General features: G+C 64.6%; 45 protein-coding genes (1 of these 45 running past the window's edge). 23 read left to right on the top strand and 22 right to left on the bottom strand.

What is annotated here, in order from left to right; translation table 11 throughout:
- A protein-coding gene (locus KK131_RS16880) for a tetratricopeptide repeat protein (RefSeq protein WP_250887382.1) crosses the window boundary here: on the bottom strand, positions 1-817 show its 5' portion. The gene continues 128 nt to the left of window position 1, outside the view; 817 of the gene's 945 nt are visible here — the first part of the coding sequence; its start codon is at positions 815-817; the stop codon falls past the left edge of the window.
- A 768-nt stretch (positions 818-1,585) separates the two neighbouring features.
- Here KK131_RS16880 and KK131_RS16875 point away from each other — a divergent pair.
- Complete coding sequence (locus KK131_RS16875) at positions 1,586-2,215, top strand: GntR family transcriptional regulator (protein WP_214558140.1); 630 nt, start codon at positions 1,586-1,588, stop codon at positions 2,213-2,215.
- Between the two features lie 176 nt (positions 2,216-2,391).
- Here KK131_RS16875 and KK131_RS16870 read toward each other — a convergent pair whose 3' ends face one another.
- Positions 2,392-2,808, bottom strand: coding sequence for an H-NS histone family protein (locus tag KK131_RS16870; protein ID WP_214557962.1), 417 nt, complete (start codon positions 2,806-2,808; stop codon positions 2,392-2,394).
- A gap of 426 nt (positions 2,809-3,234) precedes the next feature.
- Between KK131_RS16870 and KK131_RS16865 the strand changes: the two genes are divergently transcribed.
- Genes KK131_RS16865 through KK131_RS16855 form a run of 3 tightly spaced genes read left to right on the top strand, consistent with a single transcriptional unit; the run spans position 3,235 to position 5,844 of the window.
- Positions 3,235-3,375 (top strand): benenodin family lasso peptide, encoded by a 141-nt coding sequence (locus tag KK131_RS16865; RefSeq protein WP_214557960.1) that lies wholly within the window; start codon positions 3,235-3,237, stop codon positions 3,373-3,375.
- A gap of 49 nt (positions 3,376-3,424) precedes the next feature.
- On the top strand, positions 3,425-4,102 hold the full coding sequence (locus tag KK131_RS16860) for a lasso peptide biosynthesis B2 protein (RefSeq protein ID WP_214557959.1): 678 nt from the start codon (positions 3,425-3,427) through the stop codon (positions 4,100-4,102).
- Positions 4,102-5,844: an asparagine synthase-related protein gene (locus tag KK131_RS16855; RefSeq protein ID WP_214557956.1), complete on the top strand. Its 1,743-nt coding sequence runs from the start codon at positions 4,102-4,104 to the stop codon at positions 5,842-5,844. The genes KK131_RS16860 and KK131_RS16855 overlap by 1 nt, the downstream gene beginning before the upstream one ends.
- 9 nt (positions 5,845-5,853) lie before the next feature.
- Here the strand turns inward: KK131_RS16855 and KK131_RS16850 are convergent, their stop codons facing one another.
- The gene (locus KK131_RS16850) at positions 5,854-7,923 is read right to left on the bottom strand and encodes an Atxe2 family lasso peptide isopeptidase (RefSeq protein WP_250887383.1); all 2,070 of its coding nucleotides are present in this window, start codon (positions 7,921-7,923) and stop codon (positions 5,854-5,856) included.
- Positions 7,924-7,937: 14 nt separating this feature from the next.
- Positions 7,938-10,595, bottom strand: a complete 2,658-nt coding sequence (locus tag KK131_RS16845) for a TonB-dependent receptor (protein ID WP_214557949.1) — start codon at positions 10,593-10,595, stop codon at positions 7,938-7,940.
- 164 nt (positions 10,596-10,759) lie between these two features.
- On the opposite strand from KK131_RS16845, the gene KK131_RS16840 reads away from it, so the two are divergent.
- From KK131_RS16840 to KK131_RS16830, 3 genes are all read left to right on the top strand, one after another.
- Positions 10,760-11,014: a helix-turn-helix transcriptional regulator gene (locus KK131_RS16840; protein WP_214557948.1), complete on the top strand. Its 255-nt coding sequence runs from the start codon at positions 10,760-10,762 to the stop codon at positions 11,012-11,014.
- Between the two features lie 208 nt (positions 11,015-11,222).
- Positions 11,223-11,477: a helix-turn-helix transcriptional regulator gene (locus KK131_RS16835; protein ID WP_214557947.1), complete on the top strand. Its 255-nt coding sequence runs from the start codon at positions 11,223-11,225 to the stop codon at positions 11,475-11,477.
- A gap of 147 nt (positions 11,478-11,624) precedes the next feature.
- Positions 11,625-11,822: a DUF3606 domain-containing protein gene (locus KK131_RS16830; protein ID WP_214557946.1), complete on the top strand. Its 198-nt coding sequence runs from the start codon at positions 11,625-11,627 to the stop codon at positions 11,820-11,822.
- Positions 11,823-11,992: 170 nt separating this feature from the next.
- On the opposite strand, the gene KK131_RS16825 is transcribed toward KK131_RS16830, so the two are convergent.
- Positions 11,993-12,739 (bottom strand): restriction endonuclease, encoded by a 747-nt coding sequence (locus KK131_RS16825; RefSeq protein WP_214557944.1) that lies wholly within the window; start codon positions 12,737-12,739, stop codon positions 11,993-11,995.
- Positions 12,740-12,799: 60 nt separating this feature from the next.
- On the opposite strand from KK131_RS16825, the gene KK131_RS16820 reads away from it, so the two are divergent.
- Positions 12,800-13,279 carry a very short patch repair endonuclease gene (locus tag KK131_RS16820; protein ID WP_214557935.1) on the top strand — a complete coding sequence of 160 codons (480 nt, stop codon included), beginning with the start codon at positions 12,800-12,802 and terminating at the stop codon, positions 13,277-13,279.
- Here KK131_RS16820 and KK131_RS16815 read toward each other — a convergent pair.
- Complete coding sequence (locus KK131_RS16815; protein WP_214557934.1) at positions 13,176-14,189, bottom strand: DNA cytosine methyltransferase; 1,014 nt, start codon at positions 14,187-14,189, stop codon at positions 13,176-13,178. The two genes, KK131_RS16820 and KK131_RS16815, sit on opposite strands and share 104 nt — an antisense overlap.
- A 127-nt stretch (positions 14,190-14,316) precedes the next feature.
- On the opposite strand from KK131_RS16815, the gene KK131_RS16810 reads away from it, so the two are divergent.
- From KK131_RS16810 to KK131_RS16790, 5 genes are all read left to right on the top strand, one after another.
- On the top strand, positions 14,317-16,515 hold the full coding sequence (locus tag KK131_RS16810; RefSeq protein WP_214557933.1) for a sensor histidine kinase: 2,199 nt from the start codon (positions 14,317-14,319) through the stop codon (positions 16,513-16,515).
- On the top strand, positions 16,512-17,588 hold the full coding sequence (locus KK131_RS16805; RefSeq protein ID WP_015446666.1) for a hypothetical protein: 1,077 nt from the start codon (positions 16,512-16,514) through the stop codon (positions 17,586-17,588). The genes KK131_RS16810 and KK131_RS16805 overlap by 4 nt, the downstream gene beginning before the upstream one ends.
- A gap of 24 nt (positions 17,589-17,612) precedes the next feature.
- Positions 17,613-18,461, top strand: coding sequence for a hypothetical protein (locus tag KK131_RS16800; RefSeq protein WP_214557931.1), 849 nt, complete (start codon positions 17,613-17,615; stop codon positions 18,459-18,461).
- Between the two features lie 709 nt (positions 18,462-19,170).
- The gene (locus tag KK131_RS16795) at positions 19,171-19,776 is read left to right on the top strand and encodes a hypothetical protein (protein ID WP_214557929.1); all 606 of its coding nucleotides are present in this window, start codon (positions 19,171-19,173) and stop codon (positions 19,774-19,776) included.
- A gap of 168 nt (positions 19,777-19,944) precedes the next feature.
- Positions 19,945-21,057 carry a macro domain-containing protein gene (locus tag KK131_RS16790; protein ID WP_214557928.1) on the top strand — a complete coding sequence of 371 codons (1,113 nt, stop codon included), beginning with the start codon at positions 19,945-19,947 and terminating at the stop codon, positions 21,055-21,057.
- Positions 21,058-21,237: 180 nt separating this feature from the next.
- Here KK131_RS16790 and KK131_RS16785 read toward each other — a convergent pair whose 3' ends face one another.
- The 3 genes from KK131_RS16785 to KK131_RS16775 form a co-directional block, all read right to left on the bottom strand.
- The gene (locus tag KK131_RS16785) at positions 21,238-21,987 is read right to left on the bottom strand and encodes an NrdJb (RefSeq protein WP_214557922.1); all 750 of its coding nucleotides are present in this window, start codon (positions 21,985-21,987) and stop codon (positions 21,238-21,240) included.
- A 98-nt stretch (positions 21,988-22,085) separates the two neighbouring features.
- The gene (locus tag KK131_RS16780) at positions 22,086-22,748 is read right to left on the bottom strand and encodes a hypothetical protein (RefSeq protein ID WP_214557921.1); all 663 of its coding nucleotides are present in this window, start codon (positions 22,746-22,748) and stop codon (positions 22,086-22,088) included.
- Positions 22,749-22,806: 58 nt separating this feature from the next.
- The gene (locus KK131_RS16775) at positions 22,807-26,067 is read right to left on the bottom strand and encodes an LAGLIDADG family homing endonuclease (protein WP_214557919.1); all 3,261 of its coding nucleotides are present in this window, start codon (positions 26,065-26,067) and stop codon (positions 22,807-22,809) included.
- A gap of 411 nt (positions 26,068-26,478) precedes the next feature.
- Here KK131_RS16775 and KK131_RS16770 point away from each other — a divergent pair, with 411 nt between their 5' ends.
- The 9 genes from KK131_RS16770 to KK131_RS16730 all read left to right on the top strand — a co-directional run bounded on the left by KK131_RS16770 (position 26,479) and on the right by KK131_RS16730 (position 40,975).
- Positions 26,479-27,885 (top strand): Do family serine endopeptidase, encoded by a 1,407-nt coding sequence (locus tag KK131_RS16770; RefSeq protein ID WP_214557918.1) that lies wholly within the window; start codon positions 26,479-26,481, stop codon positions 27,883-27,885.
- Between the two features lie 399 nt (positions 27,886-28,284).
- Complete coding sequence (locus KK131_RS16765; RefSeq protein WP_214557917.1) at positions 28,285-29,622, top strand: substrate-binding domain-containing protein; 1,338 nt, start codon at positions 28,285-28,287, stop codon at positions 29,620-29,622.
- Between the two features lie 11 nt (positions 29,623-29,633).
- The gene (locus KK131_RS16760; RefSeq protein ID WP_214558139.1) at positions 29,634-30,344 is read left to right on the top strand and encodes an HAD family hydrolase; all 711 of its coding nucleotides are present in this window, start codon (positions 29,634-29,636) and stop codon (positions 30,342-30,344) included.
- 87 nt (positions 30,345-30,431) lie between these two features.
- Positions 30,432-31,811, top strand: coding sequence for a leucyl aminopeptidase family protein (locus tag KK131_RS16755; protein WP_214557916.1), 1,380 nt, complete (start codon positions 30,432-30,434; stop codon positions 31,809-31,811).
- A gap of 78 nt (positions 31,812-31,889) precedes the next feature.
- Positions 31,890-33,632 carry a M1 family metallopeptidase gene (locus KK131_RS16750; protein WP_214557911.1) on the top strand — a complete coding sequence of 581 codons (1,743 nt, stop codon included), beginning with the start codon at positions 31,890-31,892 and terminating at the stop codon, positions 33,630-33,632.
- 130 nt (positions 33,633-33,762) lie between these two features.
- Positions 33,763-34,524 (top strand): aspartyl/asparaginyl beta-hydroxylase domain-containing protein, encoded by a 762-nt coding sequence (locus KK131_RS16745; RefSeq protein ID WP_345777297.1) that lies wholly within the window; start codon positions 33,763-33,765, stop codon positions 34,522-34,524.
- A gap of 208 nt (positions 34,525-34,732) precedes the next feature.
- Positions 34,733-37,600: a TonB-dependent receptor gene (locus KK131_RS16740; RefSeq protein ID WP_214557909.1), complete on the top strand. Its 2,868-nt coding sequence runs from the start codon at positions 34,733-34,735 to the stop codon at positions 37,598-37,600.
- Between the two features lie 98 nt (positions 37,601-37,698).
- Positions 37,699-39,552, top strand: a complete 1,854-nt coding sequence (locus tag KK131_RS16735; RefSeq protein WP_214557907.1) for a sulfotransferase — start codon at positions 37,699-37,701, stop codon at positions 39,550-39,552.
- Between the two features lie 100 nt (positions 39,553-39,652).
- The gene (locus tag KK131_RS16730) at positions 39,653-40,975 is read left to right on the top strand and encodes an aspartyl/asparaginyl beta-hydroxylase domain-containing protein (protein WP_214557905.1); all 1,323 of its coding nucleotides are present in this window, start codon (positions 39,653-39,655) and stop codon (positions 40,973-40,975) included.
- Positions 40,976-41,066: 91 nt separating this feature from the next.
- Here KK131_RS16730 and KK131_RS16725 read toward each other — a convergent pair whose 3' ends face one another.
- The 12 genes from KK131_RS16725 to KK131_RS16670 all read right to left on the bottom strand — a co-directional run bounded on the left by KK131_RS16725 (position 41,067) and on the right by KK131_RS16670 (position 54,661).
- A complete protein-coding gene (locus KK131_RS16725) occupies positions 41,067-43,325 on the bottom strand; it encodes a carboxy terminal-processing peptidase (RefSeq protein WP_214557904.1) in 2,259 nt (752 codons plus the stop codon).
- An 8-nt stretch (positions 43,326-43,333) separates the two neighbouring features.
- Positions 43,334-44,344: a lipoyl synthase gene (gene lipA / locus KK131_RS16720; protein WP_214557902.1), complete on the bottom strand. Its 1,011-nt coding sequence runs from the start codon at positions 44,342-44,344 to the stop codon at positions 43,334-43,336.
- A gap of 9 nt (positions 44,345-44,353) precedes the next feature.
- Entirely contained in the window at positions 44,354-45,022 is a 669-nt protein-coding gene (gene lipB / locus KK131_RS16715) for a lipoyl(octanoyl) transferase LipB (protein ID WP_214557901.1), read from the bottom strand.
- 117 nt (positions 45,023-45,139) lie between these two features.
- Positions 45,140-45,430 carry a DUF493 family protein gene (locus KK131_RS16710; protein WP_214557900.1) on the bottom strand — a complete coding sequence of 97 codons (291 nt, stop codon included), beginning with the start codon at positions 45,428-45,430 and terminating at the stop codon, positions 45,140-45,142.
- Entirely contained in the window at positions 45,430-46,680 is a 1,251-nt protein-coding gene (locus KK131_RS16705; protein WP_214557899.1) for a D-alanyl-D-alanine carboxypeptidase family protein, read from the bottom strand. Before KK131_RS16705 ends, KK131_RS16710 begins: the two co-directional genes overlap by 1 nt.
- A 76-nt stretch (positions 46,681-46,756) precedes the next feature.
- Entirely contained in the window at positions 46,757-47,665 is a 909-nt protein-coding gene (locus tag KK131_RS16700; RefSeq protein ID WP_214557897.1) for a septal ring lytic transglycosylase RlpA family protein, read from the bottom strand.
- Positions 47,662-48,687 (bottom strand): lytic murein transglycosylase B, encoded by a 1,026-nt coding sequence (gene mltB, locus KK131_RS16695; RefSeq protein ID WP_214557895.1) that lies wholly within the window; start codon positions 48,685-48,687, stop codon positions 47,662-47,664. Before mltB ends, KK131_RS16700 begins: the two co-directional genes overlap by 4 nt.
- Before the next feature lie 96 nt (positions 48,688-48,783).
- Positions 48,784-49,899: a rod shape-determining protein RodA gene (gene rodA / locus KK131_RS16690; protein ID WP_214557893.1), complete on the bottom strand. Its 1,116-nt coding sequence runs from the start codon at positions 49,897-49,899 to the stop codon at positions 48,784-48,786.
- Positions 49,896-51,890 carry a penicillin-binding protein 2 gene (gene mrdA, locus KK131_RS16685; protein ID WP_214557891.1) on the bottom strand — a complete coding sequence of 665 codons (1,995 nt, stop codon included), beginning with the start codon at positions 51,888-51,890 and terminating at the stop codon, positions 49,896-49,898. The genes rodA and mrdA overlap by 4 nt, the downstream gene beginning before the upstream one ends.
- Before the next feature lie 16 nt (positions 51,891-51,906).
- Positions 51,907-52,392, bottom strand: coding sequence for a rod shape-determining protein MreD (gene mreD, locus KK131_RS16680; RefSeq protein WP_214557889.1), 486 nt, complete (start codon positions 52,390-52,392; stop codon positions 51,907-51,909).
- A complete protein-coding gene (mreC, locus tag KK131_RS16675) occupies positions 52,389-53,339 on the bottom strand; it encodes a rod shape-determining protein MreC (protein WP_214557887.1) in 951 nt (316 codons plus the stop codon). The genes mreD and mreC overlap by 4 nt, the downstream gene beginning before the upstream one ends.
- A 275-nt stretch (positions 53,340-53,614) precedes the next feature.
- Positions 53,615-54,661, bottom strand: coding sequence for a rod shape-determining protein (locus tag KK131_RS16670; protein ID WP_214557886.1), 1,047 nt, complete (start codon positions 54,659-54,661; stop codon positions 53,615-53,617).
- Positions 54,662-54,938: 277 nt separating this feature from the next.
- On the opposite strand from KK131_RS16670, the gene KK131_RS16665 reads away from it, so the two are divergent.
- The gene (locus KK131_RS16665; protein ID WP_214557884.1) at positions 54,939-55,874 is read left to right on the top strand and encodes a carbohydrate kinase family protein; all 936 of its coding nucleotides are present in this window, start codon (positions 54,939-54,941) and stop codon (positions 55,872-55,874) included.
- Between the two features lie 51 nt (positions 55,875-55,925).
- Here the strand turns inward: KK131_RS16665 and glpK are convergent, their stop codons facing one another.
- Complete coding sequence (gene glpK, locus KK131_RS16660; protein WP_214557882.1) at positions 55,926-57,425, bottom strand: glycerol kinase GlpK; 1,500 nt, start codon at positions 57,423-57,425, stop codon at positions 55,926-55,928.
- Between the last annotated feature and the right edge of the window lie 246 nt (positions 57,426-57,671).

The following is a 57,671-nucleotide window of genomic DNA, read 5'->3' as shown; positions in this document are numbered from 1 at the left end:
CATAAAGGCGGATGGCCCGCCGGTAGTGCTGCACGGCACCCGCGTAATCGCCCTGCCGCTCATTGTCCTCGGCCTGCAGGAACTGGAAGTACGGATCTTTCACCTGGACCTTCTCGAGACGCCGCGCATAGATGGCGCGGCGCGCCTCGTCGCCGTTGTTCCGGTACAGCGCCACCAGGTTCATCAGCGCACCCGCGTTCGCCGGGTCGAGCGCCAGCGCCTTCAGGTAATCGCGTTCGGCCCCTCGCGGATCGCCCTCGCGCAGGCGCAACACGCCGGCATTGGCCCAGGCGCTGGCATAGCGCGGGGCCAGCTGCAACGCCATGGCCATGTACGGAGCGGCCGCCGCTGGCGAGGCAGCGGCAAGCAGCTCGGCGGCGCGGTTGTTGTAGTAGAGCGCCAGCAGGTGCTGGTCGGAAATCGGCTCGGGTGGTTTGCGCGACATCACCAGATCCCGCGCCACGTCCACCGTGAGGCGCGAGCGACCGATGGTGATGCCCGCGTTGACGTGGTTGAACCGGTAGACGATGTCGTTGCCCACGCGCCAGGCCACGACGTCGTCAAGCTCCTGCCCGTAGGCCCGCAAGCCGGACTCGTGCGCCAGCGCCACGGTCAGCAGGGTGAAGGTCAGGCAGTTGGCCTTGCGTGTGCGGTAGGCCTGTTCGACGGTCAACGTGGCGTCGGCCGAATACTCCATGCCCAGGCCCGACTTCTGGAACAGGAAGCCCACCAGCCGTTCCAGTCGCGACCTTCCGGAACCGCTGGCATCGATGACCTGTTGCTGCAGCAGCGCACGCAACTCCGGCGGCACCGCCATGACCTGCTCCGGGCGCGGCATCGGCGACACGGCCGGCGCGACCGGCGCAACCGAGGGGACCGGCGCAACCGACGTGGCCGGCGCAGGCATGGCAACAGACCATGCCAGGAGTGCCGCGTACGCCCAGGTCACCATGCCGAAACCCTCCACGCCCTGGGGCGGGAACGTTTACCAAGGCCAGTCTAGTCCTTTCGCAGGAGGCCGGATCAGTCCGGCCATGGGCAAGCCGGCGCCCGACCGCCATACCGCCCCCGCACGCCAACATCCTTACCCCCCGCGCTTGGACGAACGCAAAGGTTGTACCTTGCGTCCGGGCCTGTGGCCTACGCGCCATCACGGCAGCCCTTGTGCGCCGGCAAAAAACTCCGGAGCGCAAGGCCTGAAGCATCGGATCGCGAAGGTCGCCAGCGTCGGTTGCGAGACGCATAGCTGACATCTTTTCGCGCAGAAATTGTCCTTGGCACCTTTTCGCGATGACCGACGAGTGCTTGGCAAGCAACAAGGGCCGCTGGCGCGGCCCTAACCAGGACGGTGACTGGCATGAAACACAGCTTGGCCGTATGGCCAGCGCACAAGGAGCGTCATGGAGTTCTCATGTTCTGTGATGCATATCACACACGGTGACGTGTAAGCGTGCCATTTCACAGACAGTCATAAAGGGGCAGCTCGAAACAACCACCGGGACGGGCCGCAGATCCGATCCTTTGCGTGACGCCAGATCCTCGTACCACCCCGCCCGGGAGGCATCCGCAGACAGGGAGTTCAGCTATGGATGCTACCCACTCCAAGAGCGTATTCGTGTACGGACAAGTCAAATGCGCCCTGCGGTCGGGGCGCTACGCGCCCGGGCAGCGGATCGATCCGGCCACGGTCGCCGCGGAGTTCAACACCAGCCCCACGCCCGTTCGATTCGCCCTCTACCGGCTGGTCGGCGAAGCCCTGCTGGTCGATCATGCCCGCAGCGGACTGCACGTCCCGTTGCTCAACGAAGTCGCCATGCGCGATCTCTACGACTGGATGGAACGCCTGTTGCTGATGGCATGCGACATCGACGCAGCACCGGCAGCCCGGAAGATGGAGCAGCTGGAGCCTGCGTCCGCTGGCGACGACCTGGTCAAGCTGACGTGGCAACTGTTCGACGCGATCGCCCGCGCGACAGCCAACGGGTCCCTGCATCATGCCGTGAAGCAGGCCAACGACCGGCTGGCGCCGATACGCCGGGCCGCGCAAGGATTGCTCAAGAACGGCTTCGAAGAGTTTTCGGAATTGAACCGGCACTGGCAGGCCCGCGACATGCCGGCCCTGAAGTCCGCACTGCACGACTATCACGAATGCCGCAAGCGACTCGTGCCGTGCATCGTGGCCTTGCTGAGCGACGGCAGCGATTACCTTCACTAGACCTCGCCGATGTCCCCTGCCAGCGGGTCCGCTTTGCGCGACCACAACGGTTGCCGGCTTCGGCGTTGCCCTGCCGACAACCGGGCCTCAAACAGCCGCTTTTCGGGGTCTGGAAAGATGTCCGCATTCCGGGCGCAGATTTTCATCTGCGCCGCGGAACGTGGCTCGCCCAGGCCTCAGGCCGCTTTCTTGGCAGCGGTCTTTGCAACTTTCCTGGCTGCGCCCTTCTTGACGGCCTTCGCCGGAGCCGCCTTGGGTGCGCCATCGATCAGGAGGCTCTCGGCGGTGGTACCGCGCTTCTTCAAGGCCTGCACGAACCACAGCGGCCGCTTGCCACGACCCGACCATGTCTGGGCAGCGTTCGCAGGGTTGCGATACTTGGGGGCTACTACCGACTTCGGCCCCTTGGCGCCTTTGCCGCTACGTGCCGGATACACGTCGGCCAGGGTGAGGCCGCTGCTTTTCAGCAAACGCTCGATTTTTTCCCGTACCTCTTTGACGTGATTGGCGTGAGCAGCCTGCATCTGCGATTGGGCATTGGCGATGAGTGCCTTGAGTTCGGCAGGAGACAGCGTGTCGAGATTAATGGCCATGATTGTGCTCTTGGGCAGTGGGTTAAAAATGAGAGTCTATCCGAGTGGATAGGAATTCACCTACAAAAGGAAAGGGCATTTCCTTACACGTCTCCTGCTTGCTTCACTGCATGGGTGGCGATGAGTGGGTGAATGCTCCGGAACCAACGCCGAGGAGCCTCACGTACAGCGCAGCCCGAAGCTGATCAGCACCAGCGAGTCGATCACGAGCGGTTGGTTCGGGCGATCAAGTTCAGTGGTGTGCGAATGTGCGGCTATGCCGCCAGTCGAAGAGGCGTCGAAGCAGGGCCCGGCATAACAAGGCGACCGTCATGCTTCCGGAATAATCACCGGATGACAGCGCAAAAATCATTTGAAAATCAAAATTTCTGACTCCTACGCTGACTGCGTCATGGGACAGCCATGACGCGAACGTAGGAGATCGAAATGAACACGAACGAGAACATCCGTAACGACACGCCGGAAGAGGTCATCGTGCTCGGCGTCGCCAGCGTCGAAACGAAGGGCGGTACTGGCCAAAGCGAGGCGAACGGCTTCCCCGTTATTCCGGGCATTTCCGAAGACTGACCCCCAGGGGCGCGCTGAAAGGCGCGCCCCTCCTGCAGGGGAAGCCACGATGATTCAGCATCTGAATACGGACATATCGTTCTGTGAGCTGGATGGTCGGTTGTTCTTCCTAGACATACAGAACGACCAATACTTCCAGCTGTCTAGAGCGCTCGAGCGCAGCCTTCTCAGCTACCTGAAAGCCCCTGATGATGCGGGCGTCGACATCAGTAGGCTGGTCAAACACAACCTCATCTCGCTAACCACGGCGGCACCGTACGACGGGTCTGCAACAGGCGTTGCCCTCCCTAGCGAAAGCGCGATTGAAACGCCCTATCCCGATAGACGGATTTCTTTCGATGTGGTGCGAGACGTCTTTCTTATGGTTGCCATGATGCGTTGGCAACTGAAAATACGGCGCCTGAAGACCGTTCTCCAAGCCCTAAGCGACTACCGCCATAGCAGAGTATCGCCGCTTGTCCACGACCAAGCCAAATTCCGGCAGCGTTTGTCGGAAGCTGCGACCGCCTTCAATCTTGTGCGCCCCTACGTACCCATCGAAATGTGCTGCCTGATCGACTCATTGTCGATGGTCAGGTTCCTCGCCAAGCGCGGCCTACATGCCCACCTCATCATGGGAGTGGCCAGCGATCCGTTCTCCGCCCATGCCTGGGTGCAACACGGCTCGCTGGTATTGAACGAAACCGTGGGAACGGCCCAGGCCCATGTCCCAATCCGGGTGATCTGATGTGCTACCGCTACGTCGCCTTGTCTGGCAACTTTGCCGGCAACCCGAAAAACTCCGGATGGTCGCTCGCAGATCCGTTGCGGACCCTGGGCATGGAACTCCGTGGCCACGTAGGTTGCGTGGCACTATTTGCGCCCAAAGAGACTCCGACCTTGCGTTTACCTAGGGGCGGCATACTTCTCGGCGACCTATATGACGAGGACGGCAGGCCGGTCAAAGATCTGGCGGGCCTTCGACATCTGCCGACGCAGTCGGCACTTCGACAATATCTTCTCGATCGCTATTGGGGCGAGTACCTGCTATTCCAGCCTGCCGACGAGGGTACCGATAGCATCACCCTTATGCGGGACCCATCCGGTGGTATGGCATGCGCCTATTCGCTGCAGGCCTGCAACGGATTCATCACCTCCGACTTGGCAATCGCATCAAGCCTTGGCCTGCATCGTGACCGGATCGACTGGGATTTCGTGCAGCACTGCCTGGTCTATCCGCACGTGAAAATCTCCCGTACCGGCCTTGCCGGCGTCCACGAACTGCTCCCCGGCTGCATGCTTGCACTCGATGGCGAGACAACGCACGCCGCGCTGGCTTGGTCCCCTTGGACCTTCGTCGCCCCTACCCAGCGGCGTAGCGACCCCGTGGCGTCGGCAAAAGGGCTTAGAGAAGTCATAACCATGGCGGTTCAGGCCATGGCTGGAACCGACCGATCGCTGCTACTTGAACTCTCGGGTGGCGTGGATTCGTCGATCGTCGGTGCCTGTCTTGCGGGGACGCGAGCACGGATCACCTGTTGCACCGCAATCACACCAGTGCCCGGTGCCGACGAACGCCGATATGCGAGTCAGATCGCGGAGCATCTCGGCGTCGAGCTCCTGAAACGGCGACTCGACCTCAATGAGGCAGACATCGATTTTCCGCTGCCGAGCCACTCATTGAGGCCTGCAGTCTGGATGCTGGGCCGAGCCATTGCCCGCGCCATGGACAAAGAGGCAGGCTTCCAGGATGTTCGCAGCCATTTCTCCGGCAGCGGTGGCGACACGATCTTCTGTTATCTGACATCCGCCGCTCCAGCCGCCGACGCCTTTCGGGAACGTGGTGTGGCCGCGGGATGCCAAGCCGTCGTCGATCTGTCCAGGCTTCATGGATGTACGGTGGCAAAGGCCACACGGCTGACGCTAAGGAAGCTGTACCTGCGCCCCAAGCCGGCCTGCAAACCGGACTATTCATTGCTGGCACAGACTGACGTGGCTCTTCCTCTGGAACTGCACCCATGGTTCGATGCGCCAACCCATGCTCTTCCCGGCGATCGGGAACGGATCTTCGACCTCGCCGGCAACCAGATGTTTGCGGATGCCACACTTCGAGCGGGTCACCGAAGAGTACGCATGCCACTGCTCTCTCAACCCGTGATGGAGGCTTGCCTTCGCATTCCCTCCTGGATGTGGATATCCGGCGGTCAGAACCGGGCCGTCGCCCGATCCGCATTCGCCGCACAGCTTCCGAAAGACGTGCTGGAGCGGCGGAGCAAGGGCACCTTCATGAACTACAACGCCGGTATATACCGCAGAAATAAAGAGACCATCCGCCGATTCCTGCTGGATGGCCGTCTCCAGTCCCGAGGCCTGTTGGATCCGCACAAGCTGAACCTGTCCCTGGACAAGCCACTGTCCTCTGGCGATCGTTCCTTCATGCGTATCTTCGCCCTGTGCATGATCGAGAACTGGACCCGGAAGCATGCCTAGTACCTAGCCCTAACCCTTGCAGTCGGGAGCCGAGGACCGTGCGGGCGTTGGGCGCCTTCGCAGTGCACGCCAACGCGCGTACTGGTCAGCCTTGGAAGGATCACCAACTTCATACCTCTGCAACCAGAAGCGAAACCATTCCAGGTTACGCATGTAAGCCGCGAGCTTGTGTTTGGGTTGAAATTTCTGGTGCGGCTCGTTGGGGAATGCGTAAAGGTCCGCCATGTTCTTCCTGATCATGGGGATGACGTAGTCGGTCGCCTGCATATATTCCTGCTCGGGCATCTGAAAGAGGATCGGAGCAGATATTCTGTCCAGGTTGTACGCCGGGGAAAGCACATGCCAGCGCGCCGGTGTTTTTTCAGGCGAACCAAGTCCCCAGAACTCTTTCAATCCGCTCGCAAACGGGGCCCCTTTGATGGATCCAAGCAGATAGTAGTTGGGCGACATCGACACAGAACTGATTGAGGCAGCCGCCAGAAGTCGCGACTTCATTGCGACCCACATCGTGACTTCACTTCCGAAGCTCAATCCACCCATCCCAACTTTGGCGCAATCAATCTCGCCATTTGCCGACAACAGCGTGACCGCGCTTTCGACGGCCGCTAGTCCTTCGTTGTAGCGATCGACAGGATCGAGAAGATAAGGTGCGGCATTGATGCAGAGTGCAGATATTCCGTGCGCCGCCAGGCTTGCGAAGGGCCATTCATCGCCGAAGCCACCACGCACGAATCCCGTGCACCGATAGTAATTCACGAACAGCGGAGGCTTGGCTCCAGAATCGCTTTTCGCTGGATAAAACTGTCCCGTTAACAGCTGGCCTTTCGCATCCTTCCAGCGCAGCAACCTTACCGAACTGGATTTCGCCATCGCCTGCGCGAGTGCCGTATTGGGTTCAAAGAGCACCCGACGAATTCCCGTCTTCAGATCGATCCGTTCCAGGCGCGGTGGCTGACTGGCTGTCGCGCTCACACATACCATCGCGGTATGGGAGGCCCCGCATTTACTGGACGGATCCCGTCCACCATTGAGCAGACCCGACGAATGCGCCACCAGTAGCACAGCCCCGGCCCTGACATTCCAGCGATAGATGGATTGCGCCCATCCTTCCAACGGATCCGTTACGGTAAACAGTACCTCATCGCTGTGGGGGCGCCATTGGATCGAGGTGATTGCCTTTCCAGTGCATGCCGCGACCTTGCATACGATCTCTTGCGGCCCTTCGGGCAATGTCGCAGACAACTTGACATCCGGCTTGTCACGCAAGCCGTTCCTTTTGCCAATTCGGGTCAAGATGGCTACACGGTCATCTCCTGGTGAGCGCGACAGGAGCCAGGCCTCGGGATACCGCCTGTCTGCATTGGATTCGTCACCAACACCACTGGCTTCGGCAGCATCCAAGTCCCGCGTTACCTGCTTCTGCAGATACACTGCTTTCCAGTGATCCGGAACATCGGCCAGCAACGGAACACGGTCGAACCAAACTTTGCCGTAACGCTGCGTCGCCATACGCCCCCCTACGAAACCGGAGCGAAATAGCGGCTGGCCTATCGGTACGGAAGCGTCGATGTGAATGCCTTGGTCGTACTCGGCACGCTCCGCCGACCGCACCTCCTCGCGAGCGGCGCCGACGCTGTACCTGAGGACACGGCCGCCCTTGCCCAAGACGAAATCGCGCACGTCCGCCGTGTCGTGCGTTACGGGTTCCACGCCCGAACCGTTCGCCGCCGCGCGCCACACATCGATCTTTCCGTCGACCATGGCGCGGTAATAGATCCAGCGCCCATCCGGAGACCACACGACAGTAGCTGGCAGAGGAATTCCTGCAGAGTCACGCAGGACCACGCCACCGTCCGCGATCCGGTGGGGAAGCGACACCCCGTCGACATCCTGCACATACCAGAACGCATCGTAGGTGTTGCGTTCGACCGAAGCCTGCTCGACCCGAAACGCCACCTGCTTTCCATCCGGGGATACGACAGGACCACTGAAGTCGGCCACCTCCAGCAGGTCGCGAGGTTCAACCGTCTGGGCATGGGCGACATACGAGAGCCCGCTCATAAGCACGATAATTGGCAAGATCCTCATTGCCGTCACCAATGCTTGGACAACGACAGGCTCAGGAGGCGCCCCACCGCCGAGTAGTTGGTCGAATCGTAGGGCGCGTAGCCGTTGGCGTAGTTCACCGAGGTGGCGGCGTACAACGGCGGCGCGCGATTGAGCAGGTTCTGGGCCGACAACTCCAACGCCAAATTCGACCATGCATCCTCGCGCGCGCCGGTGTCGTAGCGCAGCGTGGCGTCGAAAGTGGTAAACGAGGCGCCCTTCCTACCATCCGCAGTATTGGTCACCCCGCTCGTGTAGTTTCCAAACAGCGAAGCGGTGAATCCGCCCTGCTGCCACATCGCCCCGATTCGGCTTTTGATTTTGGCCGGATGGGCCAATGTGCCAGCCAAGTCGTAAGGGCTCTGCGCCACCGTCAGAGATTGTGTACTGGCCAACCAACTGGTCGAGCCCCGGACCATCAACCGCCCTGAGCTCAGGTCGAATTGGTACGACCCTGACAGGTCGATCCCCTTGATCCGTTGCCGGGCTGCATTGACATACCGGCCATCGAGGATCGCCACGACCTTGCTGGCGTCATAAGGTGCACCAACAAAGTTGAAGAAGTTGCTGATGTTTACGTTTGCAAGCGCCGTCGCCTGCGCTGCCTCGGTTGGATCGTAATCGACAAAATCCGCGTAGACCGGATTGCCTAGCACGTTGAAATCAGTGAGCGGTTGCAGAACACGGTCGGTGTAGTCGATATCGAACCAGGTCAGCTCCGCCTCAAGGCCGGTTAGGGCCTCCGGATGAAATGCCAGCGAGGCACTCCATGTCCGGGCCCGCTCGGGACGCAGGTCCGCGTTGCCGCCCGACAGCCACAACACCGCGGCACCCGTGGGGTAACCGGGGCCAAATGTCGCCGCCGGGTAGTAGATGGCGACTTGGGCGAGAGAGAGCTGATCAAGTGTGGGCTCCTTGAACGACTTGCCCCATGAGGCTTTCAACGAGAAATCGGCACTGGGCGCATAGATCAGACCAAACTTGGGCGAGGTCACCCTTCCGTAATCGCCATCTTCGGTGCGGACCGCGCCTGTCAGCGCAAGTAGCTCAACTCCGCCGATGCCCTGCTCCGGCCCGATTAACGGCACGCTCAACTCGGCATAGGCAAAGCGGCTGCTCTGATCGCCACTGGCGCCGACCGTGCCGCGGCTGGTGATCGAGTACAGAAAGTCGTTGTACCGGTAGCCTGCACCCGTGGCCAGCCTCGCTTCACCGCCGGGCAGTGTGAACAACAGCCCTTCCGCGCCGATCTCGTAGGTCCGGCTTTTGTTCCCGTACGCGACGCCGCCAGCAGTCACCGCCCCGTCTGTTCTGCTTACCGTCGGTTGAGAAATAGAACTCCTCTCCTTTCCCACGGCCCCGCTGAGCGTGAGCGTCCAGTCGCCCGGCAGCCATATTTCGAGACTGGGCGCCAGCAGGGTGGTCTTCGTCTCGACGTTGTAGGGGTAGTAAACGCTGGGGTATGCCGACGATGTCGTGATGTCCCGCTCGTTCCTGAGCGCATCCAGATGCAGTTCCGCAGCGTCCCCCAACGACTGATGCAAGCTGAACAAGCCGCTGCGCAGATCGTTGCCCTGCCACAGCGTCGAAGGCCGGTACATCGATTGGGTGTAGTCACGCTGGTCGGAGTAGATCGGATCGTTGGAGGTTTTGTTCCCCGCCGCGATCAAGCCGCCCGTAGCCCAGGTGGTGCCGGCAGTCGCCGTGTACTCACGCGTGATCAGCCCACCCTCGGTGGCTCCGCCATAGCGCGCGCCCACGGTCACCCCATCGAAGTCGGGCTTGAGGATCACATTGGCCACGCCGCCCACCGCATCCGAGCCGTAGATGGCCGAAGCGCCATCCGGCACGACCTCCAGGCGCTCCACCGCCTCCACAGGAATGGCGCTGATGTCCACCGCCTGGGAAAACCCACCGTAGGACATGCGACGACCATTGAGCAAGGTCAAGGTCGCATCCGGCCCCAGCCCGCGTAGATTCATGCCCGAGCCGCCGGTGATGTTTTGATTGCTTGGCCCACCTCCCCCTGCGCCTTTCGCGACTCCAGGATTCTGTCCCCCGGAAAAGTTCTGCGGCACGCTGCGAATGACCTCGCCGAGATCCGCGAAACCTTCCTGCTGGATCTGCTCGCTGCCGATCGTGATGACAGGCGATGGCGTACTGCCGCCGCGAATGCGCGTTCCCGTGACCTGTACGCTTTCCAAGTTCGTGGCGGCGGGTGCCGGATGTGTTGCGCTTGATGTAGTGACCGTGGAGCCTGCCGCGCTCGCCTGCCCCACCGCGTGCCGGATGGCCACAGTCCGGCTGTCGAGCACTTCGTATTCCAGGCCCGACTCCTCAAGCAGCTGGGTCAGCGCTTCGCGCCAGGTCATGTAGCCGAGAACCGCCCTCGCCTGCCGGCCCGCAACCAGTTCGGGTAGATAGTCCATCTGCAGGCCGCTTTGCATACCGAACGCATTGAGAGCCGCGGCAAGCTTGCCCGCAGGCAGATCGAAGGCGGTTTCTACCTGCGAAGCGGTCGTCGCGGTTCGGCCCGGCCTAGTTGTGTCTATCGTGGTCTCCTGGGCCAGCGCCAGGCCGGTCGAGCCGGCGGCGACGGCGAGCAAAACGATGGAAATGGCGTTGCGTAGCGTGCTTGGCTTCATGTTGCGTCCTTTGTTTTCCCCTGGGTTAGCCCTCTTTGCTTGCCGGCCTATCTACGGACACGGCCTCTACTGAGCAGCACCGCGGGCACTGCACACATGTAGAGTTATAAAGAGTAGAGTAATAATCTGTAGAATTCAAGGCGGTAGACGGACAGGCTGGGCACATGCCCTCCCAGTCCAAGCCCAAGCGCAAGCCTGCACCGCTGTCGAGCCCTCTCGGCCACATCGCTGTGAACGTTCGCAACCGCCGCAAAGCCATGGACCTGACCCAAGCGGAACTCAGTGAGTTGGTGCCGTGCCACCCCACGTACGTGTCGCAGATCGAGCGCCGCGTCACCAACATCTCTGTCGAGCGCTTGGAGGGGTTCGCGAAAGCCCTTGGAGTGGATGCCCTGTCCCTGATGCAGCCCCCGAAGTAGAGAAATCGCGCCCCTAGTAGCTTCAGGGAGCGCATCAGTCACGGGGGAAAACTGCGATCCACCGGCACAAATTTAGTGCGCAAGGCTTCAGCCTTCTTGCGTAAGGCAGTGCCGCGAATCATCAGCACACTACGAGGGAACTGCTTGGTTATTAGCAGTAGAGTTATACTCTGTAGAAGGCAACCCGGTAGATGGTCAGGCTGGACGCATGTCGTCCAAGTCCGCCCGTCCATCACTACCAAGCGCCCGCGAACGCGTGGCGACAAATATCCGTCACCTACGCAAGGCTAAGGGGCTGAGCCAAGAACAGTTGGCCGAGGTTGCCGAGTTTCATCGTACATACGTGTCTCAGCTTGAGCGTTGCGTTACTAACATCTCGATAGATGGCCTAGAGCGGCTAGCTCTAGTATTGGGAGTGGATATCACCGATTTGCTGCAGGTGCCTGACTCGGGAAAACGGTGAGGCGATGAACGACGCCGACGCCACTTCATCTTTGACTACCCGCTCAGTGGAGCGTGGGAATACCTGACCCAGTCGTCGCAAGCGCCTACAGAACACCGATCCAGCCGCTGATATCCACGACGACCAAGCTGCGGGAGCATGGCAGCCATGGACGAGCATATCGACATGGATAGCCCACTCTCGCGGGCCTACTGGTGCGGCAACTTCTGCTGCAGCGATGCAGAGCTGGCCAACGCAGTACGCATCATGGACAGCACAGCAGTGGGCCTTGTCGGGCTCTACTTGGCCACGCGCAGCTCAGAACCCCGTGACGTCAATCAGCATGATCTTGCCGTGGATGCTTGACTGATAGGTCAGCAACCCTATCTGCAGACCCTGTAACGGCCAACGAAGGCTCTGAAACTTTCGGTGGGCTACTGCTATGCCGGAGATAACGAGCTCGCGTGACTGATCAAAGACCTCACGGTCTCCAACACTTGCGATTCGTGCCACGCCATGAATACGGCTTCACCACCTCAAAGCGACCGCCGGTCGACGGTTATGACTCGGCCAGTCATCAGGCAGGCATGCAGCTCGGCCGAGTCATGGCCATCCTCGTCCTCTTCGATGGAAGCGAGCCAGAACCAAGGAGGTCTGCAACTGCATTGGTGGCCGCAATCGTCTTCATCGTCCTCGGGAGGAGCCAGGATGTCATTGCAAACGAGGCACCGCACATGAAACCGCCCGCAGCGATCACATTTCCCGACGTAGTGCACCGACGATTGGTGCACCGGCTCTGAATCATCAAGCGGCCGGAGGACCACGGTGAGTTCGGGATAGCCGTCCCAGAAAACGCGACCGTGCTTGCAGCCCTCCCTCTGGCAACGTGGCCATGTAGAGGGGTCGAAGTCCTCCAGGCGATCCAGCGGCACAATGCGAATGGAGACGGCGGCTTGGGCTCTCTTTCCCGCGGCCTTGGTGTAGCCGGCCGGACTTACAAGGTAACCGTGGGTCGCACCGACATCCTCCATGAGCCCCCTGAAACTCTCTACATCCTTGACATCTATCTTCCGCGATCTCTTCTTTGCATCCACGATGATGCGGCGACTGTTGTCGGTGTCATGCCGTGTCTCGATGAGTACATCGATCTGTCTGCGTACACCGGTTATCCTGCCGACGATATACGCGTTTGGCGTAACGCAGAGGTCGGTTTCTAACTGCTCGACAAGCATGCGCGCCACCAGCCGCTCGTATAGCTTCCATTCGGGCATCTCCTGGTTCATTGGCTCGCTCCGAGCTTGTTGGTACAGAATTTGATACGGACTGGTTACAACCGAGCCCAAATGGACACAGTTTCACCAGCCATCCGTAGCCGGATGATGAGCAGAATCCGGGGTAGCGACACCGCCCCCGAGCTGGCTGTGCGCTCCTGTGCACATAGACTCGGATTACGCTTCAGGCTGCATATACGCAACCTTCCCGGCCGGCCTGATCTCGTGTTCCCAAAGCACAGGAAGATAATCTTTGTTCATGGCTGCTTCTGGCACAGACACGGCTGCAAGTGGACCACCACGCCGAAGACGCGCCAGGAATTTTGGCGGCAGAAGTTCCTGGCCAACCAGTCGAGGGACCGACGGAACATTGCTGCGCTTGAAATCGATGGCTGGACCGTGCACGTGATCTGGGAATGCGAGACCCGAGATATGGCCGCATTGGAGATCAGGCTGGCAAAGCTATTCGGTCTTGACACTCTGCCTGCCTCTGTATCGCGTCAGACTCGGCCAACTCGACGGCCTTCAGGTGCTCCACGATCGTCTCGATGACTGTTGCGCAGATTCCGTTGCCGCACAGTTTGACCTTCTCACGCCGCGTTCCTACCGGAAAGGCGTGGGCATCAGGCAGCGACATGGCTCTTGCCAGTTCCGAGGGTTGCAGCATCCGGATCATGTACCGCCCACGCCGCTTCCGGACGAGCGCGAACCGGTCGATCGTGGTAACCGTCCGCAACGGCTGATCCAGAGTCTGCCAGCTCCGTTCCCCGCCGGATCCGTAATAGACGAGCAGGAATTCCGCGTCACGACCCAGTGTCCTGATAGCATTCCTTGCTCTTACCACGGTGTTCGCCGCACGTCCCGCAACGAACAGGGGTTGCTCGGGCCACGTCCCGTCGGGGTCGAGAATGTCCCTGACTGTCCTGACAGGCGTACAGGGCAATGGAGTAATCGCTGGGGGGAGCATGTTCAATCCACCGATCAGGAACAGCCTGACTCGCGCCTGCGGGGCACCAAACTGGGCAGCATTGATCACTTCCTCGCGCACCTGATAGCCGAGCGCCGACAATGTGTTGTGAAGCTCCCGGTAACGTGGCCAGGCCCTCATTTCCTTGACATTCTCCATCACGAACCAGCGCGGCCTGAGCGCTGCGATCCATTTGATCGTATGCAGTGCGGTCTCGCGGCTGCCCTCATCCCTTATAGCGGCCCCCTTCGCAACTGAGTGGTTCGTGCACTCGGGCGACGCAAGCAGGAGGTCCACCCCCCCCGGCCTCGCGTACTGCAATGGGTCGATCTCCTCGATGCGGCGGTTCAGCACTGTCGCAGACGGGAAATTGTGGCTGTAGGTCTGACAGGCGATATCCCACAGATCCACGGCAACCAGTGGCTGCAGTCCCGCATTGACCGCCCCCCGGGCGCCAAGCCCTCCGCCACAGAACAGATCCGCAAATGTTTTCACGATGGATTCATCTTGTACATTATTAGGAGCGAGCCTACCAGGCTCGTTTCGGCCTGACCAGGTGGTAACAGGGGCATTGTGATCGGTTCCGCTCCCGGACCGCCAGAGACTGCCATCAGGAGAGGCAATGCCCAAACTTCGGCCACGAGCCAGGATTGTCAGAACCATCGGTGACCAGCTGATCAGCGGTCCCGAGGCCGCGTTGATCGAGCTGGTCAAGAACGCCTTCGATGCCGATTCCCCGTCGGTCCGTATCACGATTTCGCCACCGGCTGACGGTATCTGGACAGGCGACAACGGGACCATCACCGTCTCCGACGCAGGCCACGGCATGTCCGGCAACGACCTGCTGGAAAAGTGGTTCGAGCCAGCCACCAGCGACAAGGTCGAGCGACGGCTAAGCCCCAAAAACCGCACGATGCTCGGCGCCAAGGGAGTCGGGCGTTTTGCCACAGCGCGACTCGGCAAGCGGTTGCACCTGCGAACCGCCAGGAAGATCCCCGGCCATCGGCTGGAGATCAGCGAGATCGACGTGAACTGGGATCGCTTCGAGCAAGCGACGTATCTCGATCAGATCGACATCCCCATATCAACCAAGCCCGGTGGACGTGGGGAGGCCCAGGGAGTGCGCCTGGAAATCCACGCCCTGCGCGACAAGTGGACGAAAAAACAGCTTGAGCAGCTGATACGCGAGCTGCGGAGGCTTGCCTCCCCGATCAGGACAAGGGAAGACGAATTCCGGATATACCTGGATCTGTCCGGTTTTCACGAGGAGATCCACGGATTCGACGGTCAGTCCCTCGTATCCGGCCTGCTGGCGGGCATCGAGGAGGAAGGCGGGCAACCGGACCCCACCGAGATCCGACCATTCGGGATCGACCGCGTCTTCCATTACATGGTCAAGGGGACCTTCGATTCGAAGGGCCGCTTCAAGGGTACCCTCGTCAACCAGCGAGGAGATGCCAAGGCGCAGCCGATCGACATACCTGCCTCCGAGCTCCAGCCGGAGGAGGCTTCCTGCGGCAAGGTAAATCTGCGTCTGAACATCTATGACCGCGAAGGGAACGCCATCGTCGAACTCTTCGAGAAACTTGGCCTGGGGGGCATCGGCCGACTCGATGCTAAGCGCGTGCTCGACGAGAACATAGGCATCGGCATATACAGGAACGGATTTCGCATCAGACCTTACGGCGATGCCGAAACCGACTGGCTCGAACTGGAACGGATGAGGGTGCAGAACCCTTCCCGCAAACTCGGACTGAACCAAGTCTGGGGGCTGGTGGAAATCCAGGGGGAGAAGGAATCCGGGTTGGTCGAGCGCAGCAGCCGCGAAGGGCTCGAACACAATGGGGCCTTCGAGCGCCTGAAGCGTCTTGTAACCGAACTGCTGGCCCAAGTCGAATCCATCCGCCAGGACTTTCGCCAGACGGCCGGACTGAGCCGCAAAAGCACCGTCGATACCGGCGAAATGCGGAACCGGGCGAACCTGAGGGCAACCACCCGCGCGGTCGCCGACCTTCCCCTTCGTTACCGCAACCGGATCGAGCGGGCCATCAAGCAGGACAGCGTCGCACTGAAGACGTCCATTGCGGAGCTCGAAACCTACCAGCAAGTGCTGGCTTCACGCTCCACACTGGGCCTTGTCGTCTCCCAGGTACTTCATGACGGACGGCGGTACCTCTCGGATATCTCGACCCGCTCCAAACGCCTGGCCGATGGTGCGCCGCGGCTGGAGGAACAATCCGCATTCGGCTCACATTTCAGAGCCAGCTTCGGCAAGGAGGCGAAGTCGGTCCACAGTTCGGCGGGACACCTCAGCAAGCTCTTCAAATCGCTCGATCCCATATCGGGGAAAAAGCGGGGACGTCCCAAGATCTTCAGCGTGGAAGAGATCATCGATCGTTGCATCAACCTCTACGGCGATGCTCTCGGCCAGCTGTCGATCGAATCGGACATTCAGAGCGCCGGCAATACCGCACTCGTCACCGGATACGAATCCGATCTGATGGCTGCGGTGCTCAACATCATCGACAACGCCGTGCACTGGCTCGGAAGCAGTCCTGTGCGTCCACGCAGAATCAGGTTCGCTATCAGCCAGTCCAAGCAGTATGTCCGCCTTGCCATATCCAACAACGGCCCGGTAGTTGCGGAAAGATTCCACGCAAACCTGTTCAATCCGGGATTTTCCCTGAAGACGGAAGGCTCCGGCATCGGCTTGGCCATAGCCCGGGAGGCTATGCGGGCAAGCAAGGGAGACGTCGCCTTTGACTCCGAAGCGGAAGAGACGACATTTGTGATCGAGATGCGGAGAGCCCCAGCCAAATGACCGATGTCGCCCACATCCTGAAGGTACTCATCGTCGAGGACGACGACTCTAAGATCGACGAGTGGAACGACGCCATCGCCGCACACAATGCCGATGCCGGGAACAAGGGATTCCAGGTCGAACACGTCGTATCCAAATCCGTGCCGGACGCAAAGCGAAAGCTCGATTTCCACCGGTTTGACGCTGCGGTGGTCGATCTCCGATTGCAGGTCGAAGAAGGTGTCACGGAGAACAACAGCCACGGCAACGAGCTGGTCCGCCACATCATTGCCACACAGCCTCTCGGTGTGGTTGTGCACACAGGACAGCAGTCCGAAGCCGACAGGGATGGCTATGGTGTTCCCCAGGTCCAGATCATGGACAAGGGAGATGGCCTCGACCAAGTCTTCAAATGGCTGGCCAAACACATGGACATGTTCCTCCAGCTTCGCATGGTCAGGGCGGCATTTGACCGGGAAACGGCGAGAGTGTTCTTCCAGTCCATCTGGCCTCGCTGGAAGCACTGGACCAACGGTGGTGCGGAGAACGGGATTGCATTGGCAGACATTGTTGCCCGTCATGTCGTCGCCCATGTCCATGATGCCCTGCTGAGTGCGGGCGGGGATGCCACTCATCCCGAGGAGTCGTATTTCGTTCCGCCCCTGAAGAGTCGTCTGGATACAGGCGATCTCCTCGATCGCGACGGGAAAACATGGATCGTGGTCAGCCCTCGCTGTGATCTAGCCAACGAAGGAAAGGTCAACACGATCCTTCTCGCCGCCTGCGATGACATCTCTGCGAAATGGAGGGACTTGACCGACTCGAAAAAGGAAAAGGAGTGCGCCAACCTGATACAACACGCCCGATCGCCAAAACAGCACTTCCTGTTTCCCTTGCGTGACCTGGACTCCAACCAGCGCGGCCCGTGGATGATCCAGTTCCACGACATATTGGCTCTTCCTGCGGAACAGGCATTGAAGGAGTTGCCTAGCCTCCGCTTCGCCTCGCTCTCTCCGCTCTTCGTTCCGTCCCTGGTCGAGAGGTTCGGCGGTTACTTCAGCCGCATCGGCACCCCGAGCTTTTCAAGCGATTGATTGGGTCACGAACTTGGCAGAAGCATGACCAAGTCCCGTCGTCCGCTCACCAGTCTCCTTTTGGTGGAGGAACGGCTTCTCGAAGCCGAATACTTCACAGGCCTGATGCGAAGGCGTGGAGGCGCCGAGTTCGGATATTGCCTCAATGCCTTCGTATCCGCCTCCCGAAGCGTCACCTTTCTGACCCAGAAAGAGATGGCGCGAGTTCCCGGCTTCGACACATGGTGGGCCATGCAGCAGACGGCAATGTCGCGTGACCCGGCAATGCGATTCTTCCTGAAGCTGCGCAACTATTCGCAGAAGGAAGGACGCATCTCGCTGGTTGGCGTCAGCCGTGGCCATGGCGCATCCCGACGCTGGAGCCACTGCTTCGCTGGGACCGAGGATCAGGTTCCGGACACACTTCTGCACAGGGATGTCACCGACTGCTGCAGGGAACATATCGCCAAACTGGCACAAGTGGTGATTGCTTGTACGAAGCGATTTCCCTTTCATGCCTGCCCTCGGTCCGCGCTCACCCCGGAAGGAATGCAGGCATTGGGGTTTTCCGTAGAAGAACTGGGCTCGCTAGTCGGGCTCGATCCTTCCTGGATCAGAACTTCGGAACTGCCACTGGAAGACCTGCTGCGGATCCTGAAAGAGCAAGTCGATGGCCTGGACATCCGGGAAATCGAACGGCTGGCCCGATGGACTCCCAGAAGAACTGGCGGCACCTTTGCAACGGATCCTTTCGGCGAGGAGCTGCAGAGGCGACTGGTAGAGCAATTGGAGGGCTCAAGACGGCAAGTGGACGCCTCTGTCCTGCTCGGTGAAATGCTGCTGCATGCATGGTGGAACGACCGTAATGGTGGGGGCCACCCACAAGGCGATTAGCTGCAACTCGACGTCCTCTTTAATTTCTTCTGCCGCTACGGCCTCGTCGTGCAGATGCTGGCCACGTCGGCGCCAAGCTGTCGCAACGACCCATTCGGCGATGGCGTGCGCACGTGGGCCATTCCGACTCTGCCCACGGGTTGCGGACCGAGCTATGTGTGGACCGCAAGCACGGCACCGACGTGATCTGGTTCGCCATCGACAGTATCGGACGACAGGCTGGGCGAAAAGTCGGCGCTCCACGCAATGGGGAGGCGCCGCGCCGACGCGGTATGTCGTGGATCCCCAAGCTGTGAAAGTTCGCCGCCGGAGATTTGCTGTCTTCTTCTCACCGGTGACGCCTACGCTTAGGCTAGAGCCCTCGCTCCTTCGTATTTCGCATGATTCCGAATGTCGAGCCGGCGCGTGATCGAGCCGATGGGCTCGCGAAATCGGGACCGAAATCGGGACGGAGGAAGTTAAGCAGAAGGCCAGAGCACGATGAACTCAGGAACCAAACGATTTAACCTCCTCCGTCCCGATTTCGGTTTCGGGGATGAGCGGACCACGACTGTCCTGCTGGAGTCGGGATGGCGCGTTGCAAATGTATGGGGGTGCAGCCTCAAAGGTCCCGCCAGGCTCCCCGAAGACGAAGTAATCAGACAATGCCGAGCATTCCTGCTGTCGGAGGAGGCTATATTGATCAATATCCGGGGAGCGGCCAGAACGCATGAAGAGTGACAACAAGATTTCCAGGGAACCTGCAGACCTGCATTCCCTCAGCGACGTACAGCTTATGGAACTACGTGCCGCTGTTGACACAGAGGCGAGGAAACGCGGCCTGAATTTCAATGTCGGGGAAATCGGCGAAAAGCTTGCCATCTCTTTGTTTAAAGAGCGACCGGACCTCTCTTTGCTCGCCGCCGCTCCCCGCGGCACCAAGAACATCGATGCTATATCTCGGGAAGGAAACCGCTACTCCATCAAAACTCTCCAGAAAGCCAGGAAGACGGGAACCATTTACCCGGATCCGTCAGACAGAGATCGGCAGCTGTTCGAATTCATCCTCATTGTGCTGGTTAATGACGAGCTCGCTCTGGAGCGCGTCATCGAACTTGACTGGCAACAATTCTGTGCTGCTCGAAGCTGGGATATCAGAATGAACGCATGGTATGTCGCCCGCTCTAAAAAGGCGTTTAGTGCCGGGCGCCAGATCTATCCTAAACTGGGTACTGCGACTCTCTCCTCATCAACCAGCCCCGCAGAAGAACGTCCCCCCGCGATCACGATGCCGGCCGTTCGAAATCGGGACCGAAATCGGGACGGAGGAAGTTAAGCAGAAGGCCAGAGCACGATGAACTCAGGAACCAAACGATTTAACCTCCTCCGTCCCGGTTTCGCACACGTTGTGGACGCTGCTGCACGAGACAAGCTGTCCGCGCTCGGGTTCACGCTGCCGGTCAGCGTCAATCCGGCTTTATTCTTCCGTTGACGGATTGCAATCATGTTCAAGGCACTCATCGGCGACCTCTTTACCAGCCAAGCGCAAGTCTTGGTGAATACGGTCAACTGCGTGGGCGTCATGGGAAAAGGTATCGCGCAGGAATTCAGGAAGCGCTACCCGGCGATGTTCAAGGACTATGCATCCCGCTGCAAAGATGGCCGGGTGCGCATCGGCGAGCCGTACCCGTACCGCGACGCGACGGGTGCCTGGATCCTCAACTTCCCAACCAAGCGCCATTGGCGCTCGCCCTCGCGCATCGCCGACATAGAAGCAGGCCTGGATTACCTCGCTGCACACCTCGACAAATGGGATATCCGCAGCATCGCCCTGCCGCCGCTCGGATGCGGCAATGGCGGCCTGGGCTGGGAAGAGGTCGGCCCACTGATCTATCGCAAACTCGCCTACCTGCCTGTCGACGTGGAAGTCTACGCGCCCTACGGCACGCCGCGTTCGCAGCTGGAACCCGATTTCCTGGCGAGTCCGTCGCAAATGACGTTGGATGGCAAAGGTCGGAGACACGAGAGGGCGAATCCATCGTGGACCGTGCTGATGGAGGTCTTGCTACGTTTGCAACGGCAGCCGTACGCCAATCCGGTGGGGCGGACGATCTTCCAGAAGATTTGCTACGTCGTCACCGAGATGGGCGTACCTACCGGATTCCAATTCGGCAAGGGCAGCTATGGCCCCTTTTCCGATGATGTGAATCCCGCCTTGGCCGATCTTGCCAACCGCAACTGGCTGCACGAACAGCCGCTCGGCCGGATGATCTCGCTGCGGGCAACGCCCCAGTACGAGAAAGAGCGTGCAAAGCTTGAGGTCGCCTATCGTCCCTACGAACGAAAAATCGCCAAGACAGTAGACCTTTTCAGCCGCATCAAGAGCACCGAACAGGCTGAAGAGGTGATGACCGTTCTGTATGCCAGCCGGCAACTCAAGGCAGCGCACCCGAACCAGAAGGTCAGCGAGCAGCAACTCTACAGTTATATCCTTGAATGGAAGAAGGCTTGGGACTCGGATGAGAAGCGACTCGCTGTCGCCCATGCGATTCGCAGCCTGGTACTGCTTGGCTGGATGGGCTTGGATCTGAGCGATGACTTGCCGGAAGCCGCGTGACTGCCGAAACCAGTGGGCGCGAGTTAACTCTGAAGTGCATCGCCTGACCGTGCGAGGAAGCTCGGGTGCGTTAGCCTGAGCGGCCTCACCGATAAGTGAAAACTTACCGCGAGGAATTGCGCAAAATAAAAAGGGCGGCATGACTGCCACCTTTTGCTCAATTCGCTCGTATGCGCACATTCACCCGCACTTCGAATACCCACAATTCAAGCAAGTCTGACACCCGTCCATCAGCACCAGCGCCTGCGTATTGCACTTCTGGCACAGCGTGGCGCCGGGTGGGAAGCCGTTGGATTCGGTATCGCTGGAGGCTGTCGCGGCCGAAGCCGCCTTGCTCACGTCAGAGTTTTTTTTTGCGCCGGCCTGCTCATACGCCGCACGCTTCTCGGCAATCAGCTTACGCGTCGCCTCGTCCATCTCCGGATCGTGGATCAGCCCGATGTTCTTCATGTGCTGTTCGATCACGCCGCCGATCTCGGCGACGATGCTGGGCATGTAGACGCCGCCGGCCTTGAAGTAGCCGCCGCGGGGGTCGAACACGGCTTTCAGCTCTTCCACGATGAAGGTGACGTCGCCGCCCTTGCGGAACACGGCGGAGAGGATGCGGGTGAGCGCCACGATCCACTGGAAGTGGTCCATGTTCTTCGAGTTGATGAAGATCTCGAACGGGCGGCGCAGCTCATGCTTGGTGCCGGCGTTGAGCACGATGTCGTTGATGGTGACGTACAACGCGTGCTCGAACAGCGGCGACTTGATCTTGAAGGTGGAGCCGACCAGGGTCTCGGGCCGCTCGACGCTTTCGTGCATCTGGATCACTTCGGCCGTCGGCGCCTCTTTCGGCGCGGCGGCGGCGACCGGGGTGGCGGCAACCTTGTCTTCGGGTTTGACCACGTTGTAGCCGGTGATCTTCTTGTCGATCTTGATCGCCATGGTGTTCGCTTCTTTATCGAGTGTTGGTGCCGGTGTGGACGCGGCGTGCTGCGAAAAGCATGCGGCCCGGCGCGTGGCCGGGCCGCATGCGGTGTCGCTCACTTCCGTTTTGCAGCGGCCTTCTTGCCGGCAGGCTTGCGCGCTGCCGACTTGACGCTCGCCTTCTTGCTGGCAGTGGACCTCTTGGCCGTCTTGGCGACGGCTTTCTTGCTGGCGGACTTCTTCGCTGCCGCCTTTTTCGGTGCGGCCTTCTTGCCGGCCGTCTTCTTGCTGCTGACCTTCTTTGCGGCCTTGGCGGCTTTCTTCTTCACCACCTTGGCGACTTTCTTCGCGACCTTCTTCACCGCTTTCTTCGCGGCGCCGGCCTTCTTGACAACTTTCTTGGCTGCCTTCTTGACGGCCTTCTTCGCGGCGGTCTTCTTCACCGCCGCTTTCTTCGCGACCTTTTTGGCGACTTTCTTCGCCGCCTTCTTCACGGCTTTCTTGGCGGCAGCCTTCTTCGGCGCGGCCTTTTTCGCCGCAGCCTTCTTGGGCGCTGCCTTCTTCTTTGCAGCAGCCTTCTTCGGCGCAGCCTTCTTGGCCGCGGCCTTCTTCGGGGCGGCCTTCTTCTTCGCTGCCGGCTTCTTCTTTGCCGGCGCGGGTGCGGCAACCGGCGGTGCCGGCGGCACTTCCGGCAGAACCGGCAGGACGACGGCAGGCGCCTCGGCGGCGGCCGGCGTGGTGGTGGTGGTGCTCGCTTCGGTTTCGTTATCGATGGACATGCTGGTGTTCCCCTCCGGTGGACCGCTTGAGTTGCCGCACGCGGGGGCGTGCGGCGGTTCAGAACTTGCCGTAGTAGCCTTCCTTCAAGGCATCGAAGAGGTTGGCGGCGGAGTGCATTTCGCCGTCGTATTCCACCTGCTCATTGCCTTTCAGTTCGACAACGCTACCGTCTTCGAGCTCGAAGCGGTAGAGGGTGCTTTCAAGGTCCGCTTCCTTGACCAGCACGCCCTGGAACGCGGCGGGGTTGAAGCGGAACGTGGTGCATCCCTTCAGGCCCTGCTTGTAGGCGTAGAAGTAGATGTCCTTGAAGTCCTCGTAGGGGTAGTCGGTGGGCACGTTGGCGGTCTTGGAGATCGACGAGTCGATCCACTTCTGCGAGGCGGCCTGGATGTCCACGTGCTGTTTCGGGCTGATGTCGTCGGCGGAAACGAAGTAGTCCGGCAGCTTGTTGGCCGCCTCGTCGGTGGACACCTTGGCGTCGGCGTTGATCAGGGCGCGGTAGGCCAGCAGCTCGTAGCTGAGCACCTCGATCTTTTCCTTGGACTTCTTGCCCTCGCGGATCACGTTGCGCGAATAGCTGTGGGCGAAGCTGGGCTCGATGCCGTTGCTGGCGTTGTTGGCCAGGCTCAGGCTGATCGTGCCGGTGGGCGCGATCGAGCTGTGGTGGGTGAAGCGCGCGCCGGTCTCGGCCAGCTGCTCGACCAGGTTCGGCGCCACCGTGGCGATGCGCTGCATGTAGCGGCTGTACCTGGCGTGCAGCACGCGGCCGGGGATGGCGTCGCCGACCTTGTAGCCGTCCTTCGCCATTTCCGGGCGCTTGCGCAGCATGTCGCCGGTGACGGTGTAGTCGCGCAGCAGGATCGGTGCGGCGCCCTTTTCCTTGGCCAGTTCCAGCGCGACTTCCCAGCCGGCCACGGCCATCTCGCGCGAGACGTCCTCGGTGAAGCTCACCGCGTCGGCCGACCCGTAGCGCATCTTCAGCATGGTCACGGTGGAACCCAGGCCGAGGAAGCCCATGCCGTGGCGGCGCTTGCCCATGATCTCGTTGCGCTGCTGCTCCAGCGGCAGGCCGTTGATCTCGACCACGTTGTCGAGCATGCGGGTGAACACCTTGACCACCTCGCGGTACTCGTCCCAGTCGAAGCGCGCCTTCGGGCCGAACGGATCGCGCACGAAGGTGGTCAAGTTGATCGAGCCGAGCAGGCACGAGCCGTACGGCGGCAAGGGCTGTTCGCCGCAGTTGTGCGCGTGCAGGCCGTTGCCGTCGAAGGTGTTGATGCCCGGCACCTGCACGTCGTAGACGTCCTCGACGCCATCAGCCTGCAGCGAGGCCACGGTGGCGACGAAACGTGCGCGGTTGAGGGTGCGCTTGTAACCGGACAGGGCCGCCTTGAGGCGCGTGGCCTTGTCGGTGTCAGCGAAGCCGATCAGCTCGGCGAAGCGCTGCAGCGACTCGCCGGCGACGACCAGCTCGTGCTGGGCCTGGGTGGCGTATGCCCGCGTGCCGCCGTGGCCGTCCGGCAGTCGGCTTTCGCCGGCCGCGCGGCGATCGCGGTAGATGCGCGACGGCATGCCCAGGCGCAGCAGCATGCGCTGCACCGCTTCCAGCCGCGGCAGGTCCGACTGCGCCAGGCGCACGGACACGCCCTTGGCTTGGCTGCCCTGCACCGAACCGTCGGCGTCGAAGAAGCCGCGCAGGAAACCGCGATAGGCCTCGCTCGATGCCTGTTCCAGCGCCGGGGTGATCGCCTTGTCGCCGACGTCCATGCCGAGCTCGAAGGCAAGATCGCGCAATGCGGCGGACTTCATGCGGAACTCGCCACGGCCGGCCACTTCCGACCAGCCGGCGAAGTCGGCGCGATGCGGCAGCGTCTGCGCGCAGCGCAGGGCTTCGGCCATCAGCGCATGGGTGCCGCGATTCACGGAGCCGTTCACGACGGCCGCCTGCGGCCACGCCGACAACACCGCGGTCTCGTGCTTGAGCGTGCCGTCACCGACCAGCAGGCCGAGCAGGTAGCCCTGCTCCGCGGTCAGCGCGCCGGGCCACTGCGCGTTGGCGCGATGGTCGTTGAGCAGCACGCGGTCGCCCGGCCGCAGCGCGCCAGCGGCGCACCATTCGGTGTCCACGCTCCAGCGGGTCAGGCGTGAGACGCGGCGCACGCGATGGTCTTCGGTCAGGCGCAGGCGGTGGCCTTCCTCGGTCTGCAGCGCCAGCACCGGCTTGGTCGCGGTGCGGAAGAAACCCTCGGCGCCGGTGGCGTGGTCCTGGCCGTCCACCCGCGCCATGAAGCCGCGGCCGAGCAGGTCGGCGACCTGGCGCGGGCCTTCGGCGGTCTGCACCCAGGTGTCGGCGGTGACGCACGGGTTGGTGGCGCGGATGTGCTCGCACCACCAGTTGTTGTTCATCTCGTTGACCTTGTCGATCAGGATGAAACCGGGCTCGGCGTAGTCGTACGTCGAGACCATGATCATGTCCCACAGGTGCCGCGCGCGGATGTGGCCGTAGATCTTGCAGGCGACCAGGCCGTCCTCGCGGTCGACGTAGTTCTCGTGGGTGGGCCACTCGCGCCAGACCACCTGGGCCGGGTCGGCCAGGTCGATCTCGTCCTGTTCCTTGACGTGCACCGGGAACACCAGCGGCCAGTCCTGGTCGTGCTCGACCGCGTCCATGAAGCCGTCGGTGATCAGCAGGCTGAGGTTGAACTGGCGCAGCCGGCCGTCCTCGCGCTTGGCGCGGATGAATTCCTTGGCGTCGGGATGGCTGATGTCGAACGTACCCATCTGCGCGCCGCGGCGGCCGCCGGCGCTGGAGACGGTGAAGCACATCTTGTCGTAGATATCCATGAACGACAGCGGGCCGCTGGTGTACGCGCCGGCGCCGGACACGTACGCGCCGCGCGGGCGCAGCGTGGAGAACTCGTAGCCGATGCCGCAGCCGGCCTTCAGCGTGAGGCCGGCCTCGTGCACCTTCTCCAGGATGTCGTCCATCGAGTCGCGGATGGTGCCGGAGACGGTGCAGTTGATGGTGGAGGTGGCCGGCTTGTGCGCCAGCGCGCCGGCGTTGGAGGTGATGCGGCCGGCAGGGATCGCACCGCGGCGCAGCGCCCACAGGAATTTTTCGTACCAGAGGCCGCGCAATTCGTCGCTGGCTTCCACGTCGGACAACGCGCGCGCCACGCGCTGGTAGGTCTCGTCGATGGTGGCGTCGACCGGCTCGCCGGACTTCGCCTTTAGACGATACTTCTTGTCCCAGATGTCGTAGGACGCCGGTTGCAGCGGGATTTCCACGGCGGCATCACGGTTGGCGGCTGGATTCATGGTTGAACTTTCGTTCGCGCTGGGGACTGAACTTGTGGCTGGCGCACGCACTGTGCTCATCGGCTTCCTGACCTCTCGCTGCGACCTTGCGGCCGGCGTTGTTTTTTATTCGATACGACAATGTCGCTCATGCTGTCGATGGCAACTCGACGGACCACAGGGGATTGCCCCCCGGCCCATGCGCCACCTGGTTCCCGACGACAACGACTCCCCCTCAAGAGTGCGACGGTCGATACCAGTGCTTGTCTCAGCGCTGGCTTGTGAACACAAGATGTTGTGGTTGATATCGGGTAAGCAAGTTAACCCCGACGTCGTTGGTTGTAAAGTCCCATGACAGCATTCGGCCGGACGGAACCGTGGCGCCGCGCTCCGGTCGAAGCAGCGCCGCTTCCACCGCCTTCAGGAGGACTCATGTCGCCGTTGCCTTCCCGCCTCGTGCCCTGGCTGACTGGCCTGCTGGCCGTAGCCGTCATCGCCCTCGGCAGCGCGCCGGCCGGCAGCCGCGCGGCCACCTTGCCGGCCGCGGTCGGCGGGCAACCGCTGCCGTCGCTGGCGCCGATGCTGACGCGGGTGACCCCGGCGGTGGTGAACATCTCCACCACGACCCGGGTGCAGGTGCGCGATGCGTATTTCGACGACCCGATGGTGCGCCAGTTCTTCGGCCTGCCGGCGACCCCGCGCGAGCGCGTCGAGCAGAGCCTGGGCTCGGGCGTGATCGTGGATGCGGCGAAGGGCTACGTGCTGACCAACAATCACGTGGTCGGCGGCGCCGACGACATCAGCGTGACGCTGCAGGACGGGCGCACGTTCAAGGGCAAGCTGCTCGGCACCGACCCGGCCACCGACGTGGCGGTGGTGCAGATTCCGGCGCAGAACCTCAAGGCGCTGCCGCTGGCCGACTCCTCGGCGCTGCAGGTCGGCGACTACGTGGTGGCGGTGGGCGACCCGTTCGGCCTCGGCCAGACGGTCACCGCCGGCATCGTCTCGGCGCTGGGCCGCTCGGGCCTGGGCAGCTCCAATTCGGGAAGCTCCGGCTACCAGAACTTCATCCAGACCGACGCCTCGATCAACCCCGGCAACTCCGGCGGCGCGCTGGTCAACCTGCGCGGCGAACTGGTCGGCATCAACACGATGATCTTCTCGCCGTCCGGCGGCAACGTGGGCATCGGTTTCGCGATTCCCAGCAACCTCACCAGCGAAGTGATGGCGCAGTTGCTGGCGCACGGCAAGGTGCAGCGCGGCAGCCTGGGCGCGCAGACCCAGACGGTCACCCCGCGCATCGCCCAGCTGCTGGGGCTGAAGGACAGCAACGGCGTGGTGGTCACCGGCGTGGCCGACGGTTCGGCCGCCGCGCACGCCGGCCTGCAGCCGGGCGACGTGCTGACCACGCTGAACGGCAAGTCGCTGCACAACGTGCAGGAACTGAACAACGCCGAGGGCCTGCTGCCGCTGGGCAGCACGCTGCGCCTGGGCGTGCTGCGCGACGGCAAGCTGCGCGAAGTCAGCGCCACGCTCACCGCGGAGAAGCTGGCCAGCATCGACGGCGGCCAGCTCGATCCGCGCCTGGCCGGCGTGCGCTTCACCGAGCTGAGCCAGAGCCAGCGCAACCAGGGCTGGTACGGCGTGGCGATCAGCGCGGTGCAGCCGGGCAGCCGCGCCGCGCGCGCCGGGCTGAGCACCGACGACGTGGTGATCGGCGTGGGCAACCAGCGCATCACCAGCCTGCACATGCTGCGCGGGCTGGCCGGGGTGAAGCCGCGCCAGCTGGTGCTGGTGGTCACCGACGACGACGGCACGCGCTACGTGGTGGTCAACTGAGTGGCCGGGAAACCCGTCCAGGCGCACCCCGAATAGCTCTGCTTCAAGCTCGCCATCCCGGCGAAAGCTGGGATCCAGCGACTCCAAACCATCGAAACGCAACGGCACCGGATGACCAGCCCTTCGGCTGTTGCGAAGCCCCTCCGGCTTTCGCTGGAATGGCGTTTCACCGGAAGTTTTTCGAGAAGCCATTCAGGCGAAAGCGTGGCCGGGATCGCCTTCGGGTCGTGTCCCGGCGCACATCCCGCGTGCCGCCGCCGCGCAAATCCATGAAAGCGCTTGATGTTCTGCATTCAGGCCGATGAAATATCCTCATCGCTTCACCTTGTGTGCGCCTGCATGGCGCCATACTCGCGCCTTTCCGTCCACACCTAAATCATGCCGGGGCTCCCCACCACCATGTCCGTCCGTCTTACCCGCCTGCTGTCCGTCGCCCTGATCGGGGCCTGCCTCACCACCCCCGCGTTCGCCAAGAGCAAGCCGAAGGCGCACGCCAGCGCCCCCGCCAAGAGCAGCCTGGTCTGGCGCGGCGACGTCGCCACCGCGAACGGCGTGGTCAACGAAGTGGCGAAGGCGTGGGAGAAGACCGGCCACGGCAACATCGAGCTGCAGCCGTTCAACACCGCCTCGGGCATCGACGCGGTGGCCTCGGGCAGCGCCGACCTGGCCGGCAGCGCGCGCGCCAGCGACAACAGCGCGCAGAACGCGAACCTCACCTTCACCCCGGTGGCGTGGGATGCGCTGGTGATCATCACCCAGTCGTCCAACCCGGTCCGCAACCTCACGCTGAAGCAGGTGCACGACATCTACTACGGCAAGATCCACAACTGGAGCGAAGTCGGCGGCCGCAGCGCGCCGATCGACGTGTACGCGGTGGCCAGCCCCGGCGACGGCGTGGAATACAGCCTGCGCAGCCTGCTGTTCGGCCGCGGCAACCAGCCGGTGGCGGCGCCGCGGCTGTACGTCAACACGCGCAAGCTGGAAGAAGGCATCGCGCTGAACCCGAACGGCCTGGGCGTGACCACCCTGGCCAGCATCAGCGGCAATGCCAAGCTCAAGGCGATTCCGATCAACGGCAAGCCGGCCACCGTCGCCAACATCGCCGACGGCAGCTACCCGCTGTTCATCCCGCTGTACCTGGTGACCAACCCGCGCAGCCCGAAGGCCGCCCAGGCGCAGGCCTTCATCGACTTCATGCAGACCGAGCCGGCCAAGGCGGCGCTGCGCAAGCACGCCGTGCTGCCGTACCAGGACGATGGCGCGCTGGTGGCGCTGGACGCCTCACGGCGCAGCCGGATCCTGGCCGAAGTCGGCGCGCGTCCGGTCAGGGGCACGCCAGTGTCGGCACCGGGCGCCACCTACGCGGCACGCGCCGCGATCGCGCCGACCTCGCCCGACACGCTGGCGGCGCGGCAGGCGCTGGAGCAGCGCCGCGCCGACGCCAGGGACACCGCCCGCTTGAGCAAGGTCCAGGGCAGCGTGAGCGACGTCACCGTCACCGGCGTGGCCCATGCGAACGGCAGCGCCACCACGGTCAGCCGGACCGAAGGCAAGGACTTCGGCAAGGTCACCGCGAACGCCACCCAGGCCGCGACCACCTACAAGGTGGCCAAGGGCGACACGCTGTCGACGATCGCCAAGCGGCATTCGGTCGAGGTGACCCAGCTGCGCGAGTGGAACCACCTGAAGAACGACCAGATCAAGCTCGGCCAGGTGCTGCGCATCCGCAACCGTTGAGCCGTGCGGGCGTGCCGATACTCGCGCTGACGCTGGATCTGGACGACACCTTGTGGCCGGTGTTGCCGGCGCTCGAACGCGCCGACCAAGCGGTGGACGCCTGGCTGCGGCGGCATCATCCCGACGTCGCACGCGCGTGGCCGATCGCGGCCATGCGCACGCTGCGCATGCAGGTCGCCGCCGAGCGGCTGGACCTGGCGCATGACTTCACCCGCCAGCGCCAGCTCACCCTGCGGCAGGCGTTCGCCGCCTGCGGCGTGGACGACGCGCCGATCGAGACGCTGTGGGAAATCTACTTCGCCGCGCGCAACAGCGTGGAGCTGTATCCGGACAGCCTGCCCGCGCTGGAACGGATCACCGCGCGCTGGCCGCTGGCCAGCCTGACCAACGGCAACGCCGACCTGCAGCGCATCGGCATCCACGCGCATTTCGTCCACCACGTCTGCGCGCGCGACAGCGGCGTGGCGAAGCCCGACCCGCGGATCTTCCTGGCCGCGGCCGAACGGCTGGGCGTGGCGCCCGGGCAGATCCTGCACGTCGGCGACGATCCGGCGATGGACATGGCCGGCGCCCGCGACGCCGGCCTGCGCACCGCCTGGATCAATCGCGAAGGCCTGCCCTGGCCCGCCGAACTGGGCCAGCCGCCCGAGCTGGACCTGCGCGACATGACCGCGCTCGCCGACTGGCTCGAGGCGCAGGCTCCTGCGACCAAAAGCCGATAGGCAGCCCGGAGCAATGCGCGCATCATTGGCGGTTCGCCATCCACGGCACGCCACGCGCCGCGCCACCGCAAGCCAGAAGGATCCCGCATGTCCGCCCTGATCGAACGCCAGCCCGGCACCCGCCGCAGCATCGCCATCGAGACCACCGACGCCGCGCATTACGCCGCGACCCGTCGCCGGCTCACCGCGGCGCAGCGACGCTGGCTGGCCGACAGCGGCTTCGAGGCGGCCGCCGGCACGTTCGCGCTGCTGCCCGATGCCGCGGGCAAGCTGGTGCGCGTGCTGGCCGGCGTCGACGCACGCCAGCCGCTGGCGGCGCTGGCCGCGCTGCCGTGCAGCCTGCCCGAGGCGACCTACCACCTCGCCGACGAAGGCGTGCTGGGCGATCCGGCCCGGGCTGCGCTGGGCTGGGCGCTCGGCGCCTACCAGTTCAACCGCTACCGCCAGCCGAAGCGCGCGCCGGCCCGGCTCGCCGTGCCGGCCGCGCAGCTGCAGCAATTGGCGCCGCTGGTCGAAGCCACCGCGCTGGTGCGCGACCTGGTCAACACGCCGACCGAGGACATGGGCCCGGAGCAGTTGGGCGACGCGATCAGGCAGCTCGGCAAGACGCACAAGGCGAAGGTGCGCGACTGGGTCGGCGACGAGCTGCTCAAGGCGAACTTTCCCACCATCCACGCAGTCGGCCGTGCCAGCCACCGCGCGCCGCGGCTGATCGAACTGAGCTGGGGCAGGCGCGAGCATCCCCGGCTTGTCCTGGTCGGCAAGGGCGTGTGCTTCGACACCGGCGGGCTCGACCTGAAACCGTCCGACGGCATGCGCTGGATGAAGAAGGACATGGGCGGCGCGGCGCACGCGATCGCGCTGGCCGGCCTGGTGATGCAGGCGCAGCTGCCGGTGCGGCTGACCCTGCTGATCCCCGCGGTGGAAAACGCCGTGGCCGGCAATGCGCTGCGCCCGGGCGAGGTGGTGGTCACCCGCGCCGGCCACGCGGTCGAGATCGACAACACCGACGCCGAGGGCCGCCTGGTGCTGTGCGACGCGCTGGCCTACGGCGCCGAGCAGCAGCCGGACCTGATGCTCGACTTCGCCACCCTCACCGGCGCCGCGCGCGTGGCGCTGGGCCCGGACCTGCCCGCGCTGTTCGCCAACGACGACGACGCGGCCGCCGCCGTGCTGGCCGCCGGCAGCGCGGTCGACGATCCGCTGTGGCAACTGCCGTTGTGGCGGCCGTACCGCAAGATGCTCGATTCGTACCTGGCCGACTTCGCCAACGCCGGCCCGTCGCGCCATGCCGGCGCGATCACTGCGGCGCTGTACCTGGAACGCTTCGTGCCGGACGGCACGCCGTGGCTGCACCTGGACACCTATGCCTGGAACGACGCCGACCGCCCCGGCCGGCCGCGCGGCGGCGAGGCGATGGGGCTGCGCGCGACGTTCGCCTTCCTGCGGCAGCGCTACGGCGGCTGAGCCGGCGGCATGACTTCTGGCGTTGTCGCGCCGGGGTGAAAGATTGCATCCTGCGGGATTCCCCGACCGGAGCCCGCCATGCCTCTTCGCCCGCACCTGCTTGCCGCTTGCGTGGCGCTCGGCCTCGCCGCCTGCACCAGCGTACCCGTCGCCAAGACCGCGGCCGCCATCCAGCCGGCACTGACCGCACAGACGCTGAATTCGGGCGGCGTGATGCCGGCCGAACAGGCGCGCGTGCACTTCGATCATGCCGAGCTGCATTTCACGGTCGACCCGGCCACGCAGAGCATCGACGCCAGCGCGACATTGAGCTTCACCGCTAAGTCCGCCACCGACACGCTGTTGCTGGACCTGGACCGCAACCTGCCGGTCAGCGCGGTCGAGCTGGGCGGCCAGCCGCTCGCTACCGGTGCGTGGAGCAACCCGGACGGCCGCCTGCGCATCCAGCTGCCCGCACCGCTCGCCGCCGGCGGCAAGGTGAGCGTGACCATCCGCTACGGCGGCAAGCCGCACGTGGCGAAGAAGGCGCCGTGGGACGGCGGCTTCGTGTGGAGCCACACCGCGGACGGCCAGCCATGGGTCGCCAGCGCGGTCGAGGGCGAGGGCTGCGACTTGTTCTGGCCGTGCATCGACCAGCCGCAGGGCGAACCCGACCTGGTCGACACCTACGTCACCGTGCCGAAGACGCTGGCCGCGCCCGGCAACGGCGTGCTGGTGGGCATCGCCGACGCGGGCGACAGGCACACGTACCACTGGCGCGCCAGGCACCCGGACACCTACGCGATCTCGATCAACATCGGACCCTTCGACGAACTCAAGGCGGACTACAAAAGCCGCTACGGCAACACCATCCCGATGCAGTTCTGGTACCTGCGCGGGCACGAGGCAGAGGCGAAGGAGCTGTTCGCCGGGTTCCCGCGCATGCTGGATTTCTTCGAGCAGCAGATCGGCCCGTATCCCTTCGGCGACGAGAAGATGGGCGTGGTGGAGACCCCGCACCTGGGCATGGAACACCAGACCATCAACGCCTACGGCAACCAGTACCGCAAGAACGGCTACGGCTACGACAGCCTGCTGCAGCATGAATTCGCGCACGAGTGGTTCGGCAACCAGGTCACCAACGCCGACTGGGACGACATGTGGCTGCACGAGAGTTTCGGCACCTACATGCAGCCGCTCTACAGCCAGTACCTCAACGGCGACATGGACTATTTCAGCTGGCTGCACGGACTGCGCCTGATGCTGCGCAACCACCACCCGATCGTGTCCGGCAGCAGCAGGACCGAAGAACAGGTCTACGACGAGACGGCCGGCCCCGGACAGGACATCTACAACAAGGGTGCGCTGATGCTGCATACCTTGCGCCAGCTGATCGGCGACAAGGACTTTTTCGACAGCATCCGCCGTCTGGTCTACGGCCGCCCCGACCCGAAGCCCGGGAACTTCAGCCCGCGCTACGCCAGCACCGGCGACTACGTGGCGATCGTCGACCAGGTCACCGGGCGCAAGCTCGACTGGTTCTTCGACGTGTACCTGCGCGACGCCGCACTGCCGCGGCTGGACCAGCAGCGCGACGGCGACACGCTGAAGCTGCGCTGGGTGACCGAACACGGCAAGCCGTTCCCGATGCCGATCGAGGTGCAGGTGGGCGACACCGTGCACACCTTGCCCATGCGCGACGGCAGCGGCCAGCTGCACGTGCCGGCCGGCAGCCTGCTGATCGTCGACCCGCGCTCGAAGGTGCTGCGCGAGATGCCGCACGTCGAGGCGTACCAGCAATGGATGAAGCAGCAGCGGACAGCGCGGTCCGCGCGGAAATAGTCGCCACGGCACGGGCCGGCAGCCGCTGCTGGCGTCCCTATAATCATCGGGAACATCCAGCAGCGGACCTTCCCGATGAACAAGCCGCCACCTGCCACTCCCGCGACTTGCCGCGTGGCAGCGCGGCGACATGGCGATGGCCGAGCAGGCTTTCCAGCAGTTGCTGGAAAGCCTGCCCGATGACGCCGAGGCGCTGCAGTTCCTGGCCACCCGCCAGCTTGCGGGGCTATATGGAACGCGCTGGCGCATGCGCGGCTGGAGGCTGCCGTCGACGTGGTACGCGAAGAGCTGCGCGCCGTGCTCTCGCACGCGCAGGACGATCTGGTGCCGTTCCTGGGCACCAACTCCGGCGAGGCCGTGGCGGCGCCCAGTTGCTGGGTTCGTCAGGCATGCAAGAGGCGGCCTGGGATGCCTTTTTCTTCTACCGGCACGGCGTGCGCCACGACATGCAGTGCGCGCGCTGCCCGCGCACCAGCGCGCTGTGGACTCGATGCCGCTGGTCCGGATTCGCGACCACGCGCCGGAAACGCTGTACTCCGTGCTTCGCCCGGGCACGCACATCCTGCCGCACCGCGGCGTCACCAATACCCGCCTGGTCACCCACCTTCCGCTGATCGCGCCGCCGGACTGCGCCTTGCGCGTGGGCGGCGAAACCCACGTGTGGGAGGAAGGCCGTTGTATCACCTTCGACGATACGTTCGAGCACGAAGCGTGGAACCACAGCGACCAGACCCGCGTGGTCCTGATCCTGGACAGCTGGAATCCCGATCTCAGCGAAGCGGAACAGGCGGCGGTAACCGACCTGGTCGCGGCCATCGGCGACTTCAACCGGTCCGGCGAGACCCCAGCGCAACCCCGGTCCCAGGAGCCTTTCGGGTCGCGTGGCGGTTGATCAACGGTCGACGGTCTCCTGAGGCTTGCGTGCCAGCGGCCGCAGCAGTTGTGCGCGGGACCGTTTCTGGGAGTAGTCTTTTGCCGGCTGGGCACCGCAGGCGATCACCGTCGCGTGGCTCGGCGTGCACCCCGGGGAGGGGACTCGACACGCTCGAAGGCTGGGAACGAATACCAACATCTACTGGGGAGACCAAATGAAATACGGCATGAATCACTTGTCACTGGCGGTGCGCCTGGCCTTGACTGCGGGAATTTTCACGGCGGCGGGTGTGGCCCAAGCGCAGGCACCGCAGGCGGATAACCCGCCATCGTCGGATCAGGCCACCCCACCGTCCAAGAGCAAGGCCAAGACCCTGCAGGCGGTTGTCGTGACCGGCTCGCTGATCCGGCGTGTGGACGCCGAGACGGCCAGCCCGGTGGTGACGCTGGATCGCGCCACGCTCACCAACGCCGGCAACCTCACCATGGGCAACGTGCTGCAGCAGCTCCCCAGCATTTCCGGCAAGGCCACCAACCCGCAGAACAACAGCAACGGCGGCGGTGTCGCCAGCCCGCTGCTCGGCGGTGGCGACGGTTCATCGCGCATTTCCCTGCGCGGCTTGGGCATCGACCGCACCCTGGTCCTGATCGACGGCCAGCGCATGGCCAATCCTGACGTCAACATGATCCCGCAGAGCATGATCGAGCGGGTCGACGTGCTGGCTGAAGGCGCCTCCACCGTGTATGGCTCCGACGCCATCGGCGGCGTCGTCAACTTCATCCTGCGCAAGGATTACCACGGCGCCGAGCTCAGTATCAACGAGGGCATCTCCGGCCATGGCGACGGCCAGCGCCGCGGCTTCACCCTGACCGGCGGCCTCAACGGCGACCGTTACAACCTCGTCGGCGGCGTCAGCTTCAACAAGTACGACGCCGTGCTCGCCACCAAGCGCAAGTACTCCGCGCACCAGCTGTACCTGTCCAGCGGCGTAGCCTCGCCTGCCGGCTCCAGCACGATTCCCACCGGCAAGATCCAGGTACCTCAATCGATCGCCAGCCAATATGGCTGCCCACTCGACGCGAATGGCAGAGCCTTCATCACACTGGCGCAAGGCAGCGGCTCGAGCCAGGCTGACTACCGCTGCACGGTCAGGGGGCAGGATTCCTTCAACTACAACGCCTACAACTACATTCAGACCGCGCAGCAGCGCACCGATGCCTTCGCGCTCGGCAGCTACAAGCTGACGGACGACCTGGAGTTCTTCTTCGAAGGCTTCTTCAACCATACCCAATCGAGCGGCCAGGACGCGCCGGCGCCGACGGCGGCCGGCCTCAGCAACGACGGTTGGTATGTGTCCAAGAACAATCCGATCAACCCGTTCGGCATCACCTTCGGCACCGATCCCAGCAATCCCACCGACCCCGACGGCGGTTACGGCTTCAATGTCCGCCTGAGCGGCCTCGGTACCCGCCTGCACACCTATGACACCAATAACGTGCAGGTGAACACCGGCCTGCGCGGCGCCTTCGGCAACAGCAGCTGGAACTGGGCCACCACCGTCAACTATGCCCACGCCAACCGCCTGCAGCGCGACTACAACGAAGTCAACATCGCGGCGTTCCAGGCCGCGATCAACAGCGGCGTCAACATTTTCGACCAGGCCAACCAGACCGCCGCGCTCAGGTCCGGCGTGGATGCGCCGGTGTACGTCTTCACCAACTCCACCAAGCAGGTCCAGTTCGACGCCAATGGTGAATTGTGGGAGCTGCCCGCCGGCGCCGTGCAACTGGCCGCCGGTGCCCTGTACCGCCAGCGCACCATGAACTACACGGTGACCCCGAACGCCGTGCTCGATCTGAACACCGGTCGCTGCGAAGTGCTGCAGGAGGCCTGCGGCTCGCCCGGTCGTGGCAGCGACAACGTCAAGGAACTCTATGCCGAATCGCTGATACCGCTGCTCTCGGAGCAGCCATGGGCGTATTCGTTGAACCTCGACCTCGGCATCCGTACATCCAACTACAGCACCACCGGCACCACCACCAACAAGAAGATCGCCATCGAGTGGCGGCCGATCGCCGACCTGCTGGTGCGTGGCACCGTGTCCGAGGTGTTCCGCGCGCCAAACCTGGATGAACTCCACGACGGCATCACTCTGGTCCAGCCCAGCCCCACCGATCCCTGCGCACACCTCTCGGCCGCCGACCTCGCGCAGCACCCCGTGGCCTGCCAATACGTTCCAGTCAACTGGCCCGGCAACAGTCCTCTCCAGGTCAACACCTACTACTCGGGTGCCAATACCGTGGGTGCAAAGCTCAAGCCGGAACAGGGCAAGTCGATCAACATCGGCTTCGTCTACGACCCGAGCTGGCTGGACGGCGCGTCCACCAGCGTCGACTTCTGGCACATCTACCTGAAAGACCTGCTGACGCCGGCCGAGGCACAGACCGTGCTCAATGCGTGCTTCGCCGACGGCACCAGCCCGTTTTGCTCGTTCATCCACCGTCTCGACAACACCACCAAGCAGCCGGGCAACGTACGAGTGATCGACACGCCGGTCGTCAACCTGGGCAACCTGAGTACCAGCGGCATCGACTTCACGCTGAACTACAAGATCCCGCACTTTGACCTCGGCAGCATCAACCCCGGCGACTTCAAGGCAGGCCTCGCCTCGTCGTACACGTCCACCTACAGGAACAACCCTGCTCCGAGCCTGGGCGCTGAAACGACCGACTACGCCGGTACCTACACGACGCAATTCGGCAACATCTCGCGCTGGCGCGGCACGTTCACCCTCAACTGGCAGAAGGGCAACTGGAACGCGCAGTGGCAATCGCGCTACATCAACCACGTCGTCAACCTGCATGCCGACGTGGCGACCGGGGCCAATGCGCCGATGGGATCGGTGGTCTACCACGCGCTCCAACTGGGTTACCACGTGCCCTCGATCCACACCACGTTCGACATCGGCGTCGACAACCTGTTCAACCATGCGCCGCCGCTGGTCTACCAGAACGGCGGCAACTACAACGTGGACGTCGCCACCTACGATGCGATGGGACGCTACTACTGGGCCCGCGCCACGCTGAAGTTCTGACCGACCGACCACGCCACTTAGCCGCAAAGCCGAGGGGCCGCGAGATACTTCGCGGCCCCTCTTGCATAATGGCCACTAGCACACTCGATCGAGCAGGCATGCCAGAGTCCACCAACGGCCTCGCCGACGCCATCATCGCCGCCTATCGGGCTGGCGACATGGAGCGTATTGTCGCGCTCGGCGAGCAGGCCACGCCGACCAGCGAAGCAGCCCTGCTGTGGTTGGGCGTGGCTCGCCAGAGCGCTGGCCGCTACGCTCAGGCGGCAGCCACGTTTCGCCAGCTGACGCAGATGCGGCCGCAGGTTTCCGCTTACTGGAACAACCTGGCGCTGGCCTGTCGGCAAGACGGCGACCTGGTTGCCGCCGAACAGGCCTTGGGCATCGCCCAGGCGCTGGCGCCCGACGACGCCGAAGTGCACTTCAATCTCGGCCTGCTGCAGATCCAGCAACGCCACTGGGTATCCGCACGGCAATCGTTGATGGATGCCGTGCGCCTCTCTCCGGGTTTCATCGAGGCGAGGCTGCAAGCCGCACATGCCTGCCATGTCTGTGGCGACAACGACGGGCAGCAGGCGATGCTGGCCGGCGCCAAGGATTGGCCGGGGCAACCGGCCGAACAGGCCCTGATCCTGGCTGCGATGCTGTCCGCTCAGGGCGAGCTGGACGCCGCACTGCGTGCCCTGGACCGGGCGCTGCTGCCCGACCACGACGAGGCCGGCGTCATGCAGCTGCGCATCGCGGCACAGCGGGTGGCGCTGTACGAGCGAAGCAATCAGCTGGAGCGGGCGCGCCACGTGTTGCAGCAACTGCCGCTGGACAGGATCGAGCAACTGCCGCCGCAGGCGCACGAAGCTTGTGGCGAAGTCTGGAGTGCGCACGCTACGCTCGCCATGCGCGACGCGGATCATGCAACCGCAACTGCGCTGTACCAGCGCGTGCTGGCACTCGACCTGGACGACCAGCATCGCGCGGCGGCCGCCTTCGGGCTGGCCGCCGCCAACGACCGGCTCAGTCGCCACGCCGAGGCATGGCAGGCGCTGCAGGTCGCGCATACGGCGCAATTGGCGATCGCCCGGGACGTGGTACCCGAGCTGATGCAGCCGCGCAGCCGTCCGCTGGCCATGAGCGACCAACGGGTGGACCGTGCCGCGTTCATGGCCTGGAAATCGTTGCCAGCACCGCCTGACGCGCGCCAGCCGGTCTTCGTGGTCGGCTTCCCGCGCTCTGGCACCACACTGCTGGAACAGATACTCGACGCCCATCCGGATTTTCGTTCGATGGACGAGCGCGCCTTCATCCACGAGCTCACCGAAGGCATGCAACTGGCGGGCCAGCATTACCCGGACGACCTGGGCAAGCTCACTGGCGAAGAAGTCGGGCAATTGCGTGCGCTCTATTTCCGTCGGGTCGGACAGGTCCTACCCGATCTGGCAGCGCATCGCCTGGTGGACAAGAATCCGCTCAACATGTTGTGTCTGCCGATGATCATGCGGCTCTTTCCGCATGCGCGCATCATCGTGTGCCTGCGTCATCCGTGCGACGTACTCCTCAGTTGCTACATGCAGCCGTTCCGTTCGCCGGCCTTCATGGTGATGTGCTCGTCACTGCAACGGTTGGCCGATGGCTACGTGCAGGCTTTCGAGCAGTGGCAGCAACACCTGGAAGTATTCGAGCCACACCTGCTGGAATGGCGGTATGAATCAGTGGTCGACCGCTTCGCGGAGAGCCTGACGGAGCTCGGCAGGTTCCTCGAGATCGAGGACACCTCGCCGATGGCGCAGTTCGCCGTACATGCACGCGGCAAGCACCACATCAGCACGCCGAGCTACGCCCAGGTGACCCAGAACATCAGCAACAAGGCGGTGAACCGCTGGCACGCCTACCGCGAATTGTTCGAACCGGTGCTGCCGACGTTGCGCCCGGTGATGCAGCGACTTGGTTACGCCGAATGATGACTGGCTCCATGTGACACGGTGCCGCGTATCATCGAGGCATGGCGCTCGATACTTCAACCAGCACACCGCCCTGTCCATACGGGATGAATGACCACTCATGAGCAAGCCGCATGACGCTACGCTGGAGACCCGCCGCGCGACGGCGCGCCGGCAGGCGCAACACGGCGAACGCGACGACGCCGAGGAGTCCTTCCTGAGGATCCTGGAACTGGACCCGCATGACGTCGAAGCGTTGCGCTTCGTCGCCGAATGTCAATCCATGCGCGGCAATCAAACGGCCGCCGCCGAGCACCTGCAGCTCGCACTGCGGTTGAGCCCGGACGATGCGACCAGTTGGGGACAGCTGGGCTCGGTGCAAATGACCGCCGGCGATTTCGGCGCTGCCGCCGCCAGCTTCAGGCGCGGGCTGACGCTGGTGCCGGGCATGTTCGTCGCACGCCTGCAGCTGGGCATCGCGCTGGAGCAACTGGGGCAGTCGCACGAAGCGTTGAAGGCCTATTTCATGGCGATCGAGAGCGCGCATGCAATGGGCCGCTGGGAAGGTGATGCCACCACCGCGCCGCGCTTGCGCGACGCGGTGAAGCACGCTGTGAATTACGTCAACATCCACCGACGGCGTCTGTTCCACGCGGCGCTGCAACCACTGCGTGAACGCTATGGCGACGCGGCACTTGTGCGCGTGGAACGCAGCCTGGCGATCTACTTCCTTGACCAGCCGGCGAACATTCCCGATCCGCGGCAGAAGCCGAAATTCCTGTATTTCCCCGATATCACCAGCCAGCCCTACTACCCGCGCAGTCTTTTCCCCTGGCTGGAATCACTGGAAGCTGCGACCGACATAGTGCGAGACGAACTGCATGCCGTGTTGACCGGGCAGCCGGCGCTGGAATCCTTCCTGGGTGACCTGCCGCCGAATGCCACGCAAGAGATGTTGGCTTCATCCGGCGAGCGGGAACCTGCGTGGGACGCCTACTTTTTCCACCGCCACGGCCAGCCCCACGAAGCGCACCGGGCACGCTGTCCGCGCACGGCAGCGCTGCTCGACGCGCTGCCACTGGTGCGCATCCGCGACCATGCACCAGAAGCCCTGTTCTCCATACTCTCGCCAGGCACGCACATCCTTCCGCATACCGGGGTCACCAACACGCGTCTGGTGACCCATCTGCCGCTGATCGTTCCGCCTGATTGCGCGATCCGCGTGGGCGGCGAGGAGCACGCCTGGCAGGAAGGACGCTGCGTCACCTTCGATGACACCTACGAGCACGAGGCGTGGAATCGCAGCGGGCAGACGCGGGCAGTGCTGATCCTCGACAGCTGGCACCCTGACCTCAGTGAAGCGGAACGTCTGGCCGTGACCGACCTGATCGAGGCGATCGGCGACTTCAACCAGGCCTGCAAATTGCCTGCCCCGCCGAACTGAAACGCGTCGCCGCTGTGTGGCGGTGGGATGGTGGAGCTTCCATGGAAAAGGGCAGCGCGGGAGCGCTGCCCTCTCCCCTGCCCCCATGCGATCAATGCGTGGCTGTGGGTGCCGGCGAAATTGCTGATTTCGACGGTGCACCGAGTGACGCCATGTAGCTGCCGCTGAACTTGCCGCCGTACGGCAGCACCCCGCTGGCCAGCTTCGGGTCGGCCTTGATCATGCCGATCGCGTCGAACAGGATGTGCGCGGTCTCGTTGAGCTGCACGTCCTTCGCCTTCTTCGCGTCCTTCTCCTGCTTGAGCTCGCTCTTCAGGCTGCGCTCGTTCGCGTTGAGGCCGTCGTCGAGGCTGCTGGCCTCGTCGGCGAGCGAGGCGTCGGTGCCGTCGATGGCCTTGTGCCGTGCGCGGAAATCGGCCTGGATCGCCTCCAGCTGCTTGCGCTCGACCTCGCGCGTGGCGAAGTTCAGCGAGATCGCGGTCTTCGCGCGCATCGTGCGGTACTGCGCCAGCTCGTCCAGCATCAGCTTCCACGCCGGCGACTGCGCCACGCGCTCGGCGTGCTTCTGCTGCAGCTGCGGCAGGTAGGCGTTGAGGTTCGCCACCACCTGGTAGTCGGCCGGCGCGATCTGGGTCCACTTCAGCGCGTTGTCGTAGGTCGACTCGCCGAAATCCTTGTCGTCGCCGTTCTTCGGGAACGCGATGTCCGGCGTCACGCCCTTCAGCTGGGTGGAGCCGCCGTTGATGCGGAAGAATTCCTGGATGGTCATCTTCAGCTCGCCCAGCTGCGGCTTCTCGCTGTCGCTCTGCGAGAAGCGGTCCAGGTCGACCAGGTTCTGCACGGTGCCCTTGCCGAAGGTCGGCTCGCCGACGATCAGGCCGCGATGGTAGTCCTGGATCGCCGCGGAGAAGATCTCCGACGCCGACGCCGTGCCGCGGTTGACCAGCACCGCCAGCGGGCCGCTCCAGGCCATGCCCGGGTCGTCGTCACCCTGCTCCTCGACCTGGCCCTTGGAGTCGCGCACCTGCACCACCGGGCCCTTGTCGATGAACAAGCCGGTCAGCGAATTGGCCTCGGCCAGCGAACCGCCGCCGTTGTTGCGCAGGTCCACCACGACGCCCTGCACGCCCTCATGCTTCAGTTCGCCGAGCAGCCGGGCGACGTCGCGGGTGGCGCTCTTGAAGTCCTTGTCGCCGGCGCTGCGTGCGCCGAAGTCGGAATAGAACGTGGGCAGCTCGATCACGCCGATCTTGCGGGTGACGTCGCCGTCCTTGATCTCGACGACCTTCTTCTTCGCCGCCTGCTCCTCGATGCTGACCTTCTTGCGCACCAGGCTGACCATCTCGTGCTTGCCGTCCACGCCGACGTCCGCGGGAATGATCTCCAGCCGCACGGTGGTGTCCTTCTTGCCGCGGATCAGGTTGACCACGTCGTCCAGGCGCCAGCCGATCACGTCGACGATCGGGCCGTTGTCGCCCTGGCCGACGCCGACGATGCGATCGCCGACCTGGATCTTGCCGGACTTGTTGGCCGGGCCGGCCGGCACCAGCTCGCGCACCTGGGTGTAGTCGTCGCGCGGCTGCAGCACCGCACCGATGCCTTCCAGCGACAGCTTCATCGCGATGTCGAAGTTCTCCGCCGCGCGCGGGCCGAGGTAGTCGGTGTGCGGGTCGGTAGTCTCGGCGTAGGCGGTCATGAAGGTCTGGAACGCGTCCTGGCCGTCGAGCTGCCTGACCCGCTCGATGTAGCCCGCGTAGCGCTTGTCCAGCGTCTTGCGGATCTCGGCATCGTCCTTGCCGGCCAGCTTCAGGCGCAGCCAGTCGTTCATCGTGCGCTTGCGCCACAGCTCGTCCAGCTCGGCCTGATCCTTCGGCCAGTCGGCGTGCTCGCGGTCGAACGTGTAGCTCTCGTCCTTGGAAAAGTCGAAGCCCTGCTTGAGCAGGTTGCGCGCGTAGCTCATGCGCTCGACCGCGCGCTGCACGTACAGGTTGAACACCGCGAACGGCGCGGACAGGTCCTGGTTCCATATCGCGTCGTCGAGCTGGGTCTTCAGCGGCGCGAACTTCGCCATGTCGGCCTGGGTGAAGAACACCTTTTCGCTGTCCAGCAGCTTGAAGTAGGCGTTGTAGATGCGCGCCGACATCGCGTCGTCGAGCGGCTGCGCGTCGTAGTGGAAGCGGGTCAGGAAGCGTGCCGACAACTGCGCGGCCTGCGCCTCCTCGGGAGTGGAGGTGAGCGGCCAGGTGGCTGCCTTGCGCGGCTTGCCTGCGCCGAGGTCGGCCGCCGACTGCGCGAACGCGCAGGTCGCGGTGAGGGCTAGCAGCAGGAACAGCGCGGGACGGAATTTCATGAGTACTCTCAGGCTGACTCGGTGACACCGGCTGCATGGGCCTGCAGGTCGGCGTGGTAGGACGAACGCACCAGCGGACCGGAGGCGACGTGGTGGAAACCCATCGCCTCGCCGGCCACCCGCAACGCGTCGAATTCTTCGGGAGTCCAGTAGCGCACCACCGGGTGATGGTGCGGCGTGGGCTGCAGGTACTGGCCGATGGTGATCATCTCGACGTCATGGGCGCGTAGATCGCGCATCGTTTCGAGCACCTGCTCCATCGTTTCGCCCAGGCCCAGCATGATGCCGGACTTGGTCGGCACCTGCGGGTGCTGCGCCTTGAAGCGCTTGAGCAGGTCCAGCGACCACTGGTAGTCGGCGCCCGGACGCACTTCGCGGTACAGGTGCGGCACGGTTTCCAGGTTGTGGTTGAACACGTCCGGCGGGAAGTCCTTCAGCACGTCCAGCGCGCGTTCCATGCGGCCCTTGCCGCGGAAATCCGGGGTGAGGATCTCGATGCGGATGTTCGGGCTGGCGTGGCGCGTGGCGCGGATGCAGGCGGCGAAGTGTTCGGCGCCGCCGTCGCGCAGGTCGTCGCGATCGACCGAGGTGATCACCACGTACTTCAGGCGCATGTCGCGGATCGTCTCGGCCAGCCGTGCCGGCTCCAGCGGATCGGGCGCCACCGGGCGGCCATGCGCCACGTCGCAGAACGAACAGCGGCGGGTGCACACCTCGCCCAGGATCATGAAGGTGGCGGTGCCCTTGCTGAAGCATTCGTGGATGTTCGGGCAGGACGCTTCCTCGCACACCGTGACCAGCGAATTCTCGCGCAGGCGCGCCTTCAGCTGCTGCACGGCGTTGCCCTGCGGCAGCCGCACGCGGATCCACGACGGCTTGCGCAGGGTCGGCACGCCGGTGTCGAAACCGGCGCGGTTCAGCGCGATCTTGTCGTTGCCGACCTGCTTTTCACCCGCAGGCGCACCGCTGACGACGGTGATCGGGATGACTTTGGGGGAAGAGGTGGAGATTTCGCTCATGTAGACAGCTCAGACCGCTGCGCGAGCGGGGAGTTCGGGTAAAACGGGGGCAGCGGGCTCGGCGACAAAGCCGAACTGGCGGCAGAACTCCTCCACCAGCACGTCCTCGACCGTGGCCAACTGCGACGGACCGCCCAAGTCTAGCAGCTGCGTGACTGCCAAACCCTTGTAACCGCAGGGGTTGATGCGGTGAAACGGCTCCAGGTCCATGGCCACGTTGAAGGCCAGCCCGTGGAAGCTGCAGCCGCGGCGCACGCGCAACCCGAGCGCGGCGATCTTGGCGTCGGCCACGTAGACGCCGGGCGCGCCTTCGCGCCGCACGGCGACCACGTTCCAATGCGCCAGCGTATCGATCAGCGACTGCTCGATCTTGTTGACCAGTTCGCGCACGCCGACGCCGACCCGGCGCAGGTCGATCAGCGGGTAGCCGACGATCTGGCCGGGACCGTGGTAGGTCACCTGGCCGCCGCGGTCGACCGGCACCACCGGAATATCGCCCGGCGCCAGCACGTGCTCCATCTTGCCGGCCTGGCCCAGGGTGAACACCGGGTCGTGTTCCAGCAACCACAGCTCGTCGGCGGTGTCGGCGGTGCGGTTGTCGGTGAACGCGCTCATCGCCTCCCAGGTGGCCGCGTACGGCTGGCGACCGAGACGGCGGATTTTCAGCGGCAACGACATGACAGCAGACCTTGGGGAACGGGGAACAGGGAACGTTGGGGTGCTTCGCAGGTGATCAATGGCACCCAGGCGAAACGGGCGTGGCTACCTCTTTCCCCGCGCCCTGTTCCCTGCACTTCACATCGTGTACCGGATATCCGGATCGGCGCGCAGCGCGTGGTGCGCCGCCTCGTACTGCTCGCGGCTGTCGCAGCGGAAGCTCACCGTGACCGAGACGAAGTTGCCGGCGCCGGAGTGCCGGTGCCGCACGCTCTCGTGCAGCACGTGCAGGCCGGCGCGCTCCAGCAGCTGCGGCACGTGGGTCGGCAGGTTTGCGCTGGCGCTGCCGACCGCGGTGATCTCGAACTCGCCGGGAAACTGGAAGCCCTTGCCTTCCTGCTTCGCCTTGCTGAAGTCGATCGGTTGCATTACTTCGCGTCCGCACTCTTGGCCGGCGCGGCTGCCTCGGCCTTCTTGTCGCTGTGGAACCACAGCAGGATGCTGTCCCACAGGCGCGAGAAGAAGCCGCCCTGCGGCGCGTCGGCCAGTACCACCAGCGGCACGCTCTGCACCGGCTTGCCATCCAGGGTGATGCGCAGCATGCCGATCTGCTGGCCCTTGGTGAACGGCGCGATCAGCGTGGCGGGAATGTCCATGGTCGCCTTGAGCTGGTCGTACTGGCCGCGCTTGACGGTGACCAGCACGTTGTCGGCGACGCCCAGCGACAACTGGTTCGTCGCGCCCTTCCACAACCGCGGCGTGGCCAGCGGCTTGCTGGCGTCGTACAGCTTGTGCGTCTCGTAGAAGCGGAAGCCGTAGTTGAGCAGGGCCATTGCCGAATCGGCGCGCGCCTTCTCGCTGCTGGCGCCCATCACGATCGCGATCATGCGCGACTCGCCCTGCTTGGCCGAGGCGGCCAGGCAGTAGCCGGCGCCGGAGGTGTGGCCGGTCTTGATGCCGTCCACGCTGGGGTCGCGCCACAGCAGGGTGTTGCGGTTGTGCTGCTTGATCCCGTTCCACTCGAACTCCTTGATCGCGGAGATCGCATAGTCATCCGGAAAATCGTGGATCAGCGCGCGCGACAGGATCGCGATGTCGTGCGCGGTGGTGTAGTGGTCCGCGATCGGGTAGCCGGAGGCGTTCTGGAAGTTCGAGTTGACCATGCCGAGCTGCTTGGCGTAGGCGTTCATCAGGCCAGCGAAGGCCTGCTCGGAACCGGCGGTGTGCTCAGCCAGCGCGATCGCGGCGTCGTTGCCGGACTGGATGATCATGCCGTACAGCAGGTCCTTCAGCGGCACCTGGCTGTTCAGCTTGAGGAAGCTGGTGGAACCGTCGGTGCCGGCGCCGCCGCCGCGCCAGGCGTTCTCGCTGATGGTGACCGGGTCGGTCATGTGCACCTTGCCGTTGGCGACCTCGGCCGAGACCACGTAGTCGGTCATCACCTTGGTGATCGAGGCCGGCTCCACCCGCAGGTCCGGTTCCTTGCTGGCGAGGATCTGCCCGGTGGCGTAATCCATCAGCACCCAGCTCTTGCCGTCGACGTCCGGCGGCGGCGGCACCGGCGCGTCCGGCACCACCGGACGCGGGACCGGCGACGGGCGCGGCGGCGTCTGGGCAACGGCAACACCGACCAGCAGGACGGCGGCGAACGGGATCAGGGTGCGGCGGAAAAAATTCATCGTGTTGTTCAGTCCGGTTTCTGGATATCGGCGCGACAGGTGCCGACATGATGGGAAAAAGCTGCGCAAATCCTGCTCAGTCTACCGCGACCTGGGGCCGCGGCAGACCCATGCCCTCGATCCGGGCAGTGACCTGGTCGGCGCGATCCACGCTGGCCAGCGGCCCGATCCGCACGCGGCGGACCCGCTGGCCGTTGATCATGGCCTCGCTCACCTGCACCGCTCCGAGGTTGGCCCGGCGCAGGCGCTGGGCCAGCCGGTCGGCGTTGTCCGCGTCGGCGAACGCGCCCACCTGCAGGTAGATCCCGGGGTGTCCGCTTGTGACCACGGTCGGCGGCGGCAGTTCCTGCAGCGGCTGCCCGGGGTCGATCCCGCGCACCTCGACCAAACCGGTGCCCTTGGGCCAGATGCCGATCTTCACCGCGGCGGCGTAGGACAGGTCGATCAGCCGGTTGTCGTGGAACGGGCCGCGATCGTTGACCCGCACGATCACGCTCTTGCCGTTCTCCAGGTTGGTGACGCGCGCGTAACTGGGCAGCGGCAACGTGGTGCTGGCCGCGCTGAACGCGTACATGTCGTAGGTCTCCAGGCTGGAGGTCTTGTAGCCGTGGAACTTGTTGCCGTAGAACGAGGCGATGCCGCGTTCGTCGTAGCCTCGCGCGCTGGGCAGCACGCGATAGGTCTGCCCGCGCACGGTGTAGGGCGACTTGTTGCCGTACAGCGAACGCGGCTCCGCCTTCGGCACCGGCTCGACCAGCTTGCTGACGTCGAGCGGCGGCGGCACGCTGTCCTCGCCATCGCGATAGCGGCTGCCCTGCGGCTTGCTGAGGTCGTCGCGAAAACGGTCGCTGCCGCCGGCGGAGGCCTGGCCCCGCGCATGATCCTGCCGGCTGCCGCCGCCCTGCGAGGGTTTCGTCCGGTGGCTGCCGCAACCGGCCAGCAGCAGGACCGCCACCAGCGCTGTCGCCGCACGCGCCGCCCTCATCGTGCGACTTCCGCCTGGCCCACGCCGGCGGCAATCGCCTGCGCCAGCTGGTCGACCGCCATCGCGTACAGCGGGCTGCGGTTGTAGCGGGTGATCACGTAGAAGTTCTGGAAGGTAAACCAGTATTCCGGCCCGTTCGGCCCTTCCAGCGTCTGCAGGCTGGTGGGTTCGGCCGGCGACAGCGGCTGCAGCGGCGCGTAGCCCCAGGCTTCGAACTGCTCCAGCGGCCATTGCGGCGTGGCGTCCTTCACCGCGACCTGCTGCGCCGCGCCGTCCGGCTGCGCCCGCGCCGCCACCGGACCGCCGCTGACCCAGCCGTGCTGCACGAAGTAGTTCGCCACGCTGGCGAAGATGTCCGGCAGCGAGTTCTGCAGGTCGATATGGCCATCCTGGTCCGCGTCCACCGCGAAATCGCGGATGCTGGTGGGCATGAACTGGCCCCAGCCCTGGGCGCCGGCGTACGAGCCGGTGAGCGTGTCGATCGGCCCGGCCAGGTGGTTGCTCGGCATGCTCAGCAATTCCTTCAGCTGCTCGCGGAAGAACTTCGCCCGCGGCGGGTAGTACAGGCCCAGCGTGACCAGGGCGTCGAGCACCTTGTACTTGCCGGTGTTGCGGCCGTAGCTGGTCTCCACGCCGACGATCGCCACGATGTACTGCGGCGCCACGCCGTACTGCCTGCCTATCTGCTCCAGCAGCGCGCGGTGCTCGCGATAGAACGCGACGCCGTCGTCGACGCGCTGGTCGGTCAGGAAGATCGGCCGGTAATCCTTCCACGGCTTCGCCTCGGCCGGGCGGCTGATCGCATCGAGAATGCTCTGCTGCATCTTCGCGCCGTCGAGCAGCGCGTTCAGCGCCTGCGGGCTCTTGCCGGTCTCGCGCGCCACCTCGCGTACCAGTTCGGCCTGGCCAGGGTGGGTCGCCGCCAGGGCCGGGGTCAGCGCGCCCATCCACAGCAGGCCGATGCACAGCAGGCTCGGGATGGCGAGGAAACGGGCCGGGTGCGGCGCAGGCGTGGCTGTCATGTTGTGGCTTCGCTCACAGAATAACGATGTCGTCGAAAGCCTAACACGCACGCGTGCGCAACCTCGGGCACCGTGATGCCGATGCGCCGGCCATGTTCAGATGTGCATCTTGCGATTGGCGTGGATCGACATCAGCACGCCGAAACCGGTCAGCAGCGACACCGCCGACGTACCGCCGTAGCTGATCAGCGGCAGCGGCACGCCGACCACCGGCAGCATGCCGGCGACCATGCCGCCGTTGACGAACACGTAGACGAAGAAGCTCATGCCGATCGCGCCGGCGAGCAGGCGCGAATAGGTGTCGCGCGCATCCATCGCGATCCACAGGCAGCGGCCGATGATGAACGCGTACAGCGCGATCAGCGCGGCCACGCCGACCAGGCCGAACTCCTCGGAGAACACCGCGAAGATGAAGTCGGTGGTGTGCTCGGGCAGGAAATCCAGCCGCGACTGCGTGCTGTGCTGCCAGCCCTTGCCGAAGATGCCGCCGGAGCCCACCGCGATCTGCGACTGGATGATGTGCCAGCCGTTGCCGAGCGGATCGGACTCGGGATTGAGCAGGGTCAGCACGCGGTCGCGCTGGTACTGGTGCAGGAAATGCCAGCCGACCGGGACCATGCCGGCGACCGCGCCGACCAGCAGGCCGATGCGCCACCACGCCATGCCGGACAGGAACAGCGCGAACGCGCCGGCCGTGGCCACCAGCACGGCGGTGCCCAGGTCCGGCTGCTCGGCGATCAGGCCGGCCGGGATCGCGATCAGCACGCCGACCACCGCGATGTCCTTCCAGCTCGGCGGCAGCTGGCGCGGGTGCAGGTACCAGGCCACCATCATCGGCATGGTCAGCTTGAGCAGTTCGGACGGCTGGAAGCGCATCACGCCCAGGTCCAGCCAGCGGATCGAACCGCGCCCCTCGCCCAGGATCGCCACCACCACCAGCAGCGCGGTGCTGCCGGCGTACAGCCAGGGCGTCCAGCCGCGCAGCACCGCCGGCGGGATGCGCGATACCAGCAGCAGCAGTGCGCCGCCCAGCATGAAGCGGCCAGCCTGGCCGCCGACCAGCGCCAGGCTGCCGTCGCCCGCGCTGTACAGCGTGGCCAGTCCGGTCAACGCCAGCACGAACAGGCCGAACGCCAGCGGCAGGTCGATCCGCGGCCGGGTAAGGATGCGGCGCAGGAAGCGGCGCGCACGCGCGTACAGCGCCTCGATCATGGCGTACCTCCCGTCGTCGTGGCCTGCGCCGGCAGGTCTTCGACCGGCTCGACGTCTTCCGCGCCGGCATCGGGCGGCATGCTCGCGGCCGGCGGCAACGGCGCGGCCGACACCGGCAGGCGCTTCGCGTCCGCGATCACGCCATCGTGCCCGGCCAGCCAGGTATCGAGGATCGTGCGCACGATCGGTCCGGCCGCCGAGGCGCCCCAGGCGCCGGATTCCAGGATCGCCGCCACCGCGATCTGCGGGTTGTCGGCCGGCGCGTAGGCAACGAACCAGGCGCGATGGCGGGTGGCCAGGTACTCCGTGCTGCGGTTCGTGTCGTAGGCCTCGGAACGGCGTGAGAAGCGCTCGGCGGTGCCGCTCTTGCCGGCCATCAGATACGGAAAGCCGATGCCAAGCTGGCGACCGGTGCCCTTGGCGCCGTAGATCACCTGCTGCATGCCCTGGTTCACCACGTCCCAGTCGGCCGGGTTGCGGATCACCGAGGGCCCGCTCGGCGGATTGGCCAACGGCTGCGGCTTCGCGTTGACGCCGCCCTGGGTGGCCATCACCAGGCGCGGCGCATACGGCACGCCATGCCCGGCGAAGGTGGCGATCGCATGGCTCAGCTGCAGCGGCGTCACCGCCCAGAATCCCTGGCCGATGCCGGCGATCACCGTCTCGCCCGGATACCACGGCTGCTTGTAGTTCGCCGCCTTCCACTCGCGCGAGGGCAGCACGCCGGACGATTCGCCGATCAGGTCGATCCCGGTCGGCCGGCCGAAACCGAACTTGCCCATGTACTCGCTGAACCGGTCGATGCCCATGTCCAGCGCAAGCTTGTAGAAATAGGTGTTCACCGACTGCTCGATCGCGCCGACCAGGTCGACCCGCCCCACGCCGCCGCGCTGGTCGTCGCGATAGCCGCGCTGCTGCCCCGGAATGTAGAACACGCCGGTGGAAACCACGCTGTCCTGCGGCGTGCGCATGCCGGTCTCCAGTCCGGCCAGGCCGACCAGCGGCTTCACCGTGGAACCGGGCGGATACACGCCGCGCAGTGCGCGGTTGTACAGCGGCTTGTCGGGATCGTTGGTCAGCGTGCTGTAGTCGGCCTGGCTGATGCCGTTGACGAACAGGTTGGGGTCGAACGTGGGCACGCTGACCATCGCCAGCACCTGGCCGTTGCGCGGGTCGATCGCCACGGCCGCACCGGGACGGCCGTCGAACGCCGCCTCGGCGGCCTTCTGCAGGCGCACGTCAAGGCTCAGATACAGGTTCTTGCCCGGCGTCGGCGCATGCGTTTCCAGCACGCGCTGGGTGCGCCCGTCGGCATTCACCTCCAGCAGTTCGTAACCCGGCGTGCCATGCAGGATATTTTCGTAGGAACGCTCGACGCCGCTGCGGCCGACGTGGCTGGTGCCCTGGTAGCGCTTGGGGTCGAGCCGCTCCAGATCGTCCGCATCGATGCGCCCGACGTAGCCCACCACGTGCGCGAACATCCCGCCCAGCGGGTAGCGCCGGGTCAGGTAGGGCACCACGTCCACGCCGGGAAAGCGCCAGCGGTTCACCGCGAAGCGCGCGATCTCGTCCTCGGTCAGGTGCATCTTCAACGGCACGCTCTCGAAGCGCCGGCTCTGCTTGAGCTGCTTGCGAAACGCGTCCAGGTCGTCCCGATCCAGCGGCACCACCTGGCCCAGCTGCGCCAGCAGCGCCGGCATGTCCTTGATCTGCTCCGGCACCACTTCCAGCCGGAACGCCGGCACGTTGTCGGCCAGCAGCACGCCGTTGCGGTCGTAGATCAGCCCGCGTGCCGGCGGGATCGCGCGCGGCTTGACCCGGTTGGCCTGCGAGCGGGTGACGAACTCGTCGTGACGCATCACCTGCAGGAACACGAAGCGGCTCAGCAACAGGCACAGGCACAGCACGATCAGCACGAAGCCGGCCAGCGCGCGGCGCCGGAACAGGAGGCTTTCGCCGTGGGGATCCTTGATCGAACGCCGGAGCTTCATGTCACTGGTTCATGTCTCATTGAATCCGCAGACGCGCGCGCAAGTCGTCGAGCAACAGGAACAGGAACGGCCACAGCGCGGCGCCGACGAACGGCGAGATCCACCAGCTCGCCGGCGGCAGCGACGCACCGGCCAGCATGCGTACGATCAGCAGCAGGATGCGGTCGTTCAGCAGCAGCGCCAGCACCGCCAGTGCCTGCTGCCACATCGGGAAAAAGCGCAGCCGCGAGCGAAAACGCAGCGCGATGAAGACCAGCGCGCACAGACGCAGGGCCTGCTCGCCCAGCACCATGCCGTTGAGCAGATCCGCCACCAGGCCCACTATGAAGGCCAGCCCCAGGGTGACCCGATCCTCCGATTCCAGCGACCAGTACAGCAGGAACAGCGCCGGCCAGTACGGCTTGAACGGCTCCAGCACGCCGGGCAACGGCACCAGCATCGACAGCAGCGCGAACACCAGCGTGCCGACGAACCACCACAGGCTCAGGCGCTGCTTGTTCATCGCAGCGCCCCGCTGGTTGCCGGCGGGGCGGCCGAGGCTGCGCCCGTCGGCGCGAGATCGCTCGGCGGCCCCATCGGCGTCACCGGCGCGGGAGGTCCGTCCGGCTCGGCCTGGTCGTGCAGCAGCAGCACGTCCTCGCTGCGGTCGAGGTCGGCCGACGGCTGCGCCATCGCCACCAGGAACATGCCGGTCGCCGCCGGCGCCACCGAGCGCACCTCGCCGACCGGAAAGCCCGGCGGGAAGCGTCCGCCGAGGCCCGAGGTGAGCAGCTTGTCGCCCGCACGCACGTCGGCCGCCAGCGGAATGTCCGGAAGGGCGAGCTGGTCGCCGTCGCGCGAACCATAGGCCACGGTGCGCAGGCCGGTACGCTCGATCACCACCGGGATCGCATGCGCCGGATCGGTGATCAGCATCACCACCGAGGTGGTCGGCAGCACCTCCTTCACCTGGCCCATCACGCCATGCGCGTCGATCACCGGCTGGCCCGGCCTGACCCCGTCGCGCGCCCCCATGTTCAGGGTGAGCTGGTAGCGGTAGGCGCCCAGGTCCACGCCGATCACGCGCGCAAGCTGCACGTTCAGCTCGAGGCTGTGCTGGGTGTCGAGCAATTCCTTCAGGCGCTGGTTCTGTTCGGCGACGGCCGCCATCCGGTTCAACTTGGCGTTGGCCAGCAGCAGGTCCTCGCGCAGGCGCTGGTTCTGCTCGGTCAGCCGCTGGCGGTCGGCAAAGGCCACGCTCATGGTGCGCACGCCCACCGCCGGCAGCCCGGCCAGCCGGTACACCGGCTCGACCACGGCCGCCGCCGTGTAGCGCAGACGCCACAGCCATCCGTTGCGATGGTCGAGCACCATCAGCACCACGGCCAGCGCGAGATAGACGATCAGCCGCAGCGTGCCGGCAGCATTGCCGGCGAACAGCGGCGAGGACTCATCGCGCGTGCGCGCCATGGCTAGAGCCTGCTCATGGTCTTCGAGTGCCTCGCGCCGGGAGCTGTTTGCGCGCAGGCCAAGGAAGAACGAAGGAGTGGACGTCCGTCCACGACCGAGTGATGACGCCGGCATGCGCGCAAACAGACCCGGCCCCGCGGGTTGCTATTGAGTGGCCGCCATGCGGCGGCGCACAGCTTGGCCTGCCAGCCAGCCAGGCCCGCGCCACGCTCTGCCACCTGACGGCCACTCAATGGCAACGCGGGGCACTCGAAGGCCACGAGCAGGCTCTCGGCTTATTCGGGTGCGAAGAAGTCGCTGCCGTGCTGATCGATCAGCTCCAGCGCCTTGCCGCCGCCACGCGCCACGCAGGTGAGCGGGTCGTCCGCCACCTGCACGTGCAGGCCGGTCTCCTCGGAGATCAGGCGGTCCAGGTCGCGCAGCAACGCGCCGCCGCCGGTGAGCACGATACCGCGCTCGGCGACGTCGGAACACAGTTCCGGCGGAGTCTGCTCCAGCGCCGACTTGACCGCCGCCACGATGCCGGCGAGCGGCTCGTGCAGCGCTTCGAGGATCTCGTTGGAGTTGATCGTGAACATGCGCGGCACGCCCTCAGCGAGGTTGCGCCCGGAGATCTCGATCTCCTTGACCTCGCCCTGCGGGAACGCGCAGCCGATCTGCAGCTTGATCCGCTCGGCGGTGGATTCGCCGATCAGGGTGCCGTGGTTGCGCCGCACGTAGTTGATGATCGCCTCGTCGAAGCGGTCGCCACCGACGCGCACCGACTGCGAGTAGACGATGCCGTTGAGCGAGATCACCGCCACTTCCGAGGTGCCGCCGCCGATGTCCAGCACCATCGCGCCGCGTGCCTCGTGCACCGGAATGCCGGCGCCGATCGCCGCGGCCATCGGCTCCTCGATCAGGAACACGTCGCGCGCACCGGCGCCTTCGGCCGATTCCTTGATCGCGCGACGCTCGACCTGGGTCGAACCGCACGGCACGCAGACCAGCACGCGCGGGCTCGGGCGCAGGAAGCGCGACTTGTGCACCTGCTTGATGAAGTGCTGCAGCATCGCCTCGGTCATGGTGAAGTCGGCGATCACGCCGTCCTTCATCGGCCGCACGGTGGCGATGTTGCCCGGCGTGCGGCCGAGCATGCGCTTGGCGTCGCCGCCGACCGCCGCGATCGTGCGCGGGCCGCCGGGGCCGCGATCCTGGCGAATCGCCACCACCGAGGGTTCGTTCAACACGATGCCCTGACCACGCACATAGATCAGCGTGTTGGCCGTGCCGAGGTCGATGGAGATGTCGTTGGAGAAGATCCCGCGAAACTTCTTGAACATGAGTCCGCCGTGGTCCGGCCTGGCTAAAAAGTAAGCTCGCCAGTCTAGTCAGCGTGGCTCGCATGCGCAAGGATAATAACGTTAAGAAACCCTTTTACAACACGACGATAAGCACACTTTCTGCGTCTCGAAATGAGCTGAAGCCTCCGGTAAAAAGTCGCCAACGAGGACGGATAGCGGTACGATTCCAGCCTTTGGCCGAAAGCCGGCCGGCTCGGCACTCGGCCGACCGCGGCAGCGCGGTCTTTCCACACCTTACCCGGGGACTCCCGCACACATGTCTGCCGTCATCTGCGGATCGCTGGCCTACGACACCATCATGGTGTTCCAGGACCAGTTCAAGAATCACATCCTGCCCGACCAGATGCACATCTTGAATGTGTCGTTCCTGGTGCCGCGGATGCGCCGCGAGTTCGGCGGCTGCGCCGGCAACATCGCCTACAACCTCAAGCTGCTCGGCGGCGACCCGTTGCCGGTGGCCGCCGTGGGCCAGGATTTCGGGCCGTACCGCAAGCACATGGAACAATGCGGCATCCGGCTCGACTGCGTGCGCGAATTCGACGACCAGTTCACCCCGCAGTGCTTCATCACCACCGACCTGGACAACAACCAGATCACTGCCTTCCACCCCGGCGCGATGTCCAGCGCGCAGGAGAACCACGTGCGCGACATCCCGCACATCGACTTCGCAATCGTCGCACCCGACGGCCGCGAGGCGATGCTGCAGCACGTCGAAGAATTCGCCACGCGCGGCGTGCCGTTCATCTTCGACCCAGGCCAGGCGATGCCATTGTTCAGCGGCGACGAGTTCCGCTCGATGATCGGCAAGTCGACCTACGTGATCGTCAACGACTACGAGTCGCAGCTGCTGCAGGCCCGCACCGGCTGGAGCGCCGCCGAAATCGCCGGAAGGGTGACCGCGTACATCGTGACCCAGGGCCCGCGCGGCTCGCTCATCCACGTCGGCAGCGATACCCACAACATCCCGCCGGCGCGCGAGCGCCAGATCGTGGACCCGACCGGCTGCGGCGACGCTTACCGGGCCGGCCTGATCTTCGGCATCATGCGCAAGAAGGACTGGCCCACGATCGGTCGCATGGCTTCGCTGATGGGCGCGCTGAAGGTGGAGCATCCCGGCACGCAGAACCAGCGCTTCAGTTACACCGAATTCGCCGCGGAGTTCCTCGACCAGTTCGGTTACGCGCTGGACTGATCGCAGCTTGATCGCGAAGCTCGCGCGGCACGATCCGGGCTCCGCCCGTTTTCAGTCGACGCGAAAACCGATGGTGGCGTTCACCGCATCCTGCCAGCCGCGGTACAGCCGCTCGCGGCAGGACTCTTCCATGACGGGCCGGAAGCACCGGTCCATCTGCCACAGCGCCGCGATCTGCTCGCGACTCTCCCAGAAACCCACGGCCAGGCCTGCCAGATAAGCCGCGCCCAGTGCGGTGGTCTCGGCGACTCGCGGGCGCAGTACCGGTACACCCAGCATATCGCTCTGGAACTGCGCCATGAAGTCGTTGGCGATCGCGCCGCCGTCCGCACGCAATTCCTTCAGCTGGATACCAGCGTCCGCCTCCATCGCAGCCAGTACGTCGCGCGACTGGTAGGCCATCGACTCCAGTGCGGCGCGCACCACGTGTTCCTTGCGGGTGCCGCGCGACAACCCGAACATCGCGCCGCGCACGTCGCTGCGCCAGTACGGCGCACCCAGCCCGACGAAAGCCGGTACCAGGTACACGCCTTCGCTCGAATCCACGCTCTCCGCACAGGCCTGCGAATCGCTGGCGTGCTGCAGCATCAACAAGCCATCGCGCAACCACTGCACCACCGAGCCGGCGACGAAGATACTGCCTTCCAGTGCGTACTCGACGACGCCATCCAGCTCCCACGCGATCGTGGTCAACAGTCCGTGACGCGATGGCACGGCCTGGGTTCCGGTGTGCATCAGCATGAAGCAACCCGTGCCGTAGGTATTCTTGGCCATGCCGGGCTCGAAACAGGCCTGGCCGAACAGTGCCGCCTGCTGGTCGCCGGCCACGCCGCTGATCGGTACGCCCGCTGGCAGTCCAGGCAAGGCCATAGTGTGCCCATAGATCTCGCTGCACGAACGCACTTCCGGCAACATGCTGCGCGGAATACCCAGCATGCGCAGCAGCTCGTCGTCCCACTGGCGCGCATGGATGTCGAACAACAGCGTACGCGCGGCATTGCTGACGTCGGTGACGTGCAGCCTGCCGCCGCTGAGATTCCAGATCAGCCAGCTGTCGATCGTGCCGAACAACAGGTCGCCGCGCTCCGCGCGGGCGCGAACGCCATCGACATGATCGAGGACCCAGCGGATCTTGCTGCCTGAAAAGTACGCGTCGATCAGCAACCCGGTCTTTTCGCGCACCAGCGAGGCATAGCCGTCCGCCTCCAGCCTCTCGCAGATCGCCACGCTCTGCCGCGACTGCCAGACGATGGCGTTGTAGACCGGCAGGCCGGTGTGCCGATCCCACACCACCGTGGTTTCACGCTGGTTGGTGATGCCGATGCCGGCCAATTCGCCGACATCGACTTGTGCCGCGGCCAGCACATCGGCGACCGTCGCCAGCACGCTGGCCAGGATCTCCTGCGGATCGTGCTCCACCCAGCCCGGCTGTGGAAAAATCTGGCGGAACTCGCGTTGCGCCGAGCCGGCCACGGCACCGGCTCGATCGAACAGCATTGCGCGCGAGCTGGTCGTGCCCTGATCTATCGCCAATACGTAACGTTGCGCCACGGCACTTCCCTTCGCACGAACCTGTCGGCAAAGAGTAGCAACAGGCCGTGCATGGGGCGATCGACGTACATCACCCGCTCATGTGCAATGCACATCGATGCGCTTGCCGCCGGGCGAGGCGGAGAGCCGTGTGAGCCGGCGATCGGCGATCGCCGCGGCAAACGCCAAAAAGACGAAGGCCTCCCCGGATGGGGAGGCCTTCTAAGGATAAAGCCCCTGGCGGTGACCTACTCTTGCATGGCAAAG

It is taken from the genome of Rhodanobacter sp. LX-99, assembly GCF_018599185.1.
Taxonomy (GTDB): domain Bacteria; phylum Pseudomonadota; class Gammaproteobacteria; order Xanthomonadales; family Rhodanobacteraceae; genus Rhodanobacter.
This window is presented reverse-complemented; position numbering and strand designations above follow the sequence as displayed.

Bases quoted from the DNA above. Each gene is read 5' to 3' on its own strand.
- KK131_RS16875 (WP_214558140.1), top strand. From the start codon at position 1,586: ATGGATGCTACCCACTCCAAGAGCGTATTCGTGTACGGACAAGTCAAA.
- KK131_RS16870 (WP_214557962.1), bottom strand. From the start codon at position 2,808: ATGGCCATTAATCTCGACACGCTGTCTCCTGCCGAACTCAAGGCACTC.
- KK131_RS16865 (WP_214557960.1), top strand. From the start codon at position 3,235: ATGAACACGAACGAGAACATCCGTAACGACACGCCGGAAGAGGTCATC.
- KK131_RS16860 (WP_214557959.1), top strand. From the start codon at position 3,425: ATGATTCAGCATCTGAATACGGACATATCGTTCTGTGAGCTGGATGGT.
- KK131_RS16855 (WP_214557956.1), top strand. From the start codon at position 4,102: ATGTGCTACCGCTACGTCGCCTTGTCTGGCAACTTTGCCGGCAACCCG.
- KK131_RS16845 (WP_214557949.1), bottom strand. From the start codon at position 10,595: ATGAAGCCAAGCACGCTACGCAACGCCATTTCCATCGTTTTGCTCGCC.
- KK131_RS16840 (WP_214557948.1), top strand. From the start codon at position 10,760: ATGCCCTCCCAGTCCAAGCCCAAGCGCAAGCCTGCACCGCTGTCGAGC.
- KK131_RS16835 (WP_214557947.1), top strand. From the start codon at position 11,223: ATGTCGTCCAAGTCCGCCCGTCCATCACTACCAAGCGCCCGCGAACGC.
- KK131_RS16830 (WP_214557946.1), top strand. From the start codon at position 11,625: ATGGACGAGCATATCGACATGGATAGCCCACTCTCGCGGGCCTACTGG.
- KK131_RS16825 (WP_214557944.1), bottom strand. From the start codon at position 12,739: ATGAACCAGGAGATGCCCGAATGGAAGCTATACGAGCGGCTGGTGGCG.
- KK131_RS16820 (WP_214557935.1), top strand. From the start codon at position 12,800: ATGGACACAGTTTCACCAGCCATCCGTAGCCGGATGATGAGCAGAATC.
- KK131_RS16810 (WP_214557933.1), top strand. From the start codon at position 14,317: ATGCCCAAACTTCGGCCACGAGCCAGGATTGTCAGAACCATCGGTGAC.
- KK131_RS16805 (WP_015446666.1), top strand. From the start codon at position 16,512: ATGACCGATGTCGCCCACATCCTGAAGGTACTCATCGTCGAGGACGAC.
- KK131_RS16800 (WP_214557931.1), top strand. From the start codon at position 17,613: ATGACCAAGTCCCGTCGTCCGCTCACCAGTCTCCTTTTGGTGGAGGAA.
- KK131_RS16795 (WP_214557929.1), top strand. From the start codon at position 19,171: ATGAAGAGTGACAACAAGATTTCCAGGGAACCTGCAGACCTGCATTCC.
- KK131_RS16790 (WP_214557928.1), top strand. From the start codon at position 19,945: ATGTTCAAGGCACTCATCGGCGACCTCTTTACCAGCCAAGCGCAAGTC.
- KK131_RS16785 (WP_214557922.1), bottom strand. From the start codon at position 21,987: ATGGCGATCAAGATCGACAAGAAGATCACCGGCTACAACGTGGTCAAA.
- KK131_RS16780 (WP_214557921.1), bottom strand. From the start codon at position 22,748: ATGTCCATCGATAACGAAACCGAAGCGAGCACCACCACCACCACGCCG.
- KK131_RS16775 (WP_214557919.1), bottom strand. From the start codon at position 26,067: ATGAATCCAGCCGCCAACCGTGATGCCGCCGTGGAAATCCCGCTGCAA.
- KK131_RS16770 (WP_214557918.1), top strand. From the start codon at position 26,479: ATGTCGCCGTTGCCTTCCCGCCTCGTGCCCTGGCTGACTGGCCTGCTG.
- KK131_RS16765 (WP_214557917.1), top strand. From the start codon at position 28,285: ATGTCCGTCCGTCTTACCCGCCTGCTGTCCGTCGCCCTGATCGGGGCC.
- KK131_RS16755 (WP_214557916.1), top strand. From the start codon at position 30,432: ATGTCCGCCCTGATCGAACGCCAGCCCGGCACCCGCCGCAGCATCGCC.
- KK131_RS16750 (WP_214557911.1), top strand. From the start codon at position 31,890: ATGCCTCTTCGCCCGCACCTGCTTGCCGCTTGCGTGGCGCTCGGCCTC.
- KK131_RS16745 (WP_345777297.1), top strand. From the start codon at position 33,763: ATGGCGATGGCCGAGCAGGCTTTCCAGCAGTTGCTGGAAAGCCTGCCC.
- KK131_RS16740 (WP_214557909.1), top strand. From the start codon at position 34,733: ATGAATCACTTGTCACTGGCGGTGCGCCTGGCCTTGACTGCGGGAATT.
- KK131_RS16735 (WP_214557907.1), top strand. From the start codon at position 37,699: ATGCCAGAGTCCACCAACGGCCTCGCCGACGCCATCATCGCCGCCTAT.
- KK131_RS16730 (WP_214557905.1), top strand. From the start codon at position 39,653: ATGAGCAAGCCGCATGACGCTACGCTGGAGACCCGCCGCGCGACGGCG.
- KK131_RS16725 (WP_214557904.1), bottom strand. From the start codon at position 43,325: ATGAAATTCCGTCCCGCGCTGTTCCTGCTGCTAGCCCTCACCGCGACC.
- lipA (WP_214557902.1), bottom strand. From the start codon at position 44,344: ATGAGCGAAATCTCCACCTCTTCCCCCAAAGTCATCCCGATCACCGTC.
- lipB (WP_214557901.1), bottom strand. From the start codon at position 45,022: ATGTCGTTGCCGCTGAAAATCCGCCGTCTCGGTCGCCAGCCGTACGCG.
- KK131_RS16710 (WP_214557900.1), bottom strand. From the start codon at position 45,430: ATGCAACCGATCGACTTCAGCAAGGCGAAGCAGGAAGGCAAGGGCTTC.
- KK131_RS16705 (WP_214557899.1), bottom strand. From the start codon at position 46,680: ATGAATTTTTTCCGCCGCACCCTGATCCCGTTCGCCGCCGTCCTGCTG.
- KK131_RS16700 (WP_214557897.1), bottom strand. From the start codon at position 47,665: ATGAGGGCGGCGCGTGCGGCGACAGCGCTGGTGGCGGTCCTGCTGCTG.
- mltB (WP_214557895.1), bottom strand. From the start codon at position 48,687: ATGACAGCCACGCCTGCGCCGCACCCGGCCCGTTTCCTCGCCATCCCG.
- rodA (WP_214557893.1), bottom strand. From the start codon at position 49,899: ATGATCGAGGCGCTGTACGCGCGTGCGCGCCGCTTCCTGCGCCGCATC.
- mrdA (WP_214557891.1), bottom strand. From the start codon at position 51,890: ATGAAGCTCCGGCGTTCGATCAAGGATCCCCACGGCGAAAGCCTCCTG.
- mreD (WP_214557889.1), bottom strand. From the start codon at position 52,392: ATGAACAAGCAGCGCCTGAGCCTGTGGTGGTTCGTCGGCACGCTGGTG.
- mreC (WP_214557887.1), bottom strand. From the start codon at position 53,339: ATGGCGCGCACGCGCGATGAGTCCTCGCCGCTGTTCGCCGGCAATGCT.
- KK131_RS16670 (WP_214557886.1), bottom strand. From the start codon at position 54,661: ATGTTCAAGAAGTTTCGCGGGATCTTCTCCAACGACATCTCCATCGAC.
- KK131_RS16665 (WP_214557884.1), top strand. From the start codon at position 54,939: ATGTCTGCCGTCATCTGCGGATCGCTGGCCTACGACACCATCATGGTG.